Origin of the sequence: Streptomyces vulcanius, assembly GCF_042653945.1 — a bacterium.
Taxonomy (GTDB): Bacteria; Actinomycetota; Actinomycetes; order Streptomycetales; family Streptomycetaceae; genus Streptomyces; species Streptomyces mangrovi.
On record NZ_JBHSFK010000021.1, the window covers coordinates 57672 to 113873 of the forward strand.

General features: G+C 68.9%; 50 protein-coding genes and 9 pseudogenes (1 of these 59 cut by a window edge). 27 read left to right on the top strand and 32 right to left on the bottom strand.

Annotated elements, in window-relative coordinates:
- The 8 genes from ACFPIH_RS29360 to ACFPIH_RS29395 all read right to left on the bottom strand — a co-directional run.
- A protein-coding gene (locus ACFPIH_RS29360) for an exonuclease/endonuclease/phosphatase family protein (RefSeq protein WP_381178792.1) crosses the window boundary here: on the bottom strand, positions 1-1007 show its 5' portion. Its footprint begins 262 nt before the window's first position; only the first 1007 of its 1269 coding nucleotides appear in the window; the start codon lies at positions 1005-1007; its stop codon lies beyond the left edge, outside the window.
- Between the two features lie 133 nt (positions 1008-1140).
- The gene (locus tag ACFPIH_RS29365; RefSeq protein WP_381178789.1) at positions 1141-2970 is read right to left on the bottom strand and encodes a LamG domain-containing protein; all 1830 of its coding nucleotides are present in this window, start codon (positions 2968-2970) and stop codon (positions 1141-1143) included.
- Positions 2971-3329: 359 nt separating this feature from the next.
- Positions 3330-5585, bottom strand: a complete 2256-nt coding sequence (locus ACFPIH_RS29370) for a LuxR C-terminal-related transcriptional regulator (protein ID WP_381178786.1) — start codon at positions 5583-5585, stop codon at positions 3330-3332.
- 395 nt (positions 5586-5980) lie between these two features.
- The gene (locus tag ACFPIH_RS29375) at positions 5981-6379 is read right to left on the bottom strand and encodes an SPASM domain-containing protein (protein ID WP_381178783.1); all 399 of its coding nucleotides are present in this window, start codon (positions 6377-6379) and stop codon (positions 5981-5983) included.
- Positions 6380-6490: 111 nt separating this feature from the next.
- Positions 6491-7225 (bottom strand): IS630 family transposase, encoded by a 735-nt coding sequence (locus ACFPIH_RS29380; RefSeq protein ID WP_381178941.1) that lies wholly within the window; start codon positions 7223-7225, stop codon positions 6491-6493.
- Entirely contained in the window at positions 7198-7554 is a 357-nt protein-coding gene (locus ACFPIH_RS29385) for a helix-turn-helix domain-containing protein (RefSeq protein ID WP_385877808.1), read from the bottom strand. Before ACFPIH_RS29385 ends, ACFPIH_RS29380 begins: the two co-directional genes overlap by 28 nt.
- A 169-nt stretch (positions 7555-7723) precedes the next feature.
- Positions 7724-7906 carry a DUF2316 family protein gene (locus ACFPIH_RS29390; protein WP_381178777.1) on the bottom strand — a complete coding sequence of 61 codons (183 nt, stop codon included), beginning with the start codon at positions 7904-7906 and terminating at the stop codon, positions 7724-7726.
- Between the two features lie 38 nt (positions 7907-7944).
- On the bottom strand, positions 7945-8880 hold the full coding sequence (locus ACFPIH_RS29395) for an aldo/keto reductase (protein ID WP_381178774.1): 936 nt from the start codon (positions 8878-8880) through the stop codon (positions 7945-7947).
- Between the two features lie 85 nt (positions 8881-8965).
- Between ACFPIH_RS29395 and ACFPIH_RS29400 the strand changes: the two genes are divergently transcribed.
- From ACFPIH_RS29400 to ACFPIH_RS29410, 3 genes are all read left to right on the top strand, one after another.
- Positions 8966-9589 (top strand): TetR/AcrR family transcriptional regulator, encoded by a 624-nt coding sequence (locus ACFPIH_RS29400; protein WP_381178771.1) that lies wholly within the window; start codon positions 8966-8968, stop codon positions 9587-9589.
- Between the two features lie 199 nt (positions 9590-9788).
- A protein-coding gene (locus ACFPIH_RS29405; protein ID WP_381178768.1) for an IS5 family transposase occupies positions 9789-10663 on the top strand; the annotation gives its coding sequence in 2 pieces (ribosomal slippage) (positions 9789-10047 and positions 10047-10663; 876 coding nt in all).
- Positions 10664-10837: 174 nt separating this feature from the next.
- On the top strand, positions 10838-11320 hold the full coding sequence (locus ACFPIH_RS29410; RefSeq protein ID WP_381178765.1) for a GNAT family N-acetyltransferase: 483 nt from the start codon (positions 10838-10840) through the stop codon (positions 11318-11320).
- A 185-nt stretch (positions 11321-11505) separates the two neighbouring features.
- On the opposite strand, the gene ACFPIH_RS29415 is transcribed toward ACFPIH_RS29410, so the two are convergent.
- Positions 11506-12363, bottom strand: coding sequence for an SDR family NAD(P)-dependent oxidoreductase (locus tag ACFPIH_RS29415; protein WP_381178762.1), 858 nt, complete (start codon positions 12361-12363; stop codon positions 11506-11508).
- Positions 12364-12534: 171 nt separating this feature from the next.
- On the opposite strand from ACFPIH_RS29415, the gene ACFPIH_RS29420 reads away from it, so the two are divergent.
- Positions 12535-13389 (top strand): helix-turn-helix transcriptional regulator, encoded by an 855-nt coding sequence (locus ACFPIH_RS29420; protein ID WP_190147274.1) that lies wholly within the window; start codon positions 12535-12537, stop codon positions 13387-13389.
- Positions 13390-13685: 296 nt separating this feature from the next.
- On the opposite strand, the gene ACFPIH_RS29425 is transcribed toward ACFPIH_RS29420, so the two are convergent.
- Positions 13686-13886, bottom strand: coding sequence for a TetR/AcrR family transcriptional regulator (locus tag ACFPIH_RS29425; protein WP_381178938.1), 201 nt, complete (start codon positions 13884-13886; stop codon positions 13686-13688).
- Between the two features lie 124 nt (positions 13887-14010).
- Between ACFPIH_RS29425 and ACFPIH_RS29430 the strand changes: the two are divergent.
- Positions 14011-14169, top strand: a pseudogene (locus ACFPIH_RS29430) (IS701 family transposase); the annotation flags it as partial.
- Between the two features lie 415 nt (positions 14170-14584).
- Here ACFPIH_RS29430 and ACFPIH_RS29435 read toward each other — a convergent pair.
- The gene (locus ACFPIH_RS29435; protein ID WP_381178758.1) at positions 14585-16768 is read right to left on the bottom strand and encodes a hypothetical protein; all 2184 of its coding nucleotides are present in this window, start codon (positions 16766-16768) and stop codon (positions 14585-14587) included.
- 138 nt (positions 16769-16906) lie between these two features.
- On the opposite strand from ACFPIH_RS29435, the pseudogene ACFPIH_RS56525 reads away from it, so the two are divergent.
- A pseudogene (locus tag ACFPIH_RS56525) lies at positions 16907-17285 on the top strand (IS256 family transposase); the annotation flags it as partial.
- A 311-nt stretch (positions 17286-17596) separates the two neighbouring features.
- Here the strand turns inward: ACFPIH_RS56525 and ACFPIH_RS29445 are convergent.
- Positions 17597-18300 (bottom strand): annotated as a pseudogene (locus ACFPIH_RS29445) (SDR family oxidoreductase).
- On the opposite strand from ACFPIH_RS29445, the gene ACFPIH_RS29450 reads away from it, so the two are divergent.
- On the top strand, positions 18211-18495 hold the full coding sequence (locus tag ACFPIH_RS29450) for a hypothetical protein (RefSeq protein WP_385877812.1): 285 nt from the start codon (positions 18211-18213) through the stop codon (positions 18493-18495). The pseudogene ACFPIH_RS29445 and the gene ACFPIH_RS29450 sit on opposite strands and share 90 nt — an antisense overlap.
- Before the next feature lie 268 nt (positions 18496-18763).
- A complete protein-coding gene (locus tag ACFPIH_RS29455; protein ID WP_381178755.1) occupies positions 18764-19147 on the top strand; it encodes a hypothetical protein in 384 nt (127 codons plus the stop codon).
- 383 nt (positions 19148-19530) lie between these two features.
- Here the strand turns inward: ACFPIH_RS29455 and ACFPIH_RS29460 are convergent.
- Both ACFPIH_RS29460 and ACFPIH_RS29465 read right to left on the bottom strand, forming a co-directional pair.
- Positions 19531-20552, bottom strand: a pseudogene (locus tag ACFPIH_RS29460) (IS701 family transposase).
- Between the two features lie 64 nt (positions 20553-20616).
- Positions 20617-21756 carry a serine hydrolase domain-containing protein gene (locus ACFPIH_RS29465; protein WP_381178752.1) on the bottom strand — a complete coding sequence of 380 codons (1140 nt, stop codon included), beginning with the start codon at positions 21754-21756 and terminating at the stop codon, positions 20617-20619.
- A 180-nt stretch (positions 21757-21936) separates the two neighbouring features.
- On the opposite strand from ACFPIH_RS29465, the gene ACFPIH_RS29470 reads away from it, so the two are divergent.
- The gene (locus ACFPIH_RS29470; RefSeq protein WP_381178936.1) at positions 21937-22302 is read left to right on the top strand and encodes a Tn3 family transposase; all 366 of its coding nucleotides are present in this window, start codon (positions 21937-21939) and stop codon (positions 22300-22302) included.
- A gap of 107 nt (positions 22303-22409) precedes the next feature.
- Here ACFPIH_RS29470 and ACFPIH_RS29475 read toward each other — a convergent pair whose 3' ends face one another.
- Positions 22410-24437, bottom strand: coding sequence for a HelD family protein (locus ACFPIH_RS29475; protein ID WP_381178749.1), 2028 nt, complete (start codon positions 24435-24437; stop codon positions 22410-22412).
- A 653-nt stretch (positions 24438-25090) separates the two neighbouring features.
- Between ACFPIH_RS29475 and ACFPIH_RS29480 the strand changes: the two genes are divergently transcribed.
- The 4 genes from ACFPIH_RS29480 to ACFPIH_RS29495 all read left to right on the top strand — a co-directional run bounded on the left by ACFPIH_RS29480 (position 25091) and on the right by ACFPIH_RS29495 (position 27801).
- Entirely contained in the window at positions 25091-25876 is a 786-nt protein-coding gene (locus tag ACFPIH_RS29480) for a recombinase family protein (RefSeq protein ID WP_381178746.1), read from the top strand.
- A 106-nt stretch (positions 25877-25982) separates the two neighbouring features.
- The gene (locus ACFPIH_RS29485; protein WP_381178743.1) at positions 25983-26747 is read left to right on the top strand and encodes a hypothetical protein; all 765 of its coding nucleotides are present in this window, start codon (positions 25983-25985) and stop codon (positions 26745-26747) included.
- On the top strand, positions 26744-27400 hold the full coding sequence (locus ACFPIH_RS29490) for a Fic family protein (RefSeq protein WP_381178739.1): 657 nt from the start codon (positions 26744-26746) through the stop codon (positions 27398-27400). The genes ACFPIH_RS29485 and ACFPIH_RS29490 overlap by 4 nt, the downstream gene beginning before the upstream one ends.
- Positions 27397-27801, top strand: coding sequence for a DUF5958 family protein (locus tag ACFPIH_RS29495; RefSeq protein WP_381178736.1), 405 nt, complete (start codon positions 27397-27399; stop codon positions 27799-27801). Before ACFPIH_RS29490 ends, ACFPIH_RS29495 begins: the two co-directional genes overlap by 4 nt.
- A gap of 19 nt (positions 27802-27820) precedes the next feature.
- On the opposite strand, the gene ACFPIH_RS29500 is transcribed toward ACFPIH_RS29495, so the two are convergent.
- Together ACFPIH_RS29500 and ACFPIH_RS29505 are read right to left on the bottom strand one after the other, a co-directional pair.
- On the bottom strand, positions 27821-28030 hold the full coding sequence (locus ACFPIH_RS29500; protein ID WP_381178733.1) for a hypothetical protein: 210 nt from the start codon (positions 28028-28030) through the stop codon (positions 27821-27823).
- A gap of 529 nt (positions 28031-28559) precedes the next feature.
- Positions 28560-28781, bottom strand: a pseudogene (locus tag ACFPIH_RS29505) (AraC family transcriptional regulator); the annotation flags it as partial.
- 162 nt (positions 28782-28943) lie between these two features.
- On the opposite strand from ACFPIH_RS29505, the gene ACFPIH_RS29510 reads away from it, so the two are divergent.
- Positions 28944-29807 carry an alpha/beta fold hydrolase gene (locus tag ACFPIH_RS29510; protein ID WP_381178730.1) on the top strand — a complete coding sequence of 288 codons (864 nt, stop codon included), beginning with the start codon at positions 28944-28946 and terminating at the stop codon, positions 29805-29807.
- A gap of 96 nt (positions 29808-29903) precedes the next feature.
- Here ACFPIH_RS29510 and ACFPIH_RS29515 read toward each other — a convergent pair.
- Positions 29904-30212: pseudogene (locus ACFPIH_RS29515) on the bottom strand (TetR/AcrR family transcriptional regulator); the annotation flags it as partial.
- Positions 30213-30327: 115 nt separating this feature from the next.
- On the opposite strand from ACFPIH_RS29515, the gene ACFPIH_RS29520 reads away from it, so the two are divergent.
- The 3 genes from ACFPIH_RS29520 (at position 30328) to gap (ending at position 34240) form a co-directional block, all read left to right on the top strand.
- Positions 30328-31239, top strand: a complete 912-nt coding sequence (locus ACFPIH_RS29520; protein WP_381178728.1) for an alpha/beta fold hydrolase — start codon at positions 30328-30330, stop codon at positions 31237-31239.
- Between the two features lie 938 nt (positions 31240-32177).
- The gene (locus ACFPIH_RS29525; RefSeq protein ID WP_381178725.1) at positions 32178-33134 is read left to right on the top strand and encodes a GlxA family transcriptional regulator; all 957 of its coding nucleotides are present in this window, start codon (positions 32178-32180) and stop codon (positions 33132-33134) included.
- 107 nt (positions 33135-33241) lie between these two features.
- On the top strand, positions 33242-34240 hold the full coding sequence (gap, locus tag ACFPIH_RS29530) for a type I glyceraldehyde-3-phosphate dehydrogenase (RefSeq protein ID WP_381178722.1): 999 nt from the start codon (positions 33242-33244) through the stop codon (positions 34238-34240).
- A gap of 444 nt (positions 34241-34684) precedes the next feature.
- Here gap and ACFPIH_RS29535 read toward each other — a convergent pair whose 3' ends face one another.
- From ACFPIH_RS29535 to ACFPIH_RS29545, 3 genes are all read right to left on the bottom strand, one after another.
- A complete protein-coding gene (locus ACFPIH_RS29535) occupies positions 34685-35224 on the bottom strand; it encodes an AAA family ATPase (RefSeq protein ID WP_381178933.1) in 540 nt (179 codons plus the stop codon).
- Between the two features lie 302 nt (positions 35225-35526).
- On the bottom strand, positions 35527-36285 hold the full coding sequence (locus ACFPIH_RS29540; protein ID WP_381178719.1) for a metallophosphoesterase family protein: 759 nt from the start codon (positions 36283-36285) through the stop codon (positions 35527-35529).
- A gap of 373 nt (positions 36286-36658) precedes the next feature.
- Positions 36659-36868 (bottom strand): hypothetical protein, encoded by a 210-nt coding sequence (locus ACFPIH_RS29545; RefSeq protein ID WP_381178716.1) that lies wholly within the window; start codon positions 36866-36868, stop codon positions 36659-36661.
- 169 nt (positions 36869-37037) lie between these two features.
- Between ACFPIH_RS29545 and ACFPIH_RS29550 the strand changes: the two genes are divergently transcribed.
- Positions 37038-37610 (top strand): GNAT family N-acetyltransferase, encoded by a 573-nt coding sequence (locus tag ACFPIH_RS29550; RefSeq protein ID WP_381178714.1) that lies wholly within the window; start codon positions 37038-37040, stop codon positions 37608-37610.
- On the opposite strand, the gene ACFPIH_RS29555 is transcribed toward ACFPIH_RS29550, so the two are convergent.
- Positions 37561-38040, bottom strand: coding sequence for a hypothetical protein (locus tag ACFPIH_RS29555; RefSeq protein WP_381178712.1), 480 nt, complete (start codon positions 38038-38040; stop codon positions 37561-37563). The two genes, ACFPIH_RS29550 and ACFPIH_RS29555, sit on opposite strands and share 50 nt — an antisense overlap.
- A gap of 312 nt (positions 38041-38352) precedes the next feature.
- Here ACFPIH_RS29555 and ACFPIH_RS29560 point away from each other — a divergent pair, with 312 nt between their 5' ends.
- A complete protein-coding gene (locus ACFPIH_RS29560; RefSeq protein WP_381178709.1) occupies positions 38353-38673 on the top strand; it encodes a GYD domain-containing protein in 321 nt (106 codons plus the stop codon).
- A gap of 46 nt (positions 38674-38719) precedes the next feature.
- On the opposite strand, the gene ACFPIH_RS29565 is transcribed toward ACFPIH_RS29560, so the two are convergent.
- Positions 38720-39649: a LysR family transcriptional regulator gene (locus ACFPIH_RS29565; RefSeq protein WP_381178707.1), complete on the bottom strand. Its 930-nt coding sequence runs from the start codon at positions 39647-39649 to the stop codon at positions 38720-38722.
- 124 nt (positions 39650-39773) lie between these two features.
- Between ACFPIH_RS29565 and ACFPIH_RS29570 the strand changes: the two genes are divergently transcribed.
- Positions 39774-40187 carry a nuclear transport factor 2 family protein gene (locus ACFPIH_RS29570; RefSeq protein ID WP_381178704.1) on the top strand — a complete coding sequence of 138 codons (414 nt, stop codon included), beginning with the start codon at positions 39774-39776 and terminating at the stop codon, positions 40185-40187.
- A 14-nt stretch (positions 40188-40201) separates the two neighbouring features.
- Complete coding sequence (locus tag ACFPIH_RS29575; protein WP_381178701.1) at positions 40202-40795, top strand: short chain dehydrogenase; 594 nt, start codon at positions 40202-40204, stop codon at positions 40793-40795.
- A 475-nt stretch (positions 40796-41270) separates the two neighbouring features.
- Here ACFPIH_RS29575 and ACFPIH_RS29580 read toward each other — a convergent pair whose 3' ends face one another.
- The 4 genes from ACFPIH_RS29580 to ACFPIH_RS29595 all read right to left on the bottom strand — a co-directional run bounded on the left by ACFPIH_RS29580 (position 41271) and on the right by ACFPIH_RS29595 (position 44792).
- A complete protein-coding gene (locus ACFPIH_RS29580) occupies positions 41271-41759 on the bottom strand; it encodes a hypothetical protein (protein ID WP_381178698.1) in 489 nt (162 codons plus the stop codon).
- 490 nt (positions 41760-42249) lie between these two features.
- Complete coding sequence (locus ACFPIH_RS29585; protein ID WP_381178695.1) at positions 42250-42570, bottom strand: hypothetical protein; 321 nt, start codon at positions 42568-42570, stop codon at positions 42250-42252.
- A gap of 66 nt (positions 42571-42636) precedes the next feature.
- The gene (locus ACFPIH_RS29590) at positions 42637-43833 is read right to left on the bottom strand and encodes an IS110 family RNA-guided transposase (protein WP_381178692.1); all 1197 of its coding nucleotides are present in this window, start codon (positions 43831-43833) and stop codon (positions 42637-42639) included.
- Between the two features lie 215 nt (positions 43834-44048).
- Positions 44049-44792, bottom strand: coding sequence for an SDR family oxidoreductase (locus ACFPIH_RS29595; RefSeq protein WP_381178690.1), 744 nt, complete (start codon positions 44790-44792; stop codon positions 44049-44051).
- Positions 44793-44887: 95 nt separating this feature from the next.
- On the opposite strand from ACFPIH_RS29595, the gene ACFPIH_RS29600 reads away from it, so the two are divergent.
- Positions 44888-45448: a TetR/AcrR family transcriptional regulator gene (locus ACFPIH_RS29600; protein WP_381178687.1), complete on the top strand. Its 561-nt coding sequence runs from the start codon at positions 44888-44890 to the stop codon at positions 45446-45448.
- A 256-nt stretch (positions 45449-45704) separates the two neighbouring features.
- Here the strand turns inward: ACFPIH_RS29600 and ACFPIH_RS29605 are convergent, their stop codons facing one another.
- Positions 45705-46853: a DUF4037 domain-containing protein gene (locus ACFPIH_RS29605; protein WP_381178684.1), complete on the bottom strand. Its 1149-nt coding sequence runs from the start codon at positions 46851-46853 to the stop codon at positions 45705-45707.
- A 145-nt stretch (positions 46854-46998) separates the two neighbouring features.
- Here ACFPIH_RS29605 and ACFPIH_RS29610 point away from each other — a divergent pair, with 145 nt between their 5' ends.
- Positions 46999-47925, top strand: coding sequence for an aminoglycoside phosphotransferase family protein (locus ACFPIH_RS29610; protein WP_381178681.1), 927 nt, complete (start codon positions 46999-47001; stop codon positions 47923-47925).
- Between the two features lie 740 nt (positions 47926-48665).
- Here the strand turns inward: ACFPIH_RS29610 and ACFPIH_RS29615 are convergent.
- Both ACFPIH_RS29615 and ACFPIH_RS29620 read right to left on the bottom strand, forming a co-directional pair.
- Positions 48666-49640 carry a phosphotransferase family protein gene (locus ACFPIH_RS29615; protein ID WP_381178930.1) on the bottom strand — a complete coding sequence of 325 codons (975 nt, stop codon included), beginning with the start codon at positions 49638-49640 and terminating at the stop codon, positions 48666-48668.
- 358 nt (positions 49641-49998) lie between these two features.
- The gene (locus tag ACFPIH_RS29620) at positions 49999-50148 is read right to left on the bottom strand and encodes a hypothetical protein (protein ID WP_381178678.1); all 150 of its coding nucleotides are present in this window, start codon (positions 50146-50148) and stop codon (positions 49999-50001) included.
- Between the two features lie 417 nt (positions 50149-50565).
- Here ACFPIH_RS29620 and ACFPIH_RS29625 point away from each other — a divergent pair.
- The 3 genes and pseudogenes from ACFPIH_RS29625 to ACFPIH_RS29635 form a co-directional block, all read left to right on the top strand.
- A pseudogene (locus ACFPIH_RS29625) lies at positions 50566-51198 on the top strand (amidase family protein); the annotation flags it as partial.
- A 117-nt stretch (positions 51199-51315) separates the two neighbouring features.
- A pseudogene (locus ACFPIH_RS29630) lies at positions 51316-51878 on the top strand (TetR/AcrR family transcriptional regulator).
- Between the two features lie 1062 nt (positions 51879-52940).
- Complete coding sequence (locus ACFPIH_RS29635; RefSeq protein ID WP_381178677.1) at positions 52941-53663, top strand: SMI1/KNR4 family protein; 723 nt, start codon at positions 52941-52943, stop codon at positions 53661-53663.
- Between the two features lie 72 nt (positions 53664-53735).
- Here the strand turns inward: ACFPIH_RS29635 and ACFPIH_RS29640 are convergent.
- Together ACFPIH_RS29640 and ACFPIH_RS29645 are read right to left on the bottom strand one after the other, a co-directional pair.
- A pseudogene (locus ACFPIH_RS29640) lies at positions 53736-53975 on the bottom strand (transposase); the annotation flags it as partial.
- An 871-nt stretch (positions 53976-54846) separates the two neighbouring features.
- Positions 54847-55209, bottom strand: a complete 363-nt coding sequence (locus tag ACFPIH_RS29645) for a winged helix-turn-helix transcriptional regulator (protein ID WP_057582348.1) — start codon at positions 55207-55209, stop codon at positions 54847-54849.
- Between the two features lie 96 nt (positions 55210-55305).
- Between ACFPIH_RS29645 and ACFPIH_RS29650 the strand changes: the two genes are divergently transcribed.
- Positions 55306-56187 (top strand): NAD(P)-dependent oxidoreductase, encoded by an 882-nt coding sequence (locus ACFPIH_RS29650; RefSeq protein WP_381178672.1) that lies wholly within the window; start codon positions 55306-55308, stop codon positions 56185-56187.
- Positions 56188-56202: the final 15 nt, after the last annotated feature.

Below are 56202 nucleotides of genomic sequence, written 5' to 3' on the forward strand. Positions count from 1 at the left end.
TGTTCGATGCTGCCTGGAGCCATCTTCGTGACTCTGATGGTGTAGTTGCCATCATTGGCCCGGACGAACTTGAAGTGGCCGTACGGTCCTGGCCTTGTGCCGAGCGACACGATGCTCGAACCGGAGGAGATGCTGTTCTGCGACTCCACCTCAAGGACGCGGTTGCCGTCGTGGGCGTTGAGCAGTTGGACGCCGGCATTCGCGGCCAGATGGCGGAACCCCACGGCCATGTGGTCGGAGCCGAAGCCGCGGGTGATGCCGCCGTATCCGGCAATGCGCTCGTTGGACACCATGTAGTCCAGTTCACGGTTGGTTCCGTTCCCGCCCATATGGGTGGGACTTTGGGACGTGTATTTGTGCTGGCCGCGTTGAAGCGTGAGGTCGCCCGGCTGGCGGTTCCAGTCGCCCATCGCGGCCCACATGCGGTTTCCCGCTACCGCGGAGATGTTCTGCACCAGCTGGCGGCCATCGGTGCCCCCGTTCGCCAGCGCGTGCACGGTGAAGAAGAGCGTGTTGCCCAGTCGGATACCGAGGGCGGGCCGGGAGGTCGGAAGCCCGTTGCTGCCCCAGAACGCGGGCCGGGCGATCAACACCGAGGAGGCCGGCTGGTTGGTCAGAATGGCGAGATTCACCCGGTTGGCACCGAAGTCGGTACGCACCCAGAAGATGGTCCAGGGCATATTGATGCGGTTCGGCCACGGGTCCCATGAGTACCGTTGTACGCGCCAACCCGCCCACTGCTGGTTGCCTCCCATGTAGCCGGAGGTCGATATCGGATTGCCTGCGCTCGCCGGTGGCCGGGGGCCGGCCTCCTGCAGCGCGATCACGTTGTAGCCGGCGTTCATCAGTTGCGTGACATCGGTCGTCCACTTGCTGCCGCCCGCACCACCGCCGCCCTGCATGTTGTAGGTCGCGGGCCGGAAGTCCCCCACCGCCGCCGAGGCACGCTGTGGCGTTGTGAGGGAGACGATCAGGCCCGCCAGCATGGCAGCCGCGAGCATCGGCACAAGAAGTCTCTTCCGCAGGAGACCGCTGCGGCGGCGGTTCGGTCTTCCGCGAGATGCCCTGGGGAGGGGAACTCTCATCGCTCGTCCTTTCTGGCTCACGCCGATGACGGCGCGAAGGGTGCGTGATGGTCGGCTATTCGACGAGAGCCTCGGAGTTGGCCGTGTCAGCCGGAGTGGGTTCGGGGGCCGTTTCGATCACAACCCGGTTCGGGTAGGCGGACAGCAGCGGATCCGTGACCGATGCCGGGGCGTCGGTCGTCACCACCACCCGGTCGCGCATCCCGTCGTAGCGGACGGACAGGCTGTAGGCGGTGGTGTCGCCGTCCGCCGATATCTGCCGGACGGCCGCGTCCTGGAGGTCGGTGACCTGGTCGAGCGTGAACTGGGGGCTCTTCGCGGTGGTGGGCGTGGGCCACTCGGCCGGGACGTCCCCGTACTCCGAGGTCCAGCCCGGCGGCTTCTGCAGGTCGTTGATGTCGCCGGTGTAGTCCGAGGGGAAGATGACGACGGGGCCGATGGTGGGGTCGTCGAACGCGGCAAGCGCGCAGTTGTGGTCGGCGAGGGCCTGGACCTGCTGCCACTGCAGTTTCGTCGCGGCGTCCTGGAAACCCGCCGCCGGCGCGGCGGCGGGCGACAGTACCGTGCCCGCGGTCCGCTCCTCCGGAGCGCACTTGCCGGGGGCCGGGTGGTCGAAGGTGTATCCCTCGATCACGAGCTTGCCCGCGTACTGGCTGGCCAGGGAATCGGTGACCGAGGCCGGTGCGTCTGTCTGTGCCACCACCCGGTCACGTATCCCGTCGTAGAAGACGTTCAGTTGGTAGGTGGTGCTGTCGCCGTCGGGCTGTATCTGCGCGGTGACCGCGTCCTGGAGATCGGTGATCTGATCGAGGGTGAACAGCGGACTCTTCGCGGTGGTCGGGGTCGGCCAGTCGGTAGGAACCTGCCCGAACTCGTCGGCCCAGTCCGGCGGGGTCTGGAGGTGTTCGATGTCGCCGGTGTAGTCCGACGGGAAGATGACGACGGGGCCGATGGTGGGGTCGTCGAAGGCCACGAGCGCGCCGTTGTAGGAGGCGAGGGCCTGCAGTTGCTCCCACTGCCCTTCGGTCCCGGTGGCGATGGCGCGGGTCTCGGAGGCGGACAGGGCCCGGTTGTAGACGCGGAAGTCCCGCATCCGGCCCTTGAAGTACAGGTCGTTGGCGTACAGCGAGCGGCCGATGTAGTCCGCGGTGGTCGTTCCGCCGCCGATCGCGCCGGGGGCGATCGTCACGTTGGTCTTGCGGGCCTTCTCCACGCCGTTCTCGTACAGGATCCCGGTGTTGCCGGTCTGGGTGTACGTGACGTGCTTCCACATGCCGCGCGCCAGCTGGTACGCCGCGCCCGACGGCTGGGTGTCCTGCTTGGCGGTGTAGTCGGTCATCGAGACCGACGTCCGGAAGGTGTTGCCGGTGGTGAACAGATAACCGTTGCCGTTGCTGCCGCTGGTGTTGCCGAGCCCGTAGAAGAAGTAGGGCTTGCCCATGGTCGGGTCGATCCACACATCGAAGGCGATGGTGATCGAGCTGAGTCCGGCCATGATGTTGTTGGGCATCTTGACGTAGGTGTTCGAACCGTTGAACGCCAGACCCTCGTCGCCCTTCCAGTCGGCGGTGCCGTTGACCGTGCCGTCGCGTCCGTGACCGGAGGCGTCGTGCGCGACCGTGCCGGACGTCTCGTCCAGCTTGTAGCGCAGCAGCAGGCCGCTGGTGATCTCGGCCTGCGCCGGAGCGGCGGTGGTCAGCACACCGGCGGCGATCGCGAGGGACAGGACGCCCACGGCGCCGACGGATATCCGCCGCCGCAGCGACACACTCGCGCGGGCCAGACGGGAGGCGCGCGGAGCGGCCAGAGCAGCTGGGCCACGACTCGGCCCGGCCACGGCGCGGGCAGCGGCAAGCACCGCCTTGGCCACGTTCGTTCTTCGCATGATCTTCCCTTCGAAGGGGGTACGCGGACGTCCGGTGCGACGGCTTGGGCGCAGCGGCGGGACGCCCCCCGGGAAGGCGAGGCGAGGGAAGCGCACCTACGACCGAGGCATGTGCCCAGGCGGATCAGGACGGTCCGCTCCTGGACAGTGGCCGACGCCGACGTCCGGGGCTGAACAGCTGTCGGACAGAAAGGCTTCTTCGAGAGGACCCGGCTGCCCGGATCCTGTTGTCCTTGCGCCACGGGACGCTGATGTGGACCGACCCGTCGCAAGCGCGCCGGGTCGGCTTCGGTGTGGCGTCATGCCGAGAAGGATCAGTGCGAGGACCCGCCCCTGGCCATCGGTGGTTCTACGGAGTTTTACGGGGTGGGTGGCTGGTTCGCCGTCCACCAGGCCGCGATCCGGGTACGGGAGCCGAAGCCGAGCTTGGCCAGGATGTTCTCGATGTGACTGTCGACCGTGCGCGGGGAGAGCGTCAACTCGGCGGCGATCCGCCGATTGGTCATTCCCTCGGCCACCAGCGCGGCCACCTCCCGCTCACGGCGGGTCAGCGGGCTCGGGGCAGCCGGTTCGGTGCCGGTGCTCAGGGCGTAGTCGATGGCCAGGCCGGGGCTGTTGTGGCCGCCGCCGTCCGCGAGCGCCCTCTCATACGCCACCGGGCCCAGGGCGTAGACGACCGACTCCTCACAACGCGTGTGGTCCTCGGCCATCAGCGGGCCGAACGCGGTAATGCTGTTGCCGATGTCCCGCCACAGGCCACGCACCGCCCCCAGCAGCCGTCCCGCCCGCTCGTACCCCCCGTCGGTTGCGGTGAGCCAGGCGAACAGCTCCAGCATCAGCACGGTCCCGAGACAGTCGTTGAACCCCCGCTCGATCTCGAGCCCGGCCCGGATCAGCTCCATACTCTCCTCCCGGTCACCGCGCACCCAGGCGCCATAGCCCAGCGCCCAGAGCGCGTGCGCACGGCCCCACCGCTCCCCGTGCGCCTCCGCCAGAGCGATCGCTCGCCTGCCGGTCTCCGCCGCACGCGGGTCCCCGAGGTGGGTCCGGGTAAGGGCCAGCTGGAACAGCACGAAGACCGCCACGGCTCCGTCATCGGCCGTCGAGTCAACTGCGACCGCGCGCTCGAACAGGGCCAGAGCTTCTACCATCCGCCCCTGGCACATCGCTGATGAGCCACGGAGGACCGTGACATTGGCGCCCACCACCGGATCGTCCAGCTGCCCGCCCAGCTCTCCCGCGGCGGCCAGCCACCGGTCGGCCGCCGCGTGATCGCCTTGGAGCAGCGCCACCCAGGCCGCGACCCACAGCGCCCGGGCCCGGGCGGGGGTGGGTTCGGGTGCGGCGGCGAGCGCCCGGCCGAGTCTGCGGCGCCCCTCACCGAGGAATCCGCCGACACACCAGTGGAAGCGCAGTGCCGCGGCCAGCGCCAGCGTGACCTGCGGGTCACCGTCGCAGTCCAGTGCCGCGAGCAGATTGGGGTGGTCGGCGCGGAGGCGGGCCAGGGCCTCCTCCTGGCCGGCGCCGTACCAGCCGTCGCAGATCCCTTCTGCGAGGGCGAGGAAGAAATCACGGTGGCGCAGCAGCAGTCGCTGCTCCTCGCCGGACTCGGCGAGCCGGGCTCGGCCGTACTCGCGGATGGTCTCCAGCAGCCGGTAGCGGGGCAGGCCCTCGTGCTCGGTGGTCAGGACGACGGACTGGGCGACCAGCCGGTCCAGGAGATCCAGCACCTCCTTCCGGTCGATGCCCTCGCCCGCGCAGACGTCCTCGGCGGCATCCAGTCCGAAGCCGCCGGCGAAGACGGACAGCCGGTTCCACAGCAGCCGCTCGGCCGGCGTGCACAGCTCGTAACTCCAGTCGATCAGTGCGCGCAGCGTGCGCTGGCGGGGGCGGGCGGTCCGGCTGCCGCCGGTGAGCAGCGCGAAGCGGTCCTCCAGCCGGCCCAGTGTCTGTTCGACGGTGAGCGTGCGCAGCCGGGACGCGGCCAGCTCAATGGCCAGCGGCAGCCCGTCCAGGGCGGCGCAGAGCCGAGAGACCCCCGCCCAGTTCACGTCGGTGATCCGGAACTCCGGCCGCACGGCGGTGACCCGGTCCCGCAGCAGTTCGACCGCTTCGTCCGGCACCGACAGGGGTGGAACAGTGAAGACGTGCTCTCCCGCGATGCCCAGCGTCTGGCGGCTCGTCGCCAGAATGTGCAGATCAGCCGCGGCCGACAGCAGCGTGCTTGCCAGTTCGGCACAGGCATCGATCAGATGCTCGCAGTTGTCCAGCACGATCAGCGCCCGGCGCCCGGCGAGATACCTGACGAGCTCGTCGAGCGTGGGCCGGGTGCCCAGGTCCGCACCCCCCACCGCGGTGGCGGCCGCGGCCGCCACCGTCGACGGGTCCCGCACCGAGGCCAGGTCGACCAGCCACGTCCCGTCCGGGAAGGCCTTCCTGGACGCGGTGGCCACCTCCAGAGCCAGCCGCGTCTTGCCCACGCCGCCCATCCCGGTGAGCGTCAACAGCCGCGCCGAGGCGAGGATGCGGCGAACCTTGGCGAGGTCGGGCCGCCTGCCGACGAAGGTGGTGAAGGCCACCGGCAGATTCCCGGTCTCCGTGATCAGGCTGGTCACGTCTCTCCCTCACCTCCCGCCTGCCCGGAACCGCTGTCAACGCTGACACAACCCGGTGGTCGGCGATGCCCGCACGCCACAGACGCCGGCCCGCTGCGGCCACCTCGCGGGCCACTCCTCACTTCCGAAGCTAACCAAAGGCCCGCGAACCGGACTTCCAACGCCCAGCGTAACGTCTCCCTTCACTGCGCAGAGGCGGGAAATGCTGTGCGGGTGACAAGGCCCCGGCAAGGGGCAAAGGGGCGGCAACCCGCGACAGATGATCGCCGCCTGTGAGCTTTCCGCCACTTCGGGTCCGACAGGATTACGCCCTGGTCCGCGACGGTAGCGATGGCGATGGCGATGGCGATGGCACACGTTGTACGGGTTGCGTGGCTGCCCGCTACCGGGGAAGCTCAGGGTCGCCCGGGCGGTCGCGAGTCGGCAGAGTCCTCCTCCCGGCGGAGACAGCCGCCGCAGCGGCCGGTCATCCAGCCGGTGCCGCGGAAGCGGTTGAAGGCCGCGGAGTGGTCCCAGATCCAGGCGAGCGAACGGTCCCGGACGTTGGGCGCGTCGAGGTCGGGCACGGAGGCGGCGGCCGGGCACGGCAGGACGGTGCCGTCGGGGGCGACGGCGAGCGGGGCCACTCCCCATCCACCCATAAAGGGCTTGGCGACGCCGTCGAAGTAGTCGGGGACGACCCAGACCAGGTCGATGAGCCCGGCCAGCCGCTCCCGCCGGCGTTCGACGGTCTCCCGAGCACGGACCAGCTGGTCGCGTGCGGGCGGCAGCGCGGCACACCTGAATTCGGCCATTCCGCTGAGGGACCCGACCGCGGCGACACGAATGCCCGGTTGTAGATCGTGATCTTCGGGTGGAGTGCTAGTGCTGCTCTGCGCAAGTCCGTGCAGGGGTGCTAGTGCTGATCAGGTGGCCTTGAGCGGGATGCCGTCGTAAGTCCACTTGTATGGCTTCACGGTTTCGTTGCGGCCGATAACGTAGGTCTCCAGTTTGTCGATCAGGTCGTCGCGGCTGGAGAAGTCGCCGTGGCGCAGGACTCGGCGGGTCATGGCGGAGAAGCACAGCTCGATCTGGTTCAACCAGGAGGCGTGCGGCGGAGTCCAGTGCACGGTCCAGCGGGGGTGTGCGACCAGCCACTTCTTGGTGTGCTTGGCCGTGTGGGAGGAGCCGTTGTCTAGGACCACGTGAACGTTTTGGCCTGGGGCAATAGTCGCGTCGAGTTGGTCGAGGAAGGCGGTGAAGGTCACCGCGTCGTTTCGGGCGATGACCTCGGTGAGGACCTCGCCGGTGCACACGTCCAGAGCGGCTATCAGGGACACCGTGCCGTGGCGGCGATACTCGAACTCCTGGCGGGTGGGCTCGCCGGGCCGGGCGGGGTGGCCTGGGTGGCGTCGGGAGCGGGCGGCGATCGCGGTCTTCTCATCGATGGACAGGACCACGGCACCCCGGGGCGGGTTGCGGTAAAGGTCGCACACATCCGCGACGCGGTCCCAGAAGTCGGGGGTGTCGCGGCGGGTGAGCCAGCCGCGGACTCGGTGCGGCTGAGGTCCAAGTCCGCCAGGATACGGCCGACTTGGGAGGCCGAGATGGCGGCGTGGACGGTGTCTGCGACCTAGGCGGCGATCGTGCGGTGCGACCAGGTCGCCTCCGGGTGCGGGGGTGCGCTGATTGCCGCCGCCACGATCGCCACCCGCACCTGGGGGCCGTAGATCTTGGGACGTCCCGAGCGGCCGGCATCCTTGAGCCCGTCCGGCCCGTGGAGTACGAACCGGCCACGCCACTTGCGGACCGTGTTCACGGTGACCGCCAGCTCCCGCGCGATGGCGCCATTACTCAAGCCATCGGCGGCAGCAAGCACGATTCGCGCCCAGATGACTTCTCTCACCTGCGCTTTTGTCGAACCGGCCACCCTTGTCAGGTACTCACACACCGCCTCGTCCAGTTCTACCGCCGCTGCATCCAGGGGCACGGAGATACGGGTCAAAGGGGCAATGAGTGGGCTGGTTCATGCCCTCGCGAAGACGTGCCGTGGGGCGCTGCGCAGTCGGAACCAGAGGCGCGCCTTGAGCCGAGAGCGGTCGTTGAGCACTGTGTAAGGGACGGGCGTACCCCCGGCGTCCAGGACGGCCTGCTGGAGATTAGTCGCGCAGCTGCCACACGTCGACGGGGTCGGATGCGGGGGCGACGTCGAGCGTGTGCCGCAGCTGCTCGGGCGTGAAGGCCAGATCGGCGGCGACATCGTGGGGTGCGAGCCCGGTCAGTGCGAGGTTCTGGGCGAACTCCTCGCCTGTGCGGTGCCGTTCGGCGGCGTTCAGTGTCATGGGTGACCTGCCTGTGTGGTGGTACGGGCGAACCAGAGTTATCCGAGTTCGATGTCGCCGGAGCGCGTGGGGACGGCGTCGAGTGCGGCGAGAGTCGCCTCATCGATGCTGATCGCGCCCGCGTCGGTGTTCGCCCACAGGTGCTCAGGGTCGGCGGTGCCAGGGATGAGGAGCGTGTTCGAGGTGTGCTGGAGCAGCCAGGCCAGGCCGATCTGGGCGGGGGCGACACCCAGCGCCTGCGCGGCGGTGGCGACGGCGGGCTCGTCGGTGACCTTCGGCAGGCCCGCGTAGGCGCCGCCGAGCGGAAAGTACGGCACCCAGGCGATGTCCTCGGCGAGGCAGAGCCGCAGCATGTCCTCGTCGTCGCGCGCCACCAGGCTGTAGGCGTTCTGCACGCAGGCGATGCCCATGGGGAGGGCGCGGCGCAGTCCGTCGAGGGGCACACTGCTGAGACCGATGGCGCCGATCTTTCCCTCGTCCCGCAGGTCGGCCATGACGGCGAGCTGATCGTCGAGGTCGACGATCTGGTCGCCTTCGGGTCGCAGGCCGGGGCCGTGGTCGGCGCGCCGCAGGTTGACGAGGGGGAGCCGTTCGAGTCCGAGGCTCTTGAGGTTGTCCTCGACGCCGGCCCGCAGCTGTTCGGGCCGCTGGGCGAGGCGCAGCGGGATGGGACCGCCCGGAGCGGGTTCGGCGCCGACCTTGCTGACGACCAGGACGTCGTCCTCGGGGCGGAGCGCGGCGGCGATCACCTCGTTGACGAAGCCGTTGCCATAGAAGTGGGCGGTGTCGACGTGATCGATACCGAGCTCGACGGCGCGGCGCAGCAGCGCGATCGCGGCCTCGCGATCCAGGCGCCGTAGCTGCATGGCGCCGTAGCCGACGCGGGAAACGGTGCGGCCCGCGAGCACACCAAGCCCGCCGGCTCGTGCCGCTCCGGTGGCGGTGAGCTGGGAAGATCGAGCGGTGGACGTCATGGCAGTCTCGCTCTCATGAGACGATGAAAACTAAGCGGAGAGACTCCGTTACTAAAACCGTAGCACTAACCGGAGGGCCTCCGTTTTGACCGCGTCAGACTCGCCCGTCTCCGACGGATCAGCGAAGGCGGCCGGGCGTCCGGCCCGCGCAGACGCCCGGCGCAACCGCGAGCGGCTGCTCGACGTCGCCCGCGACGCCTTCACCGCGACCGGCGGCAAGGCCCCTCTCGATGCCATCGCCCGCGAGGCCGGCGTCGGGATCGGCACGCTCTACCGTCACTTCCCCACCCGCGAAGCGCTCGTCGAGGCCATCTACGCCGCCGAACTCGACGCCGTCGTCACCAGCGCCCCCGCACTGCTCTCCACGCTCCCGCCCGAGTCGGCGCTGCGTGCTTGGATGGACCGATATGCGGCGTTCTTTGCGGCCAAACGCGGCATCTCCGATACCCTCCGCGCAGGCTGGGCCTCCGGCGCCATCGCAACACCGGCCACCCGGGAACGGCTTACCGCGGCGATCGCGGTGATTCTCGACGCCGGGGCGCAGGCTGGCTCACTGCGGGCGGACGTCGAGCCGGACGAGGTCACGATGATGCTCCTCGGGGTGTTCCTGTCCACGACGGCCAGCAACAGCCCGGAGCTGACGGGACGGCTACTGGACCTTGTGGTGGATGCCCTGCGGCCGGCAACGGAAGGCCGACCGCGGGCCTGACGTTCGCCTTGGTCAGCCCCCTTGCGGGCAGTCGCACCCCACTCCCGCCAAATCCGCTGCCGTCGGGCGCCAAGAGCAACAGCAGCCTGTGCAGCGCCGACTCCCACACAGAGCCGATGCCAGATCCTCCACGGACTTATGCGGTGGAGCACCTAGGGCGTGTATCGAAATAGATCTTGGTCTTGCAAGATCGTGGTTCATGAGGCGGGGAGACCTGACGGATGAGCAGTGGGCAGTGCTTGAGCCGCCCTTGCCGCAGGGGGCGAAGGCTGGGCGGCCGCCTGTCTGGCCGCGGCGGCAGCTGATCGATGGCATACGGTTCCGGGTGCGGACCGGTGTTCCGTGGAGGGACGTACCGGTCGAGTACGGGCCATGGGCCCGGATCTACGACTTGTTCCGCCGATGGCAGCGAGACGGCACCTGGCACCGGATACTTACCCAGCTTCAGTCCCTGGCCGTGCGAAGGGTGCGATTAGGTGGGAGCTAAGCGTCGGCTCCACCGTGTGCCGTGCTCATCAGCATGCGGCCGGGGCCCGAAAGCGGGGAGACCTTCAGAAGGAACCGCCAGGCGGCGTTTTCACCGAGCCCCGTGACCACGGACTGGGACGCTCGCGCGGAGGGTTCACCACCAAGCTGCACCTGGCCGTCGAGCAGGGACAGAAACCCCTGTCGATGGTGGTGACGGCCGGGCAGTGCGGTGACTCACCGCAGTTTGAGGCCGTGCTGGAGAAAGTTCGCGCGCCCCGTATCGGGGTGGTCCGGCCACGCGTCCGCCCCAATCGTGTGCGCGCTGATAAAGCGTACGCCTCCCGCATGAACCGCGCCTACCTGCGCAGACGTGGCATCCGCTGCACCATCCCGGACAAAGTTGACCAGGTACGTAACCGTAAGCAGCGCGGCTCCCGCGGCGGTCGGCCGCCGAAGTTCGACTCCGCCGACTATCGCGAGCGCCACGCGGTTGAGTGCGGAATTAATCGCCTCAAGAGGCACCGCGCCGTTGCCACGCGATACGACAAGCTGGCGGTCCGCTACGAGGCGACCGTCCTCATCGCAGCCATCAACGAGTGGCTGTGATCGAAGCATACGAAGTACGCGCCGGGGCTACGATGCGAGCCATGGAGTGCTTTGACACTTGGCGCACACGTCACTGAGGGGCCCGACTCACCGCCAAGTCTGTTGTCGGGAGCGGGCCGACCGATGCCCTTGTTCCGCCGGGTATCAAGCCCTCAGCCTGAGAGGCACACTTCCATGCGTGTCCGAGCGTTCACCCAGCACGACCTCTCAGCACTCACCGACCTGACCATCGACACGTTCCGGCCGTTCTACGAGGACTCCTTCCGCCCATTGATGGGCGACGCCGTCTTCGCTGTTCAGCACAGCAACTGGCGCGACGACTACCGCAAACAGGTCGCCGAGCTCCACGCGCCCGCGCATCGCACCTACGTCGCCATCGCCGAAGCAGAAGGCACCATCGCAGGTTACGTGGCGTGGAGCGTCGCTCCGGCCCGCAAAAAGGGTGAGATCACGATCCTCGCCGTCTCGAACCGGCATCGACGGCACCATGTGGGCGCCACGCTTTGCGAGCACGCATTCGAACAGATGCGGGCTCTCGGTGCCGAGGTCGTCGAGATCGGCACCGGAGGAGACCAGTTCCACGCACCGGCCCGAGCCCTCTACGAGGCGCTCGGGTGCACAGCCCTGCCACTCACGGTCTACTTCCGCCAACTATGACACCTCCCGGACGGGCGCCCGAGGGCGCCTGTCCGAGTTCGGCAGTCAGCAGCAAACTCACTTGGGTGTAGCTCCTTTGGAGGAGGATCACACCTCGCATGTGAACTCGCGGCTCGGTGCCGGTGAGGCCGAACCTTGAGAGGAACTACACCCGGAGTCGCACCGGGGAAACGTGCCTGGTTTTTTCAGAGGCCAGTTCCGGTGAGAGTGGCGGTTGCCTGCCAGAGCCTCTTGGCGACGGCCGGGTCCAGGCCGGCCCGGCTGGGCTTGCGGATCAGTGGGTAGCCCGTGAAACTGAACAACCCGTCCGGACCGACGTAGGCGTTGCCGGGGACGTCCTGCGTGGCTGCGTACATGAGTGGCAGCGCTCCGTGTTCGACGTCCTGGACCAGGAACGGGAGCCGGTTGACGAATCCCAGCGGCGAGTGCGTGACCAGTCCGGTCCGCGCGACGCCAGGGTGAGCGATGACCGAGCGGACACGGCTGCCCGAGGCGGTCAAACGGCGCTGCAATTCCAGCGAGAACAGCACAACGGCGAGCTTGGACGACTCGTAGACGGCCAGCCCGTTGTACTTGCGGGTGCGCCAATTGAGGTCGTCGAGGTCCAGCCTGCCGAATCGGTGCAGTTGGCTCGAGACCGTCACCACGCGGTCGGTCAGCCGGGGCAGCAGCAGGTTGGTGAGCACGAACGGCCCGAAATAGTTCGTCGCGGTCTGTACGTCCAGGCCCTGCGCGGTCCGCGCCGCCGGGATGTCCATCACCCCGGCGTTGTTGATCAGAACATCGATGTCGCCGGTATACGACGTCGCAAACGCACGTACTGAGTCTAGGTCGGCGACATCGAGTCGCCGGACATCGAAATCTCCATGCATACCGGTCACTGCCTGGCGCGCCTTGTCGACGTTGCGCACGGCCAGCACCACGTGGGCGCCGACCCGTGCGAGTTCGCGAGCGGTCACCAGCCCGATCCCCCCGCCGGCACCGGTGATCACCACCGTCACGCCGGCCATGCTCGGCAGCCGGTCCGCGGTCCATTTGGCCATAGTGAAATCCTTCAGAGGCTCTTTTACCTGATTCCTGACGCCGTCCAGTGAACGGGGCCCGTGCCGGCGGATGAAGGACCCGCCCAACCACTGAATCGCAGGGCGTGGCTACCCGTGTCGACCTGCCGGACAATGAGGCGGAGGTATACGACATGCGAAGCGGGGAGCCCGATGGTGGACACGGCATTGGATGGCGAGGGTCTGGCCGATTTCCTGCGCGGACGCCGGGAGTCCCTGCAACCTGAGGACGTCGGGTTGCGCCGCGGCGCACGACGGCGCACGACCGGGCTGCGCCGGGAGGAGGTCGCCGAGCTGTGCGACATGTCGGCCGACTATCTGGCCCGGCTGGAACGCGGTAGTGGTTCCCAGCCGTCGCAGCAGATGGCGGCGGCCATCGCCCGGGGACTGCGCCTGACCCCCGACGAACGTGACCACCTGTTCCTGCTGTGCGGGTACCGCCTCCAGACACGGCGACTACGCGAAGCGCACATCAGTCCCGGCCTGCTGCGCGTCATGGACCGGCTTCAGGACACACCCGCGCAGATCGTGGGCACGGTCGGTGAAACGCTGCAACAGACGCCGCCCGCCGTGGCGCTGCTCGGCGACGAGACGCGTCACACCGGCCCGGCGCGCAGCACCCTCTACCGGTGGTTCACCGACCCCACCGCCCGCCATCGGTACCTGCCCGACGACCACCACCTGCACAGCCGCGTCTACGTCGCCATCCTGCGCGCCAGTGCCACCGCGCAGGGTCCCGGGTCGCCGGCCGCCTCGCTCGTGGCCGACCTGCAACACAACGAGGAATTCGCCGAGCTGTGGAACCGCCACGAAGTGGGACTGCGGTGGAGCAACGCCAAACGCTTCGTCCACCCCGAGGTCGGACGCATCGACCTGTACTGCCAGACACTGCTCGACCCCGACCAAGGGCAGTCCCTGCTCATCTTCACCGCCACACCTGGCACGGAGAGCTACGACAAGCTTGCCCTGCTGACCGTGCTCGGCGCCGACACGTTCGCAGGATCCTGACGCACTAGCGGCATTCTCGGAGCCGAGCGCCTTTGGGTGTAGTTCCTCTCAAGGTTCGACCTCACCGGCACCGAGAGTTCACATGCGAGGTGTGATCCTTCCGGCGGTTCCGGTTGTCCCGCCGCTGATCACCGAAGACCGCTCGGCCGATCTTCGGCCTGGCCAGCATGTCTACCCGCGGCGCTCCAACGAGGGGCAGCCGCATCGGGCACGGGTGGGTGAGGCGCCAGGCACCGACGTCCCAGCTCGGCTAGCCCTCCAAAGGAGCTACACCCAACTCACTTCCGTAACAGGCCCTAGTGGTGGTCAGCCGTCGGTGGGTCCGCTTTGGTGAGTGAGTGCACGCAGGGACGCAGGATGTCGACGATCCGTTGTGGGTCGGCGGCGGTGAGGTGGTCGAGCTTGATCAGGTGTCGGCCGAGGACGACGCCGATGAGTGCGGCGCTGACGACGTCGGCGCGCAGGTCGGCTTCGTCGTCGGGGATGGCGGCGCTGATCCGGTCGTTCTAGGCGCGGGAGGTGTCCTGGCCAGATCCTGCTGTTTCGCGACTGCATCGGCCCCCAGGCGATGCCCGACCTGACGGTCGCCTGATACCCCAGCCTTGGTTACGACCTTGCTGGATGCCGAAACGGGCCTGGCAGAAGCTCTCCGCAGGCGCAGGCGCAGGCGCCAAGGGGTGCCGCTCCTACGACTGGGCCCCGGCCGACGTTGCCGACGACCGGCCCGGTCACCTCTGTCTGCTCGCTCGCCGCAACCGCAGCAATGGCCGACTCGCCTTCTGCACCATGATGTGGGCGCGCGATCGCCTGGGCGGTTGGTTCACGGATGCCGGCTTCGCCGACTGGTATCCGGCTGCCGGGCGGCGTGGCCGAGGACGACCGCGCGGACCGGTTCCTGGCGCTGGGCGTGGACCGGCTCGCGGTGGCAGGGCTGGTCATGCGGCGGGGACGGATCCGGACGGATCCGTCCCATGTGCTGCGACCGGTTCGCTATGACCGGCCAGCCGGTTCCTGGTTCGGCACGGGTGCCGTGGTCGACGATGGAGACAGTCTCCCCGCAGTCACCCCGCAGGTACCCCGCACGATCCCGAGGCCCGTTACAACCAAAAGGGCCCCGCGGCCGGCCAGCGCGACTCGATCGGCTGTCGCGATCACCAGACCGGGGGCCGGGCCTGTGACGACTGCTCGGATCGGCCTACGGCAGTGGATGACGCCCGGTCTCGTCAGGTGCGGTGGCCTTGAAGGCGGTGAGGAGCCGTCGGGCATGGGTTCGGAAGGCTTCGTCCTCGCGGATGACGCGGTCTTCCACTCCCGAGCGGATGGTCCGCCCGTCACCGTCGGCGAGGACGGCCAGCCGACGTAGGTGTTCAGGTTCAGCGGTCACGGCGGCGGCTCCGAGGGCCGCGAGTGCGTCCAGGGCGCCCGTCGGGTCGGCTTCCTGCTCGGCAGACCGCAGGACGATATCTGCGAGCGCCGTGTAGTCCAGCGAGGCGGGTTCCGCCACGACTGTGAGGGCCAGTACCGAGGCCGGTGCCTGCACCGGCTGGCCGAGCGCGGCTTCCAGGCGGGAGGAGAGCGGGCGTCCGGCCGGACCGAGCAGCGCCGCCGCTCGTGCGGCCCGTACCACGGACCACTGGGACCAGCGGTTGTCCTCACTTCGGGCGAAGACGGAGTCCAGCGCGGCGACCACTGTGGTGGCATCCTGCGTTACGCGCCACAGGGCCTCGGCGAGTGCCGTGTCCGCGTCCAGCGCGGGCGTGGTCGTGTCACCGTTCGGGCCACCGAGCGCGGCGCGCAGGGCGGGCGCCAGGGTTCCCGCCCTGGATCCGAGCGCTGCTGCCGTTGCCGCGGCCTGCCTGGTCTGGTGGCCGCCGTGCCGCAACGCCTGCTCGAGCAGGTCGACCAGGGGATTGTGGTCGCCCACGAGGTCGTACAGGGCCTGCGCAGCCGGGACAACCTCCTTCTCGGCGGCCGCCCGCAAGACCCGGGCCGCTTGGGCGCGTTCGTCGGGCTCCGCGGCGCGGGCGATGGCGGCGATCGCCGGGGCGGCCTGGCCCGGGAAGTGCGCGAGCGCCTCGAACAGTTCGGGCAGTGCCGATGCGGCCTGGGGGCCCCACCCGCCCAGAAGGTGCGTGATCTGCCCCGGCTCGTTGCCGCTCAGGATCTCGGGCCGGGCGAGGCGGCGCCGGACCGCGCCGAGGAGTTCGCCGTTGTACGGGAAGACGGAGCCCGCCGGAGCCATGAAGCCGGCAGCGGCATCGAGCGCCCGCGGCCGTCGGCCGAATCCGTCGGCCAGCAACGGTGCGGCTTGCGCCGGCGCGACGAGGACGAGCGCGGCCAGGGCGCGGTCCGCGTGGTCATCGGCCTGTTCCGGGTTGCGGCCGGCAAGCGGGGCCAGGACGTCCGCGGCCGGTGCGGCGGTTGCACCCAGCCGACCGAGGAGCGACGCCATCGCGACCACGGCTTCCTCGTCGACGGCCGCCACGCGAAGCCCGTCCAGCAACTGCCGTGGAGCACTGCGGGAGAGCATGCAGGCGCGGTCGGCCGCCCACAGGGCCTCGGTCCGCACCTCGGCCCGGTCATCCCGCAGGGCGGCGTCGACCAGCGCGAACGCCGCCTCCCGGTCCGGACGGCGGCCCCTCCTCAGCAGGGCCTCCACGACGTCTGCGAGCGGCTCGTTGCGTTCGAGGTCGAGGAGGTCGCTCCCGAGCGGTTCGGCCGGTAGAAGGGACAGCATCGTCGTGTGGTGCACCGTGGTCCAGGGCAGGTCCGCGTCGAGGCAGGCGAAGACCGCGGCCATGCGCAGCCCGGCCGGCTGGGAAGGTGCCAGAACGGTGACGGCAGCCTCCGCGCCGACCGCCGGGTCGAGCCGGGAGATACCGGCAAGGATCTCCGAGCGCACCAACGGCTCGGCTTCCTCCTCCCAGCGCCGGTGGAGCGCGGGGAGCACGAGGGCCGTCGCACGGGTGCGGGACACCGCCCAGACGGCGGTCCGGCGAACCTCCGGCTCTGCGGCGTCCAACAGGGGCAGGAGCAGCGGCAGTTGCCTGGCCACGGCTGCCCGGACCGCGCCCGGTGCCACACCGTGCTCGTCCTCGCTCTCGGCCATGCCCCCGAGCAGCATCAACACGTCCGCCGCATGTGGGCCGGTGGCCACGATCCTGGCCAGGAACGGCACCACTTCCGCACTGGCGGCGTAGACCGTCCCTTGATGCAGCACGCTCCCGTACAGCTCCGACAGGGCTTCGCCCGCCGCACCGGCGTCGGGATCGGCCAGAGCTCGCAGCAGATCAGGCAGGTCGTCGGCGCATCCGTAGGCATGGCTGAACGAGGACCAGGAATGCGCGTCCAGGCCGTCCAGCGGGTGTTCGAGATCCATGCGAGGCATCGTGCCAGCCGCATCCGACATCAGAACCAGTCGGCCCTCTCGATCACTGGGCTATGACCCCAACTCCCGGACCCTCTACGACCGCAGGCGGAGGGAGGGCAAACTACCCGCCCAAGCTGTCCTCGCCCTCGCCCGGGCGCCCGCCGGATGCCGGTCGCCGCGCTGGAGGCGGAAGTCAAGCAGTACATAGCCGAGTTGGCGTCCGAGCGGGACGAGCGCGGGCGTCGGCCGGTAATCCGCAACGGCCACCACCGGCCACCGGCGAGCGCAGGCGGTTCTCCTCGAAGGTCTCCGAGGTGCTGCCGTTGCTCTACCTGCCCAGACTGTCCTCGGGGGACTTCGTGCCCGCGTTGGAGCAGTTCCTGGGTGGTGCGGCCGACCTGTCGTCGGCGACGGTGACCCGGCTGACGAAGCGGTGGCAGGACGACCACGCCGCCTTCCAGCAGGGCGACCTCGCGGACCGCGACTCGTCTACGTGTGGGCCGACGGCATGGGTCCGGAGGTTCGGCTCGGGCAGGCACACTCATGCGTCCTGGTGCTGCGAGGTGTTTCCTGCTTCCCGGCAGCAGATGTGCTGGGTTCACAAATCCCGGAATATCACGAACGCCTCGCTGAAGTCCGCACAGCCGGGCGCGACGAAAGCGAGCGGGCGATCGAGGCGTTCGCGAAGACCTACGGCGCGAAGTGGCCCAAGCCGTCGCGAAGATCACCGAGGACCAGGAGGAGCTGCTGGCGTTCTCCGGGTTCCCGGCCGAACGCTGGATCCACCTGCGGACCACCAACCCCATCGAGTCGACCTTCTCCACTCAGGTCGGCCGGTCATGGGGCGAAACCATCGTTGCTCTTCAGCAGTTGCCCGTTGATCCACTGGCCCTGCGGTGAGCACAGGAACTCCACGAGATGAGCGGTGTCTTGCGGGCTGCCCAGACGTCCCAGCGGTGTCTGGCGCAATACACGGTCGCGGATGTCCTCGGACATCCAGCCGGTGTCCACCGGTCCCGGGTTGATCACGTTGGCGGTGATCCCGAGGTCGGCGAGTTCGTGGGCGGCGGCCAGGGTGATGCGGTCGAGTGCACCCTTGCTCGCCCCGTAGGGCAGGTTCCCGACGGGGTGGTCACTGGTGAGGCTGATCACGCGTCCGGTGCCCGGAGTCCCGTGGAAGCGACGGCCGTACTCGCGGATCAGCAGCCAAGTGGCGCGCGCGTTGACCGCGAAGTGGCGGTCGAAGCTCTCCAGGGTGGTGTCAAGCAGGCCGGAGTCGACCGACTCGCAGTGGCACATCACCAAGGCGGTGATGTCGCCGAGACGGCGCTCAGCCTCATCGAAGACCCGCTCCGGGGCTCCTGGGTCGGAGAGGTCCGCCTCCACCGCCACCGCGCTGGCGCCCCGTTCGCCTCAATGCCCCAGGCCATACGGGCGTCATACGGGGTCCAGTGCGTGAAGGCAAGATTCCAGCCCGCCTCGGCCAGCCGGCAGGCGATACCCGCGCCGATACCGACGGAGCGGCCGACGCCCGTCACCAACGCGACCGGCCTGGCGGCATCGAACAGCGGCTTCTCTCCGATGGTCGTCACAAGGCGCAATCGTTCGGCCTGCTACGCGGGCACCGCAACCCGATTTCCTCGATCCCGATGTCCTGCCATGCTCGCGTCTTCACGCCGAGGTGGTCGTACTCCCACCCGCGGGCGGCGGTCTCGTACCGATCCCCGTTCGGATGATGAGATCCATGGGAGCGGGGACGAGTTTCCCCACGTGGTCGTGCACTTGCCAGAGCTCTATCGGCCGCCCGAACCGAGAGGGGCACTCACGCCGGCCTGTCCGACGCAGGAGATCCTGTGCGCGCGCCGAGAGCTCGGATGTGTCTTCCAGGATGTGCATCCTGAACTTCAGTCCAAAGGGAGCTACGGCGTCCCACCCTGTGGAGCAGCAGGTTGCCATTCATGACACGGAGTAGCAGCCCGTCGACCTGGTGGGCAGACTGCCTCCATGCAGCTCCCCGCGCAGGCCGTCGCAGCCACCGTCCTGATCGAAGTCGTCAGGATCTCCTCCCTCCCGACCAGGCGGGGCACCCCATACCCCGGCGAGGTGGTCGCCCACTGGGCCGGGAACGAGGCCGACGACGCCCTGGCCTTGATCGAGACCCTGCCCGGCAGCGGACAGCACCGCTGCGGCTTTTCGCCAGGCTGGAGCATCCGAGCGTACGAGGACGCCCTCGATCTGGTGTTGTTCGAGGCGGCTTTTTGCTTCACGTGCCACGAGGTCCGGATGCATGGAACGGCTGTGCCGCCCGCACTGGCCACACAGTTCTTCGACGCGGACGCCACGTCGGCCCAGACCCTCCTGGCCCTCTTCCGCGAGGCGGCCCGGTAGCCGACAGCTTCCCGAATGAGCGCTCCCGTGGGCCAGCCGGACCGACTGGAGCGCTCAGACAGAACTCCAGCGGTGATGTGCTCGCCCAGCGCCTGCCGGCAGCGCAGGCCGCCGCTCTCGCCTGCCACTGCCTCGGCCGGAGCGGCCGGGCGCCTGGACGCCGGGCGGGTCCCGGCCGGCTGCCCAACGAACTGCCCAACGCTCTGCCCCGGAGCGGGCTCTCGTCGGCGGCGTGCAAGAGGCCGGGTCCGTCACCACGGGGGGAAGTGACGGACCCGGCCCGAGGTCCACGGTGCCACACCCGTCGCCGACGCGCACGGTCTGCGGATGAAGTCGTCACGGGATGGCGGGACTTCCTGAGACCGCGGATCGGCTCCACCGGCTCACCTTCCCCGCGCGTGCCATCGGGGTGGTCGTGCCTCGTACAGACCGTCGCGTCGGTGATAATGGCTGGCCTGGGCTCGTGCCTGATGACGGCGCCGCCAGGCGGACCAGTCGAACCGGTGGGCCACGTCGCGCATGGGTCGGACGAATGCTGTGAACAGTCGCTGGATCTCGTTGCAGGTGAGCGGGACGAGCCCGTCCGGAGCGGGATGGCGGGCGTGTTCGTCGGCGAGGACGACGGCGAGGAAGGCGTGAGCGGGCATGGCCAGGGTGACCCAGCGGGACCATGAGGTGAAGCGCCGGACCTGGTGCTCGTCCCGTCCGGCCAGGTCCTTTCCGGCCTGGAAAGTCTCCTCCACCCGGCATCTCGACCCGGCGACGCGGACCAGCATGGTCAGGGGCACCGGGGCGGGCGACCAGCAGCGGTAGTAGGCGAGTTCACCGGTGATGCGGTTACGGCGGATCAGCAGCCGGTGACAGCCGGGCCGGAGTTCGGCCAGGTCGATGACGGCCCAGTCGTAGAAGCGGTGACCCTTGGCGCCGGTCCCGGCCGACAGCTTCTGCCAGGCCCGCTTCGGCACCCTCGCGGCCAGGACGTTCGCGCGGAACTTCCTGGCACCGGTGGTCACTTCGGCCGAGCAGGCGACGGCGAGCACGTAGCCGACCTGGCGCTCTTCCAGCGCGGACCGCAGCTTCGGGTTGCCGCCGTAGACCTCGTCTCCCGCGACCCAGCTCACGCGGTGCCGGGCGTCCAGGAACCGGCCGATCATGCGGGCGGCCAGCTCCGGCTTGGTAGCGAAGACGGTGCCCTCGGCCAGCCCCGCGGCCCGGCAGCGGTCCGTGTCGCACGTCCACGAACGCGGGACGTACAACTCGCGGTCCATCGCCGCGTGCCCGCGGCGACCCGCGTAGACGAGGCAGACGGCGACCTGCGCGGCAGGTCCGACAGCAGCCCCAGCACCAAGTCCCTCACCCGGCGCCGGGGCTCAACCCGCGCGAACCGGCCCGCTATCCGGCCCATCAGGGTCTCAAACCCCTCCTGCCAGCGGCAGGGTCTACGCTGTGGCCTGCGGCCACCAGCAAGATCAATGTCTACGGCTGGAGTACTGAGAACGCGTCCGGCACAGTTCCTGACCCACGAGTGTGGTCATGGCCTGCTGGGTGTCCTGGCCGCCGTCACGGGTGACGTACACCACGGCGGTCCGGGTCCCGTCTCGGGTGGCGCCGCCCCAGGTGACATAGCCGAGGAGCTCGCCCCGGTGGCCGAAGTAGCTGCCGCCACAGGGCAACGGGATCTCGGCCAGACCGAGTCCATATCTCACGCCCAGCTCGGGCGCGGGCGTGGTGGTCGTCATCTCGTCGAGCTGCGCCGGAGCCAGCAGACGGCCGCCGAGCAGCGCGGCGTAGAACCGGTTCAGGTCGTGCGCGGTGCTGATGATCGAGCCGGAGCCGACGGCCATACTCGAATTGAGCTCCGTGACGTCGATGCCGGTGTCGGTGCCGAACGCGGCGTAGCCCTGGGCGTGCGGGCCCGGGATGGACGGGAAGACGCCGGGCGTACTGGTGTCCCTCAGGTTCAGGGGGCGGATGATCAGGTCCTTCACCTCCCGTGCCCAACTCCGGCCGGTGACCTTGTGGATGATCATCGCGGCGAGAATGTAATTGGTGTTGGAGTAGGACCAGCCAGCGCCCGGGGAGAACTTGGGAGGGTGCCGCATCGCCAGACCCACCAGCTCCTTGGGGGTGTACGTGCGAAACCGCTCGGCCCGATAGCCGTCCGCGCTGTTCAACGCGGATATCTCCGGCCCGACATCAGGGATGCCGCTGGTGTGCTGCAGCAGCTGCCGCACGGTGATCTGGCCGCCGTCGTTGCCGTTACCCCGGACCACTCCCGGCAGCCACTGCTCGACGGTGTCCTCCAGGGACATTCGCCCCTCGCCGACGAGTTGCAGCACAACCGTGGCGGTGAAGGTCTTGGTGGCACTGCCGATCCGGAACCTGCCCTCCCGCGGCATCGGCCTCCCTGTGTTCATCGCGGCCGTCCCGGCGTACGCGCTGTCGCGTGAGTCCGGTGACGTCACCTCGGCGTGCACACCCACGGCCCCAGTGTCGTGGATCGCCTCCACCTGCCGTTGGAGCGGATCGGCCGGCCGCGGCTTCGCCGTCGCCGTGGGCGCGGTCGATGCGGCGAGGACGGCTGTAGCCAGGCTGGTCAGGACGAGCATGCCTCGCCGACGCCTTCTTAACCCATGCATGACGACCCCTTCTCTGTTCAGGTTGCACGCCTTCAGGACCGCTCAGTCTGTGGCCCGCGACTGTGTCGCCCCGGAGCCGACGGTCGGCAACCATCCCACCAGCAGATGGGGGATCGCCCCATCCGGCTTTCCCCCTGACGTACCGATGCGCTGTCCTCAGGGCGGTGCCGGGGGCTACCCCCCTTCGGCAACCAGGGCGTACTCGCCGACAACGACCCCGTCGAGCAGGAGAAGGCGATGAAGTTCACCTGTCTGCTCACGAATGCGGTGATCTTCCACAATGCCCTGGACATCTCCGAGATCGTCCGCCAGCTGCTGGAAGAGGGATGGGAGATCGATCCTGAGGACCTGGCCCATATCTCGCCGTACCTGACCGAGCACATCAAACGGTTCGGCGAGTACAGCAGGCACGAACTCGGCATCGAACCCGACGCGTACGACCCGAAGCTCGACGTCGACTTCACCCTGGTGCGCGAAGGGGATCTGAACGTCGTCGGCTTGGACCAGGCCGCGTGATGCCGGGTGTGGCCACGAGCGGTGAGGCGGCGAGCAGCCCCGTGCGCGCGGGCCGGTGTCTGTACCGCGCCGGGTGCGCCCGCGGCTACGACACGGGCGCCGAGTCGTCAGGCGGGCTGGACGGTGATTGTGCAGAGGCGCTTGGTGGCCCGGGTCAGGGCTACGTACAAGTCCCTTTCCCCACCGGGGCGGGCCGTGATGATTTCCTCGGGGTTCATGACGACGACCCCGTCGAATTCCAGGCCGCGTGCTTCGGACGCCGGCACGATGCGTGCGTGGTGAGCGATGCCCTGGGCCGTCAGCTCGCTCACCCTGGTGTCCGCGCAGATCACTCCCAGAAGCTCGCCCGAGTGCGCGGTGCTCTGGGCGCTGAGTTCCTGAACGACGGCGGTGACCAACCCGTCCGAAGGTGTGGTCACGGTGCGAGGGCTCTCACCGCTTCGCAGTGACCCTGTGGGCTTCTGGTCCGGAGCGATCCGCGTGAGCAGGTCCCGGACGCTCTCCAGGATCTCCTGCGTGGTGCGGTAGCTGACGGTCAGGTTGTGCAGTTTGAATCGCGGTCCGACGTGTGGGCTCAGTGCTTCCTTCCAGTCACGTGCTGTCGCGACCGGGCCTGCCTGGGCGAAGTCACCCACCAGCGTCATCGCCCTTGCCGGGCAGCGGCGGACGATCATCCGCCACTGCATGGCGGTCAACTCCTGTGCCTCGTCGACGACGACGTGCCCATACGTCCGCTCCGGCGGGCCGTCGATCAGGTTCGCCGCCTCGTCCAGCAGCGGCACATCGGCATCGGTCCACGGGTCGTCCGGGCCGCGCAGCAGCCGTGCCCGCTCGTCCGCGGTCAGCAGGGGCAGATGCTCGGAGAGAGCGCCCGGGTCCGTCAGGAGTGCTCTCACGAGGTCACCGGGTACCAGCCGCGGCCACAGCACCTCTACGGCTCGGTCGACGCCGGCGTCGTCAAGGAGCTCGGCTCGGATGGCGTCCAGGTCCAGTTCGTGGACCGGACCCGAGTCGGCCGCACCTTCGGCACGGCGCTGGGCGGCTCCCGTGAACCGGTCGAGGTCCATGCCCGTCATCCTGGCGGCATCGGCGTCGATCTGCTCCAGGAGGTCGCCCATGTCTCGTTGCATCGCGTCGGTGACGGCGTCGACCAAAAGCTCCTTGAACACCTGGCGCGCGGGGTTGTGCCCCGGTGCGGCTGCCACGGCGGCGTCGCGTGCCGTGGCGGTTTCCTCGCCGGACAGGTGAACCAGTTCCTGTCCGACCCGCACGGTGAAGTCACCGGCGGGGGCTTGGTGGACGCGCAGCAGGCCGGCCAAGGCGTCGGCGAGGTCGGAGCTGCCCTTGAGACGCGCCGTATCGAACGGGTCCACCGTGTCAGTGGACACTCCGGCCAGTTCCCGGCAGGTCGCCAGAACGACGTCGTTCTCTCCGAGCGAGGGAAGGACTTGGGAGATGTAGTCGAGGAACCGGGCGTTCGGGCCCACCACCAGGACACCCTCCTCCGCGGCGCGCGGGAACGCGTACAGGACATAGGCCGCCCGGTGCAGGGCGACCACCGTCTTGCCGGTGCCGGGCCCGCCCTGCACCACGGTCACCCCGCGGTGGGCGGAGCGGACGATCTCGTCCTGCTCGGCCTGCAGCGTCGCGACGGCCGCGTGCATCCTGCCCGTACGCCGTGCCGACAGAGCCTCGGTCAACGGGCCGTCCCCCACGACGTCCTCGTCGGTCGGGGCGGTCCCGTCCAGCAGTTCATCGCTCACCGAGATGACCGTGCGCTCCTCGAGGCGCAGGTGCCGGCGCCGCCTCAGGTCCATCGGGTGGACCGGTGTCGCCTCGTAGAAGGGCCGCGCCGCGTTCGCGCGCCAGTCCACGAGCAGAGGCAGGTCATCCTCCTCCGTATGGAGTCCGATCCGCCCGATGCGCAGGGCCGTGCCATCGGTCCAGTCGATGCGCCCGAAGACCAGCCCCTTTTCGGCGCCCTCCAGCCGGCCGATTTCCTTGGCCAGACGCTCGGCGGCGATTTCTCTCTCGTATGCCTCACCGGCGCTTTCCGCCGGGGCCTTCAGCACACTCGCTCGGTGTACTCGCGCCTCGGAAAGCCGCTCGGTGAGCAACTCATACAAGGAGGACACATAATCCCGCTCCGATTCAACCGCACGCACAGCGGGATCATTCATTTTCGACAACAGGGGGCTCCTTCGATTCGAGCCACACCATACGGTCAAAGTTCCCTAAAGATAAGTCTTGACTTACTTGGTGAAGTCATGGCCCTACGACTGAATCCATGACGGCTGACCGTATGGCGAATCATGCATTCCGCCGTTCCGTATATCGCTAATTGCGCTCCTGATGCCCGTCTGCCTTATGGCGAGCCCGTCCTTGGATGCCGATGATGTTTTGCCGCGCTCGGGAAAGGGGGGAAGATCCGGCGAGGCGACCGGCGCCATCGAGCTCACTGCCAGGGGGCATCTGGTCGCTTCGTCTGGCGACCCGACCGAGGAGACGAGCACAGAATGGGTTGAGCCCTCGACCGGTCCACCACTGCCCGACCCGTGCCGACGGCCCCATCTCAGGACCGCAGCACCACGCCACCGTCGGTCGCGGCCGCCCCAGAGAAGGGATCGGTGAACTCTCACCCCGTTCACCGCCGCGACGCCCGGCGGCAGGCCCGTCCGCGCCCGGACCATCGGGCCCGGCCCCGCCCAACCTGGATCCGCCGATCTTCGGCCTCCGCGTCTTTGATGTCGTCAAAGGAACGCATGACGACAGGCGCGGCAGGCGTCCAATGAACCCGGGCTTTCCGACGCCCGGCGGCGGCGCCGATCCCGCGTACGCGCGGCCGGGCGACGCCGTGCACATCTCCGAGATGTTCCGCCTCGTGCGCGGCACCGGGCACATCCTCGACGTGCTCGACGTCCTGCACCGCGACCGCCTCGCCCTGCGCATCCACGATGGCGCGTTCTCCGCGATGAACCTCACCGCCCGTCACCCGCGTACCGACGAACTGCTGTCCACCGTGAATTTCATGGTGCAGACCCTCGCCGCCGCCGGCGAACTCCAGCGCGACCTCCAGCGTGAACTGACCCACGACGGGCTGCGGGCCGCCGAGGCGAAGCGCAACAAGGGCGGGCGCCGCCCCGCCGTCCCAGCCAAGAAGGCCGACGACGTGCGCACCGCGTACCTGGAAGGCCGCTCCATCGCCGCCCTCGCCCGCGACCATCACGTCAGCCCCGGCGCCATCCGTACCGCCGTCGCGAACCTCCTGCCCGAGTACACGGCCGTCGATCCGGGCGTCCCGGCCCCGGAACTGGCGGTTGCCCTCGACATGCCGGGCAAGGCCGCCGACTTCCTCCGCGCCGCCGAACCGGAGCCCGCCGAGCGGCCACACTCGACCAGGGCATCACCGTACGACGCGGCCAGGGCTACACCCTGCGCGTCACCGCCGTCCTCGCGGTCCACCGGCGACTCCTCGACCTCTGCCAGATCCTCGACGGCACGGCGGCGCTCCCGGCCCAGCGCAAGGCCCGCCGCGAGTACGAGAACCGCGTCAACGCAGGGCGGGCAGCTCTGAGATGCGGGCCTCTGCGAGACGGTGCGGCCCTTACTGCTGAGCTGCACTGATCCTCATCGGATCACGCTGCACGACGGTTGGCCCCGCTAGAAGCGACGATGTCGCCGTGGTCAGCACTTTTCTGGCGCCGTACGTGCTGTGGCTCTGCCGCTCGATATTGGGTTGGTGTTCGAGCGGCTGCGCACGGCAGAGTGGTGTGGTGACTGAGCTGTGGGCGCACGCCTTGACCTGGGCAGAAGTGGATCCGTTACGGCATCCGTTCGAGCTGGACGACGATGCGGCGACGGAGTTGGCTGGTCTTGTCGGGCCCTTGCTGCCCGACGCCGATGCCATTGAGGAAAAACGTTGGCGTTCGCTGGATCCCGTCACCGAGTTTCTGGTGAACCGGTACGGCCGGTGGGCTTGCGGGTGGAACTGGTCGGTGGGTGAGGGCGACACCGACGGAGGCGTCGTCGGCGCGTGGTGCTGCGCCGCCCATACCGTGACGACGGCGGACGCAACCGCCCCGCTGGTCGTCGAGGCCCTGCTTGAATGGCGTGACTGGCTCGAGGATCTGGCGGAGCGCTTCTCCGCCCTGGCACCGCCGTCGAACTCGGCTGCGTCCTCAAGGGATCCCTGGCACTGGGAGCGGGCGTGCACGCGACTGGTCACCGTGGTGGCCGACCGCACTCAAGCCGAGAGCGGCTGGTACGGGCACAGTATGCAGGTCCTCGAATGGTTCCTCGCCTACAACGGAATTGACGAGGAGCGAGCCAAGGAGATCGTGGAGAGCGCGGTCGGTGGCCGGTTCGGCAGCTGGATCGCACCAGACGTCACGGTGGTCGAGGCGGTGAGCTCGCGATTCGCCCGGACCATGGACGGAAACCGATGAACTACGGGCCCGACCACCAGAACGACGCCCTCGCCGACTGGCTGCGCATCCGTGCCGAGATCTCCTGGCCGCGCTGGAGCGGCGGGCTCCCCGTCGCCGAACCGCCGCCGCTTGACGGCTTCCGGGACTTCTTCACCGCGACACGCGGCGCCCGCGACGCCGAAGGGACCGCGCGGGTTCTGACCGCCCTCGACCGGGCTCTCGGCGACGCGGAGCAGGGCGTGCAGCTGACCTTCACCCTCATGGCGAACTGGCAGCGGATTGTGCTGTACCGCGACGCCGTCGCCTTCCGCACGATGCCGGCCTTCGCGAAAGGCGGACGAGAGCACTACGGCCTCGCGCCCGACACACACGCACGGTTCGAGCTATGCCTCGCCGAAAGCAGCCGCCCGGACCTGCCCCTCCCTTCACGCGCCGCCCGGACTTACCTCGATGTCCTCTTCTTCCATCCGTTCGAGGACGGCAACGCCCGCGCAGCCATCCTGGCGCTGGCCTTCGTCCTGGCCCGCGAAGGCGTCCACCTCGACCAGGTGCACCCGTTACAGGTCACCCGCTGGGCCGACGACGCCGAAGGCGCGGCCGATCTGGCGGTGCTGCTCGGGATCCTGATCACCGCGGCGGAGCGCCGCCTGTCCAACGGGAGCCGTGCATGACCGGACGCGACGTCATACTCAACGAACTCGCCCAGGGGCTGCGCCCGATGTCACAGGGCATCGAGTGGTTCGACGGTCTCAGCCCGGAGGAGCAGTCCGAAACGCTGCGGTTCCTACACCATCACTGCCTCCAAGCTCGCGCCGTCACCGAGGACGGACCGGAGAGCATCCGCCGTGCCGGACTGCGCCCGACTCATACGCCTGCGGTGCTGATCACACGCGACCGGATCGACCAGCAGCTGGGGAAGATCGCCGGCCTCACCCCTCTCGACGAACGCCGCAAGGCGTTCCGGCTGCTGATCGCGGTACTCGCGATCGCCGACGAACGGCGCCGCGAGCGCTTCTGCTCCGACGGATGCGGTCACTGGTGGCACAGGCTGTCGGTCGTGGACCCCACCTAATTGATCAGGCCGGGCGGCCTCATGGTGCGATGGGGCCATTCTTCTTGTCCGGGTGCGCCGACAGGACGTAGCGGGTGGCGGCGAGGTCGGACAGGCCGAGCCCTTTGAAGGGCTTGTGGACCACACCGGCGCTGATGGGCGGGCCGGCGTCGTCGACAGCGGTGTTGCGGATGACGAAGAGGTGGGGGTTGGCCGTGGTGCATGGGCCGCGGCAGTCACCGCCCGACACCAGCAGTCTGCCCCGCTCGTCGAAGAGCGCGGCGGGCCGCTCCCTGCGGGTCCCGGGGGTCGATCACGGCGCGGGTGCCGCGCATCAGGTCGGATGTCTCCTGTACGGCCTGGGCTGCCATGGGGCGACTCGACCAGGCGCTCGTCCTGTTCGGCGCGGCGGTGCGGGTGTCCGCGGAGACCGGCGTGCGCAGAACGGGTGCGGCGGGTGACGACGACACGTTCATCGCGCTCACCCACACGAACGGGTCCGCTCTCCCCTGTACATGCCGGCGACGACCTCGCTGCTCGGCCCACGGGCTGGTTGCGTCAAGCACGGCTCTGCCCCCGGGAGGCGGCGCTCAGTGCGGGCAGCCGTCCGGCAACCGAGCGGGACTGGGGGCGGGCCCGACTCCTTTTGGGGCACCGTCAGCGCGCCCAACACGGTCACGGCCCCCAACCCTTTCGGAGACGGCCCACGCCCTCGTCCGCCGAGGGCGTGACAGTCCGGCTGCAGCCCGGGGCACCGGACTCCAGGTCAAGCCCCGTTGAGACAGGCGCACCTGCACGCACTCGACATCTTCGCCCCACGCCCGAACCCCGCCTCCAGAGCCGAACCCGGGCCCGGCGACGATACTTCCCCGCTGTCGCCGCCCAGCGCCGTCCTCCACGGTGGACGGACTCGCCCCGAACTCCAGGACCAGCATCACGGCCGGGTGCGGAACCACCCGCAGGCCACCAACGGGCAGGCCGTGGACCCGGAACCCGGCCATATCGACACCAGCCACCCGGCTGGGCCGCTGCGGACGTGCTACGTCCCACACAGCGGGATCGTCACGTTCACTCGTGGTGGACCCCATCACCAAATGCTACGCGGGCCAAGGAGGGAACATTTGTCCAAGCCGCCGATGCGCACCGGCGGCGACAGTGGCCCCATGACTCCTCCCGACAGGCACCCTCATCTGAACGGCGACGCCGGCGCCACCGAGGATTCGATCCTCTGCCCGGAGCACGGCGACATCCACGTCTGCCAGGACGGCCCTCGCGAGGCCCCCGTGCTCCTGCTCATCCATGGATCCGCCGCCTCGGGCCGTTCGTGGGACGCGCTGGTTCCGCTGCTGGCCACACTCCATCGCGTCATCCGTATCGACCTGCCGGGGCACGGCCGCTCGGCCGAACCGGTCGACGGCGATTACGCGATCCCCGAGCAGGCACGCAGGGTCGGCACGGCACTGGACCGGCTCGGCGTCGAGCACGCCATAGCCGTCGGCCACTCCAGCGGTGGCTATGCCGCCACCGCTCTCGCCGAACAACGGCCCGACCTGGTGACCGCGCTCACGCTCATCAACACCGGCCCCGACATGGATGCCTTCATCGCACAAGGGCCCATCGCGATCGACGCCGCGCAGTGGCCACCGGCCGACGAGCAGATCCGCCAGTTCGCGAGCACCGGATTCCGTACGGGTTACCAGGTCCCACAAGAACTCGTCGACGAACTGCGCGGCATGACCTACCGCGCGGTCGTCGCGGCCATGCAGGCGTCCACGGCGTATCTGAACCAGCATGCGCTCCCGGATCGGCTGATGGCCCTCGGCAAGCCGCTGCAGGTGATCTTCGGCGACCAAGACCGCAGATGGCGACCCTCGTCGGCGGCCGACTACCGCGTCGTCCCGGGCGCGAGGGTCGAGTTGCTGCCCGGCGCCGGACACACACCCATTCTGGAGGATCCGCCGCGGACCGCCGCACTTCTGCTGTCCTTCGCCGAAATCCACACCGCTCGAGCGCCCAGGGCCACTTGACGGATTTCGCCCAACACGGAAGGTCCTCGGGTGATGGCCGCGACCTGCGAGTCCAAGCTCCGTGTCGCACCCGGTTCCGATCTGACATCAGCTCGGAGATTCCGAGTCTGTCGGCAGCGCTGCCATCAGCAGGGCCTCGACCATCGCGCGCGGACCAAGATTGTTTCCGGCGGCCCGTACCCGGGCGGAGACCCGGTCCCCGAAACTCTCCGCAAGATACTCGAGCCCGAAGAGCAGCACCTTCTCCTTGGTCTGGAAGTAGTACTGCACCAGCCGCAGTGAAACGCCCGCCTCCGCTGCCACATCGCGCATCCCCACGGCATGCAGCCCGCGTCGTTCGGCGACCCTGACGAGCGCCTCGGCGATCTCGGTACGCCGTTCTGCGTGGTTCACGCGCTTGGGCATCGGCCGGTTCTCCGCTCGTCGTTCCTGCTATGGCTTCCGCGGGGCCTTTTGGTGATACAGCCGTACCAACATCATGGTACGTTCGTATCATAAAACCGAGACGCCTGAGGTGGCCATGCCCGAGACCGCTGCCCGCACCCATGCCGATGTCGGCCGCTACGTGAGCGACAGCTGGCGGGAGCGCTACTTCACGGCCTGCGACGCGGTCTACGCACTGGGAGCGCCCGCGCTCGCGGAAGAGGACGTCGAGACGTCTTTCGGCACCACGCACGTCTACCGCTACCGTCCCGCGAGCGAGGCTGTCCGATCCCGCACCCCTGTCGTCCTGGTGCACGGGGCGGGCTCCTGCTCAGCCATGTGGTACCCGAACACCCCGGCCCTCAGCGCCGAGCGGCCGGTCTACGCGATCGATACCCCGGGCGATCCCGGGCGCAGTGTGCAGCGCGAAGCCATCCACCAGCCCGAACGTGCCGCGCAGTGGTTGGATGAGACGCTCGCCGGGCTCGGGCTCGATCGCGTCCACCTCGTCGGCTCCTCCTACGGTGGATGGCTTGCCCTGAACCAGGCGCACCGCAGCCCTGGCCGCCTCGCCTCGGTCACCTTGCTCGACCCCGGCGGCCTGGAGAAGGTGGGGCTGCGCTTCTTCGTCTGGCTCTTCGCCGGCCTCTTCGCGACCTTCGCACCCAAGGCACTGCGCCCGCGACTGGCGGCCTGGCTGGAACAGCCGGTCCTCGTCGTGCCGGAACTGCGCACGATGATCAGAACGGCCGTCCGCGCATACCGCATACGCCGCCCGGCGCCGCTTCCCCTGTCCGAGGAGGAGCTCTCCACCATCCGGACTCCGCTCTATCTGGTGCTCGGCAAGCGAAGCCTCCTCGTGCACCCGCAGCGGCAGGCGGAGCGTGTGCCGCGCCTGGTCCCCGGCGCCCGAGCCGAGATCATCTCCAACACGGGCCACGGGCCGCAGATTGACCACGCGGAGGAGACCAACCGCAGGATGATGAACTTCATGGCCTCCGTCGACTGACAACCGCCCACGCCGACGGGGCCAGGACAGCGCCGAGGGATGGCCCGGGATGCCTGGGCCGGTAGCGCCCGGACTGCAGGACCGTTCCACCAGGGGATCCCTCCGTCATGCGAGTGGCGACGCTTGAGGACATCCTTGTGAAGGGCGTAGCGGTCCCCACCCTGGCAGTGGCGCCTGGCCCTCGCACCATCACCTCTTGGATCATGCGCCCGCAAGAGACACTCCGTCCCTCGGATACCGCACAGTTGGACTCCGCACGGAACGCCTGCCCGGGGAGCGCCGCCGCCGTCGTCCTCGTGCTCGCGCATGCGGAACGCAATCATCTGGCGCAGCAGGTCGCCCGGCACGGGCTGGCCGTACGGGAGGTTGACCGAGCCCTTGCCAGTGGCGAAGCCGGCGAGGTCGGCGTCGAACGCCTCTCGGGTGCCGGGGGTGAACACGACGTTCGCGTGCCTCGCGTGGCCGCTGACCATGAACAGGATGCGTCTGCGGCTTTCCCGTGGCGCCAGTGTGGCACTGCCCACGCTTCATGGTCGCGACGGAACGCCCCGCTGCCGGCTCCCTGAGCGCAGGCGTGGCCAACTGGAGTACACAGGTGGCCACGGCCGCGAGCACAGTGGCAGCCGCGAGGCTCTCCATGAACTCCGGCAGCGAAGCGGGCAGCAACTGCCGGAGGGACTCGTACGGTATCCAGGAGCGCCGCGAAGGAACCCGAACGCGCCACGACTCCTCACAGGCTCGACCTTTCCCTCCGCGGGCTCTTGGGCCCGGAGGGTAGAGGTTCCTCTTGAGCGCCCGTTCGGTGTCAGATCGGCTGGAGACGGGCGACGGGCGGGACGGGCGGTGGACTGCAACGGGGAAGACAGCCCGGCCGGTGTGTCGTCTGCCCGGACCGCGCAGTGGGCGTATCGACGTCACGCCCCACGTAACCTCTTCCTGTGCCTGCACCCCCCTTGCATCGCGTCGCCGTCCTTGTGCTCGAGGGTGCGAAGCCGCTCGATGTCGGAATTCCCGCGCAGGTTTTCACGACCCGCGCGAGCATGCCGTACGAGGTGCGGGTGTGCGGGGCGACACCCGGTCTCGTGACCGGTGGCGACGGCCTCGCGTACTACGTCGCCCACGGCCTCGACGCGCTTGCGTGGGCCGACATCGTCTTCGTCCCCGGCTACCGGTTCCCGGACCGCGACGACCCGCCGCAGGCCGTCGTCGAGGCACTGATCGCCGCCCACGACCGGGGCGCGCGGCTCGCCGCCATCTCGACGGGCGCCTTCGCGCTCGCCGCCACGGGCCTGCTCGACGGCAGGCGCGCCACGACGCACTGGCACTACACGCGGGCACTCGTGGCCAGACATCCGCTCGTCCAGGTCGACGAGAACGTGCTGTTCGTCGACGAGGGCAGCGTGCTCACCTCGGCCGGCGCCGCCTCCGGCATCGACCTGTGCCTGCACATCCTGCGCGGCGACCTCGGAGTGGCCGCGTCCAACCACGCGGCCCGGCGTCTGGTTGCGGCCCCCTACCGCAGCGGCGGCCAGGCCCAGTACGTGCCGCGCAGCGTCCCCGAGCCGCTCGGCGAGCGGTTCGCCGCCACCCGCGAGTGGGCGCTGCACCGGCTCGACGAGCCCCTCACCCTCGACATACTGGCGCGGCAGGCGGGGGTCTCGCCGCGCACGTTCTCCCGGCGCTTCGTCGAGGAGACCGGCTACACGCCGATGCAATGGGTGATGCGCGCCCGCATCGACCTGGCCCGCGAACTGCTCGAGCGCTCGCAGCGCAGCGTCGAGCAGATCGCCGCCGACACCGGGCTCGGCACCGGCGCGAACCTGCGCCTGCACTTCCAGCGCATCCTCGGCACCACACCGAGCGAGTACCGGCGCACCTTCACCCGGGGCGAGTAACCCGCCCGGCACCGCATGGCGGGATCCTTTCGAACCATGGCGATCCCGCCACTGTCAGCGGCGCCAGCCGCGGGCGAGCCTGGTGTGGAAGGGAAGGGACATCACTCATGACTCGCATCGCCATCAACGGATTCGGCCGCATCGGACGCAATGTGCTGCGCGCACTGCTGGAGCGCGACAGCGCCCTCGAGATCGTCGCCGTCAACGACCTGACGGAGCCCGCCACTCTCGCCCGGCTGCTCGCCTACGACAGCACGGCGGGCCGGCTCGGGCGTCCGGTGACTGTCGACGGTGACACCCTCGTCGTTGACGGCCGTCGGATCACGGTGCTGGCCGAGCGCGAACCGGCGCAGCTGCCGTGGGCCGAACTCGGTGTCGACATCGTCCTGGAAGCCACCGGCCGCTTCACCTCGGCCAAGGCCGCCCGCGCCCACCTCGACGCGGGCGCGAGGAAGGTACTCGTCAGCGCGCCGTCGGACGGCGCCGACGTCACGCTCGCGTTCGGGGTCAACACCGACGCCTACGACCCGGCCGTGCACACGGTCGTCTCGAACGCCTCCTGCACCACCAACGCGCTCGCGCCGCTGGCCGCGGTGCTCGATGAACTCGCCGGTATCGAACACGGGTTCATGACGACGGTGCACGCCTACACGCAGGAGCAGAACCTGCAGGACGGTCCGCACCGCGACGCCCGTCGCGCCCGGGCCGCCGGCGTCAACATCGTGCCGACCACGACCGGCGCCGCCAAGGCGATCGGCCTGGTGCTGCCGAACCTCAACGGCAAGCTGTCGGGCGACTCGATCCGCGTACCGGTGCCGGTGGGCTCGATCGTCGAACTCAACACGACCGTCGCCCGCGATGTGACGCGCGACGACGTGCTGGCGGCGTACCGCGCCGCAGCGGAGGGGCCGCTCGCCGGCATCCTCGAGTACTCGGAGGACCCGCTCGTGTCGTCCGACATCACGGGCAATCCCGCCTCGTCGATCTTCGACTCGGCCCTCACCCGCGTCGACGGCCGCCATGTCAAGGTGGTCGCGTGGTACGACAACGAGTGGGGCTTCTCGAACCGTGTGATCGACACGCTCGAGCTCCTCGCCACCCGCTGACCTGACGCCGGGGTGGTGCCCCCTCCGGCGACCGCACCGGCCAGCACTTCCTTTGGGCGCTCTGGTCGACCAGTCGGGCCAACCAGAGCGCTCAGTCACAGAAGCGGGTCCGCCCGGCTTCCGGAGGGTGCGGGAGCGCCACGCCCGGTCAAGGCACTCTTCGAGCGTTGACCCACGATGGCCTACGGCCACCCCTCACAGCCCGCGCCGCCCTTCGAATCTGGCGGCTATCAGACGGACCCGCCGCCCCCTGGTCAAGCCCACAGCCAAGTGGCGACGAAGAGCGGAGCTGGGGATTTCATTTTCAACGAGCCGCACCACAATCCGCATAGTCTCCCGACACGGAAGCTGGCCCTGCCCGCGCGTGCCCCGTAACCGGTTCGGCGATTGCTCCGCATCCAGGAGGAAACTCTTGCCGGCGGTCGAGCGGATACCCGGGCGTCCTCAGCGGTCGACCGGCGGCACCAGGTCCAGGCCGGTCTCGTGCATGATGCGGTCCACCGTTGCCTGAAGGGTGCTGCCGGCGTCGATGACGGTTTCGATCCCGCCGGCCAGTAGGTCCCGCTCGCGATACCAGTCGTGCAGGTGCTCGTCGGTGACCTGGGCCAGATACTCCACGGGCTTCGTCGCGTGCCGTGCCAGTGTCTCCTGCAGCGGCACGTCCAGGTAGTAGCAGTGTGTGAGGCCCCGGTGGTCACGCGCGAGGCCCTTGAGCATCGCGCCGAAACGGTCGGCGTACAAGATCCCCTCGACGACCGTATGGAACCCGGCGGACAGCGCGTAGCGGGCCGTCATGTCGATCAGGCCGATGTTGGCCGCGCCGGGCCGGTCGCGCTCACGCAGCACGACGCGGCGCAGGTTGTCCTGGCCGACCAGGGCCAGGTTGCGGCCGAACCGCTCGCGCAGGCCAGCCGCGACAGACGACTTGCCCGAGGCGCTGTTGCCACGCAGCACGACCAGCCGGGTTTCCTCAGTTCCCACCATCACGCGGGCACAGTACCGACGGACCCTGACAGCCGTGGCGATGTCGCGGCGGATGGCACAGCGGCCGCGAACCCGATGCCCAGGACCTGCCGAGACACCGCTTCCGGCGTACTTGTGAGCGTGTCGTCGACGACCTGGCCGGCCGTGGCGTCGGTTGTCTTGGCGTCGGTCACGTCGCGGGTCTGCGGATCGTGTCTTCGGCGGTGCGACGGGAGCCGTCGTCGTTGAGAGTCTGGCTGGTGACCACCGACGGTGCGCTGCCCGAGAGTTCCACTGCCCGCCGTCGTGGAAGGGGGCGGGGGTCACGGTCGGTCGCGTCCGTCTCGCGGAGCGAAGGCTGCGAGGGCGTCGGCATCGGTCGCGCGAGCGTGCAGGAAGTAGTCGGCCCACTCAGCGATTTCGGGATAGGAGCAGTCCTGGTTGAGCCGGGTGACTGCGGCGTCGACGTCGAAGTTCGTGGTGCGGAGTTCGACGCCCCGCCCCAGGAGAGCCCAGTGTGCTCCGGTTCGTCCGTAGGGCATGCCGACGCTGCCGGGGTTGATCACGAGTCGGCCGTGGGCGAGGCGGACGAACGGCATATGGGTGTGGCCACAGACCACGGTGCGGACGTCGGTGTCGAGTCCGTTGAAGACTTCGTTCCAACGGTCGAGGCGGGAGTCGACCAGGACGACCTCCTCGTCGTCACGAGGGGTGGCATGGCAGAACAGCACCTTCCCCAGACCGCTCACGGACAGGGAGAGTGATCGTGGCAAAGAGCCGAGAAGGTCGAGATGGTCCTCGCGGAGCTGTGCGGCTGCCCAGGGGGCGATCGGATCGGGGATCGTGTCGCGTTGCCCCCGGCGGTATTCGAGGAGTTCGCGGTCGGCGTTGCCGCTGATCCAGATGACGCGGTCACCGAGACTGGTCAGCAGGTCGAGGACTTGGGTCGGTTGCGGACCGGCGGTGATGTCGCCGGTGAGCACGATGTGATCGGCGGTGCTGACGTCTGGTTCGGCGAGTACCGCCTCCAAGGCAGGCAGGACTCCGTGAATGTCGGACAGGACGGCTACTCGGTTCAGCATGGTCACCACTGTGGGGCGAAGACAGCCGACCGGTGAGATTTTTCGCCTGCCGCGTAGCTCAGGGGCCGTTTCAGCGTGCGTGGTCGCCGGGCGCGTGGCTCCGACAAGGGGCGCCTGCGTCGGTCGCGATCGGGATGGTGCTACTGCCGTGGCAGCTGAGTGCCGGGGCGATGAGGGGCGGAGCCTGGACGCAGAGGGCCAGCCATGGTGATCTGCGCTGAGACACCCCGGCTGTTCGTGCGACCGTGGCGAAAGTGACGCGCTCGTTGGCCGCCGTCAGGTGCTGGAGTGCCGTCAGGACGCTGTGCCGTTTGCGCTGGCTGTCCGCCCTGCGGGCCCCGGCCAGGACCTGAGCGGGGTGTGCGGACCGCCGTCATGGAGCCGCCTTCCGGACGACGGACAGCGGCAGCAGCGGTCGCGTACTTCCGGATCCGACGTGCCGCAGGACGGACGCGGCTTCCTCGGCCTCCGCTCGTTCCTCATCCGGCAGGGCCATCAGGTCATCGCGCATCGAGGCCGCGACCTGCTGGTATGTGACGATCTGCTCGGTGAGGTTCCCGATCACGAAGTCGGCGACGTCCATCGCCTGGGCAGTCTCGGTACTCGTGGGCTTGCGGCGAGCTCGGTTTCGCGAACCGGTGAGCGGCGCGCAGGCTCGCCCGTTGCGCCGCTCCGTATGGGAACTGTCTGAACGCCCTGGGCGCAGCGGAAACCGGAGTGCGTTGAGGCGGTGTTCCCGGCAGGATGCGAGCATGGTCGCTGCCCCCTTGGACGTCCCGCTCTTGGCTGCTGGTGACAGGTTTGTGCTCCGCGCGTGGGAGATCGGAGATCTGCCTCTCGTCCGGGAGGCGTCGAGCGACGACTACATTCCGTTGATCACGACCGTTCCCTCGACGTACTCGCAGGCGGCGGGTGAAGCCTTTGTCCGGCGCCAGTGGGAGCGGGCGTCTTCTGGCGGCGGGTATCCATTCGTCATCGTGCGGATCGAGGACGGGCGTCCGCTGGGGATGGTCGGTCTCTGGCTGAGGGACCGGGACGAGGGACGAGCGTCGCTGGGGTATTGGCTTGCCGGGTCGGCCCGTGGCCAGGGGATTGCGGCGGAAGCCCTCCGGGCGGTTGTCCGTTGGGCCCTCGGTGACCTGCGGATTGCCCGTCTTCAGCTGTATGTCGAGCCATGGAATGCCGGGTCACAGCGGACGGCTGAGCATGTCGGCTTTCAGCGGGAGGGTCTGCTCCGCAGTTGGCAGCAGGTGGGCGAGGAGCGCCGAGACATGATCATGTATTCGATGCTGGGCGCTGATCTGTCCTCACCGGCAGCTGACTGACTTCGGCGGCGTAGGTGGCCCAGTCGCCTGCGGAGAGTCGCTGCCAGTCGACGGCGACGTCGGTGCCGATGCCGATGCCGATGCCGATGCCGAGGGTGCGGGCGAGTATCGCGGCGGGGATCGCGGTGGCGAGGTGGAAGAGAGCTGTGCTGCGGGCCTGGTTGGGGCGAAGCGGAGGTTGTTCAGCGGCTGCGTCAGCTGTGTGGTGCTGATCGGCCGCCCAGGCCGGCCGCCGGGGAAGAGCCATGGAGACGGCGCCAGGGCGCCAACGGTCGCCGTGCCCCTTGCGGTTCGCGGCGACAGCACGGGCAGCTGGCCATGGGCTCGGGCAGCTGAACGGGTGCGTAGCCGAGGTGGAGACGTATTTCTGAGCGCCGACCTCGACGTCCTCAGTGGTCAGTAGGACGTCGGGATCTTCTTGGTCGGTCACGATCGCGAGTCTGGTGACGGCCCCGTCGTTGTGACGGCCATCGGGCCGGAGATCACCGAAACGGGCGGCGGCGCATCACCGCAGTTGACGCCCGATGGGCGCGGCAACAAAGGCTGTGGAGATCGGCGACCAGACAGCACACCCCCTACGCCCGCTGCCTGGTGGCGGAGCTGCCCGGCAGGAACGACCGGCCGGTGACCGGCGGCCCGCCGCTGTCCGGGTGAAACAGTCCGTTGGGTGAGAGGCAGTCGACGTGACTGCGGGAAGGTCCTTTGCGCAGACCGGACAAGCGAATGGGCAAGGAGCGTCCCGATGCCGAAGTTCCTCATTCAGGCGACCTACACGGCCGAGGGCACCAAAGGACTGCTTGAGGAGGGCGCGCTTGGCCGCCGCGCCGCCGTCGACCAGGTCGTCACCGGCCTCGGCGGCACGGTCGAGGCCATGTACTTCGCCTTCGGTGAGGACGACATCGTCCTCATCCTCGACTTCCCGGACCCGGTCTCCATGGCCGCCGTAAGCCTCACCGTCAAGGCCAGCGGCGCCCTCCGCACCCGGGCCACCCCGCTCCTCACCCTCGACGAGATCGACGAAGCCGCCCGCCGACAGGTCGCCTTCCGCGCCCCTGGCGCGTAGCGGGACCAGCTCCTGAACTCGGGTACGTGATGTCGGCTTGGCTGGGTCAGCTGTCCGTGGTCGAGCCGGTGCCTGCGGGGCAGCCGTTCCCGCATACGGCACGGCAGCTGAGGATGAAGGCGTCGACGGCGTCGTCAACCAGCCGGGTGCGGGGCCAGGCGACCCCGATCCGGCTGGGACTGACGCCCGTCACGGGCCGGTAGACGACATCCGGGCGCTGGTAGAAGCGTGCGGTCGCCTCGGGAGTGAGGCTGATGCCCTGGCCGTGGGCGATCGCGTTGAGCCATTCATCCGGGTGGTGCGCGACCGCGCCGATACGCACGGGATGCCCCTCGCGCTCATCGGCCGCGAGCCAGAAGTCGCGCCACTCCCCCGACTCGGCGGGAGTCGCCACGAACGGTTCGTCGTACAGATCCTGGAACCGGATGCGCTCCTCCGCCGCGAGGCGATGCCCCGCGGGCAGGGCGATCCAGCGTGGCTCGGTCAGCAACACCTCGACATCGAGGTCGCTCCGCGCCGGCACCGGCAGGCGCAGCAGCGCCACGTCGGCCTGGCCGGTGGCCAGTCCGGCGGTGGGGTCGGTCCATTCGGTCTGCCGCATCCGGACCCGCCAGCCGGGGCGGCGCCGGGCGAAGTCGGCGATGATCAGCTGGGTGTGCTCATTGGCGGCGCTGGCGACGAAGCCGACCCGCAGCGTGCGGGCAGCCCGGGTCGTGGCGGCCCGGGTGACGCGCAGGGCACCCTCCCAGGCGGCCAGCACGCCGCCGGCGTGGGCGGCCAGAGCCTCACCGGCCTCGGTGGGGGCCATCCCGGCGCGGGAGCGGACGAACAGGACCACCCCCAGCTGGGCCTCCAACTGCCGGATCTGCTTCGTCAGCGCGGGCTGCGAGATGTAGAGACGCTCTGCGGCCCGCGTGAGGTTGCCTTCCTCGACCACCGCGGCGAAGTACCGCAGCAGACGAGTGTCGATATCCATGCCGTCAGGTTATGGACGCAGGTATTGGACGGCTACAGCGGGCCGGCGGAATCCTTGATCACGCGACCGGGACAACCCGGTACCGCATACTTCGGGGAGCATCCAGATAACGACGAGTGAAGCCGTGTCCGACCCCAAGGTCGAGGCCGTCCACCACTTCTTCTCCGCCTACGCCGCCAATGACGTCAAAGGGATGAGCGCGGTCCTTGCTCCGGGCATCGAGTGGAGCATCCCGGGCCACCACCCGCTGTCGGGCACCAAACACGGACTCGACGAAGTCGACCAGCTCGGCAAGGCGGGCTTCCAGGCCGAACCGATTTTTCTCGGCAGCAACGACGCCTACGTCGTCGACATCCACCGAGGCTGGACGACCCAGGGGCTGGGCCAGGTCGACACGATGTGGGCGCTGGTATGGCACTTCGACGCCGACGGCCTGGTCGACCAAGTCCTCAACCTGAGCGGCGATCAGCACCAGATGGACAACTACGTCTGGGCCAACTTCCCGCTGGCCCCCCTTCCCGCCCGCCTCGCCGTATGACGCAGGGAATCAGCATGAAGATCATCGTGATCGGGGCGACCGGCACCATCGGCCGCGCGGTCGCCGACGCGCTGGAGACCGAGCACGAGGTGATCCGGGCTGCGCGTGACGGCAGCACACGGGTGGACCTGGAAATACCGGCTTCCATCGGCGCCCTTTTCGACACCGTCGGCACGGTGGACGCGATCATCTGCTGCGCCGCAAGCGGTCAGCTGACTCCGCTCGCCTCCCCTTCCGACGACGAGTTCAGCCACGGTCTGAAAGGCAAACTGCTCGGGCAGGTGACCCTGCTCCGCCGGGCGCTGGATCACGTGCGGGACGGTGGGTCCGTCACCCTCACCAGCGGCACCTTTCGGGAGCCCACGCCAGGCGGCTCGTTCGGCGCTCTTGTCAATGCCGGACTGGAGGCGTTCGTCCGGGCGGCCGCCATCGAGATGCCCCGCGGGCTGAGAGTGAACGCCGTCAGCCCGGGGTGGGTGAAGGAGACACTTGAGAAGCTCGGCTTGGACAGCAGCGGCGGCACGCCGTTGAGCGACGTCGCTCGCGCCTACGTCGAAGTGGTCACAGGAGACATGCAGGGGCAGACCTTGACCCCTTCGCCCCGCTGACAGCCGGGGTGTCGGCAATCGACAGGGGACGTAGCCACGGACCCGGCTCGCTCACCACCCTCCGCCCCTCGGGTGCGGGCCATTGGGCCATCAGGCCATTCACGGCTCGTCGTCCTCGGGCTCGCATTCGCGAAGAAACCACAGGTCAAGGGTGTATTGCTCCGCGACCGGTGACTCCTCCCACGCACGACCGACTTCCTCAGCGGACATGGGCTGCCGGACGCCTCCCCGGATGTTCTGGTCGTAGTAGTCAGCCGCTGCCTGCCGTCCGGTCCACCCCGTGCCACGGAACGATAGTGACGTAGAAGGTGTCGCCCGCCTTCCTCATTGTCCGTTCCGTCGATGAGTCTGACCGGTGGAGCGGCTCATCGGCGCCGAGCACCGTTTTGCCGGGCCACGAGGGGAGAGGCCGTTCCGGGAACTGCTGGGCGTCGAGGATGTGGCGGGCGCTCGCTTCAGGCGAACAGGGCTGGCGTCACCACGCAAGGGTCAGCGAACCTCCGAGTGGCAGCGTGTGCCAGCGGTCGGCGTAGTCGTCGAACCGGGACACGATCCGGTCGACCACCGGGGGGATCTCCCCCACCGTCACATACGCCGGCAGCACCTGCGCGTGGCCGTGCCGCACCTCCCACACGGGTACGGCGATGCCCGCCAGTTGCTCCGACCTCGCCATGTCGGCCTTCGCCTGGGGGGACGACTTCACTCGCTTCGACTTGCGGTGCCGGGCGGCCTTGGCGCGCTCCGCGGGGTCGGCGGGCCAGAACAGGCCGTTGTCTCCGGCGGCCAGCCGCCCGTAGACCCCGAGCTTGATGCCCGCCTCCGCCTCGACAAGGAAGTGCACCAAGTCGTGCGGGAGATACGGATGCCCGCCCGGTCCATTGCGCGGGGCGAGCGCGGCACCGGTGTCGCGGTGCACGGCGATGTCGTAACTCGTACCGGGGCCTTTGGTGAAAACGACGCGCATTCCCGGCACGGTAGGTGACAGTCGGGGCCGCACGCACCTGGTTTTCAGACGCGCGCAGCATGACACGCGACCCGAGTTGCGCCAGTCGCGGCGCCTGAGGGAGACGCACCACCGCCGCGCCTTGGTGTCGCGGTGGCTGTTGGCCGGCGCGGAGGTCTTCTTCGCCTCGCCCGGCCAGACTTCGTCGGCGGTGACCAGGGCGAAGCCGATATCCACGAACGGGTCGCCATCGCGCCGAATCTCGGACCCTGCCCTTCTCAAAGCGGAAGAGGCCACAAGCTGAGCGCCAGGAAGCCGCGCCGACTACCCCATTCAGCGGGCCAAGGCTTGGGTCAAGTGCCTCTTTGGTCGGAGCGCAGGGTCAGACGAAGGACGTGTTCACGTCCTGGGAATCCCCGTACGGGCGATCACGTTCGGGGCATCGTTCGAGGCCGTCATGGGATCGGCCCCGCGCCGCTTGGACGTCCGGCGGACAGCGGAAGATACGTGGTCAACCAGATCGCTGGGCGCTTGGGCCGAGGTCGCGTCCGTCCAGAACTTCAATGTCGGTGATAGTGGTCCGGGAGGGATCCAAGCTCAGCCAGATGACGTCCATGCCATCGCGTTCGAGTTGGATCATCAAGGAACCCGACGAACCGGGCGGCGCAGTCAGCAGGTTGATGCAAGTTGCGGTACAGGTGCACGGGCCGTAGTAGGGCAGGTCAGCGACCACCTCGGCCAGCGGTTCACCCTCAGCACGCAGCAGTTCAGCGATCTCGGTAGCAAGCGCCGGGAACGCATCCGCCAGCCGTGGGTACAGCCCATCTGTCACCACGGCACCGTACATGTGACAGGCCATGAGAAGCACCAGAGGTTAAAGAACTTCCCAATGACGATGTCAAGTCGCTGTCGTGACGGTTGGTAGGGGCTCGTAGCACTCTCCGTCGCGGAGCATGGCCCACAAGACGTTGGCTCGTCGACGGGCCAGGGCGAGCAGGACCTGCTGGTGTCCCTTGCCCCCGTTCCGCTTGCGCCCATAGTAGGCCTGTGAGGCGGAGCAGGTTCTCAGGCTGGCCATAGCGGAGAGGCAGAGGGCCCGGAACAGGCCGCGGTGGTAGCGGCGTGGGCGGCGCATGTTGCCGCTGACACGGCCGGAGCCCCGCGGCACTGGTGAGAGGCCGGCGAAGGACGCCAGGCGGTCGGCCGTGCCGAAGACGTCCAGGTCGCCACCGGTGGCAGCGGTGAACTCGGCGCCGAGGAGGGTGCCCATGCCGGGCAGGCTGCGGATCACCGTCGCGTGCCGGTGCTCGTTGAACCGGGCTTCGATGAGCGCGTCGAGTTCGGCGATCTCCTGGTCGAGCGTCTGCACGCCCTTGGCGATGCGGGCGACCATGGTCGCCGCGAGGCTCCCTCCCGGCAGTGCGGTGTGCTGGGCCCTGGCCGCCTCGACAGCTGTTTCGGCGAGCGCGGCGGCGTTCTTCAACTTGCGGTTCTTCAGCCAGGTTCCGATGCGCCTGGCCCCGCTGCGGCGGATCGCGGCCGGCGTCTGGTAGCCGGTCAGCAGCATGACCGGACCCTTCTTGCTCAGGTTCAGTGTCCGCTCCAACGCGGGGAAGAACTCCAGTAGTTGGGCCCTCAGCCGGTTGGTCTGACGGGTGCGGTCGTTGACCAGGTCGAGGCGGCGGGCGGTCAGGGTGCGCAGGTCGACGGCTGTCTCGTCGCCGAGCCTCAGGAGACCGAGGTCCTGGCGCATGCGTGCCTGGTCGGCGATGACGAACGCGTCCTTCTCGTCGGTCTTCCCCTGGCCGCGGTAGGCCGTCGACGCTTGGTGCACGGCCAGGCCGGTGATGTAGACCATCGGCTGCTGGTGACCGAGCAGGAGGCCGATGAGCAGGGCGGCGCCGCCATGGTTGATGTCCACCGCCCACAGGGCGTCCTCGCACAGCGCGAGGACGTCGGCGATGAGCTCCAGCAGGACGGGTTCGTCGTTGGGGACCCGGCGTGAAAGGAGGCGTTCGCCTCGCTCGTCGACCACCACGCAGTGGTGGTGTTCCACACCGATCCCGCAGACGACCTCGCCGACGTTGTCCTGCACAGCGATCGAGTCGCGTATCCCAATGAGCGGTCGAGTCGTCGCGGGGCTCCGGGCGGCCAAGTTTCTTTGAGCCATCCAACGGCGACAAGCTCACAGCCATACCCGGAACCCTTGGATCCGCCGATCCTACGAATGACCAGCTCAGACCCCACTCTTGGAAGGTAGGACAAGCTCACTGCGTCTTTCTGATCTCACTTGACCGGTGACAGAAAGTGTCATGCCTGGACGGTGGGGCGAACGTTGATCTCGCCGATCTCGACGTCGCCGGGCTGCTCGATGGCGAAGGCCACCGCACGGGCAACTGCCGCCGGAGGGATACCCATCGCGTCCATGTTCTTGTATGTCTGCTCGCGGATTTGCGGGTCGGTCATGGAGTCGGCGAGATCGGTGCGGACGTATCCCGGCGAGATGGCTGTCGTGCGCACCACCCCGTCGGTGGACTCCCTGCGCAGCCCCTCGTGGACGGTGCGCACCGCGTTCTTGGTCGCGGCGTAGACAGCCATCGAGGGGGACACGCCGGACAGGCCCGCCACGGAGACGATACTCACAAGGTGGCCCGAGCCTTGCTCGCGGAAGGCGGGCAGCGCGGCGGCGACGCCGTTGAGCATGCCGCGAAGGTTGACATCGATCATGGCCGACCAACTCTCGGTGTCGAGGTCGGCCAACGGACTGATAGGGGCGATGCCGGCGTTGTTCACCAGTACATCGATACGGCCGTACTGGTCGAGGGTGGTGGAGACCAGGCGCTGCAGGTCCTCGGCCTTGGTGACGTCGACGACGCACGTGGCAGCACTGCCCCCCTCCTCCCGGATGTCCTGCGCTATGGCGTCGATGCGCTCGCTGCGGCGCGCTGCGAGGACGACCGCGGCGCCGCGCTGGGCGAGCAGACGGGCCGTGGCTTCGCCGATGCCGCCACTCGCTCCGGTGATGGCGACAATCTTGCCGTGAAGAGAGAGCACTACTGCCTCCAAGTAAAATGGACACGTGTCCGCTGCGTAGCCCACCCTACCGGACACGTGTCCACTTGTGGTGAGCGGAGCATCAGGAGAGGCCTATGAGCGCGCCAGCACGCCGCCCGGATGCGGCGCAGAACCGGACCCGCATCGTGGAGGCCGCCCGCGCAGCCCTCGCCGAGTCCAACCAAGTCCACCTCAACGAGATCGCCAAGCGCGCCGGTGTGGGACAGGGAACCCTCTACCGGAACTTTCCCAACCGCGAAGCGCTCCTCGCCGAGGTCTACCGGCGCGACGTCGAAGAACTCGTGACCGCCGCCTCCGCTCTGCTGGCGGAACACGAGCCCGCGGAAGCCTTGCGTCACTGGCTCGACCGAGTGATCGATTACGCCGAGATCAAGCGCGGCGTCCTGGCAGCGCTCGAGCCGTCGGCGTGGCAGGACCTTGTCGCCTACAGCCACAACCCCATCGAAGGCGCCCTCGGCCACCTGCTGGACGCCGGGAAAGCGGCAGGTTCTATCCGCGCAGACGTGGACGCTTACGGGGTACTCCTGCTCATCGCCTACCTCGGCCGACTGGACGGGGACGAGTGGGAATCAACGGCACGGCCTCTGATGAACGTCATCCTCGACGGTCTTTCCCGACAGGACGCGGACCGGTGAGGGCAGGGGGTGTCGTGGATCGGGAGAGGCATCTTCTGGTTTCCAGCCAAGGCCGGTCAGCGGCGGGGCGCGGCGTTCAAACTGGCCAGAATCGGCAGGCAGTTCGCGAAGGTGAAGTTACTGGGCCCTGCTGACTGATCATGGACGTGCCGAGGCCGGCAGGCATCCGTGGCCTGGAACTTCCCATGTTCAGGTGTCGGCCGGCGCCGGTTTCCTCGGCCAGCTGGGGTAGCGCCTATCCGGGCAAGGCGCCTGGTCATGAGGGTGATGAGGAAGTCGGTGGTGACCGTCGCCGCGACCTCTTCGTCCCGGGCCAGCGAGAGATCGCGGTAATCACGGTGCGGGTCATCTCGCAGTGCCCGAGGACGTCCGTGCTGTCGATGAACTGATCGGCCGCACCGATGACCGGCAGGGCCCTGATCGCCGGGTCGGTGATGTGGGCGGTCAGCGCGGCGGTGAAGCGCTCGGCGTGCAGGACCTGGAACGGCCGACTGTGGTAGGGCCGGGTGGTGGGGTCGACCGGGTCGGTGAGGGCGAGTTCGTTGTGCTTGGTCGCGATGGCCTCGTAGGCGCGGACCAGGTGCTGTTCGCGGCTGTGCCAGTCGGTGGCCGCGAGAACGGCGCTCAAGAGCGGAGCAAGATAGGGCGCTTGGGGAGTGCGGGCGAAGGCGGAGCCGAGCCATTTGCTGTAGGGCGGATAGCGGCGGTCCATCAGCAGGCAGAGTCGCATCAGATCGCGTACCAGGCGAGCGGCGACGACGGCGGATCCGAGCTCGTCACCCACTTCGCCGCACCTGCCGACGAAGGCTTCCTCCTGGGAGATGCGCTGCCACTGACAGGCGAGGACGTAGAGCCAGAGGTCGCGCGGATACCAGTGGAGGTTGGCTCGTGCCGTGGCGAGCTGACCGAGTCCGTCGTGGAAGACGGCGCCGGCCGTGACCTCGGCGAGGCGTTGGGTGGGCGTGGCCAGCCAGTCCGCCGAGGTGACGCCCTGGGATGGGTCGAAGCTCAGCAGCGCGGTGAACCAGGAGCTCGGGTCGGTGACCTCCACGCGGTGGTGGACCGGTCCGTCGGTGGCCCGCATAACGCGGATATCCCCATCTCCTGTCGGAGCGAAGTGAGTCGGATAACCGCAGAAGATCTTCGGCAGCCGCTCGGAAAGCAGCGTGGTGATCCGTGGACCGTGGACGGCCGCGTCCTGCGGCTTCAGGAAGACCTGCAGCCGCGGGCCCCATTCGTGGTCTGCGGATCGGGCGGTGTCGAATCCGAGCACCTCTGAGCCGCTGCCGAGATGGGCAGCAGAGTGCACGATCCCGCGAGCATTCTCGTCCAACAGGGGACGCACGGCTTGGACGTAGAAGCGCCGGGAGAGCTCTAGTCCGGGAATGAAGGGTGGTGTGACCATGCCGGGGACGTTGCCTGATCGGTGCGCGGGTAGTCGACCCGTTTTCGCACCTGCCAGGGGGCCTGTCTCGGTAGGAGCGGGCGTGGCGGTGGGCATTCCGGAGAGTCGGAGTCCACTCCGTCTGTCTCACGTACTGTGGGTTCGCATGACCGACTCCGAGATCGAGATCACCGCAGAGCTGGTACACGGTCTCCTCGAGGACCAGCATCCGGACCTTGCAGGGCTGGCCATCCGCGAAGTGGCGGGCGGCTGGGACAACCAAATGTGGCGTCTTGGGGATGAGTTGGCCGTGCGCATGCCGCGCACGGAACGTGCCCCGGATCTCCAGCGCAAGGAGCACCGGTGGCTGCCCGTCCTGGCCCCGCGCCTTCCGCTCCCGGTTCCGACCCCTGTGCGGGTCGGCGAACCGTCCGCGAGCTTCCCGAGGCTCTGGAGCATCATGACGTGGGTTCCCGGCGAGCCACTCGACTACACGTCGATCAGCCGCGGCGACCACGCGGCCGACACTCTGGCGGGCTTCCTCAGAGCGCTCCATGTGGAGGCGCCCGCCGAGGCTCCGACCGGTTCGGACCGCGGCGCTCACCCCAAGGAGTGCACGGACGGCTTCGAGAAGTTTCTGCAAGCAATTGGCCCTGGCGGCATTGGCGCCGACGTCCGGGCCGTTCGCGCCGTTTGGGACGATGCTGTTGCGGCCCCCGAGTGGGAGGGCCCGCCGGTATGGCTGCACGGTGACCTCCATCCCGCGAATGTCGTCGTCTCGGACGGGACGCTCTCGGGCGTGGTCGATTTCGGTGACATGTTCGCCGGCGATCCGGCGTGGGACCTCGCGGCCGCGTGGCTGCTCCTTCCCGCGGGCGCGGGCTCACGGTTCTTCGAGGTGTACGCGCATGCGGACGAGGCGACGATCCGGCGCGCCCGGGGGTTGGCTGCTCTGAAGAGCCTTTTCCTTATCCTTATGGGCCAGAACGGGGAGCGGGGCCTTCCTGGCGGCAAGCCGACTTGGGGACCCGCAGGCCGGGCGGCGCTCGATCGTGTTCTGACATCCAGCTCGGGCTGGCCCTCTCCCGCATAGGGAGTTTTGCGGATGGTGTCTGAGCCAGGAAACCGGGGCCGATCACCTCGCCACTGCACGGTGATCACCGCCTACCGCTATATCCCGTTCGGATACTCCAAGTGCCGCCAATTTGGTTTTCTCGCACCTGATGCGAGTCGCGCAGGGTGGTGAAGCGGTGGGGTTCAACGGGGCGGTATCGGGGTGACGAAGCTGCACCTGGTCGACGGAGTCGAGTGCTACGGCCGGAAGAGCAGGTCTTCGCGGCGAGCTGACCGGGTCCGCCAAGCAGTAGCTCGCGCGGAATCTGGCGCGGACGACGGTGGAAGGCATCCCGCCGGCTCTTTCCAGGTCGCCGGACGGGCCAGCCGTTCCGCCCCGACCGCCTGTCCGCACTCCTGAACGAGATCGGGGTCCCGGCCGCCGCCGCCCGCGGCGCCGCCATCCGGGCGGCGACTCCTCGAACCACCCGCCGCCGGCCTCACTAACGCTCTCGGCTACCGCGACAAGACCACCACCCGACTCCTCAACGAGACGGGCGGGGCATGGAGCCGCTACGCCCCCGGAGATCACGGAAGGCCACAGCCAAGCTCAGCGGCACCGACAACACACGACAGTTGACTGCGAGTCCCAACCCATAAACCCCGAGCCCGTTCGGGACAACGGCGTCGACATCCTCGCCTTCCGCCGGACCACACCGAGCCCAGTCGCAGCCAGCCTCAGCTGCTGCTAGCTGGCGACAAGTTGAGGCACCCGGGAATTCAGGCGTGGACCAGTTCCAGCGCCTGCTTCAGGTTGTGCTCGGCGATGCCCGCCATGGACGCCCGGTCGGGGAAGTCCCCGTCCAGCAGGCGCAGCGGACCCGCCGTCAGCGAGAGCCGCTGTGCGAGCATGTAGAGCGCGAGCCGGTCCTCGTCCAAGCCGTCCACCCCCAGCGGCCGGTAGGCGTCGTGTAGGCGGATCCGTAGAAACACGTGCTCCCACTCGACGTCGAAGTACATCAATCCCTCGATGTCGATCGCCACGGGGTTCCCGTCCGCGTCCACCAGCACATGGTCGGGCCCCAGTTCGCCGTGCACGACCGCGTACTCCGCGCGTGGCCGCACGGCCGCCGCCAGCCCCAGCAGCCGGTCCTCCAGCAGGTCCCGGGCGCCCGCGATCCGCGGATCGCGCGAGGCCGCCTCGGCAAGGTCCCGCAGCGCACGGTCGAGAACCACCCCCTCGCACGACGTACCGCGCGACGTTCCTCCTCCGTCGACCACGGCCACCTTGCCGTACGCCGGTGCCCTGTGGCCTCGCATCGCCTCCAGGGACTCCGCGAGCCGGGCCATGACCGGAGCTGCCGCGCGTCGGTCGCGCGCAAGGAGTTCTTCCAGGTTCTCCCCCTGGAGGTCCTCGACGATCGCGAGGTCGGCCGCGCAGTGGGCGCCGTCGCGGTCGACGAGGCGGATCGCCGGCACGCGGACGCCGAGCGCGTCCAGACGCGCGTGCGCGGCCTGGAAGAGGCCGAGCCCGAGGCCGGGCGAGAACGGGTCGGTGAGGTCGTCGTCGCCCTCGGCCGCCGGCCAGTAGTTCTCGGCGTCGTCCCACAGATAGGCGATCACCGTCGTCGCATCGTCCATCACCAGGCGGTACACGCCCTTCTTACTGCCGCCCGCGACCCGCTCGACCGCCTCCAGCCGCCGCCCGCCGCCCAGCGCGGCCCCCGCCGCACCCGCCAACTGCTCCCGCGTCACTGCCCTGGGTGCCACGTTCCCAACCGCCTCTCCACCACGACAACCCGCGAACCTTACGGGAGGCATCGACGTGGGGGCGATGGGTTTGTTCCGGATCCGAGCACTCGCTGGTCCAAGATCACTGGTGGTGGCCGCCGGACTGGGCTCCGCAATGCGTGAGCCCACCAGTGCCGAGGGCCGGTGACGGCTGCCGGGTGGTCATGTGGACGACGCGACTCCTTTGCTCTGGCTCTTGATCATCCGACGGAGGCTGGTGCGGACGGCCGTGAGTTCGTCTTCGAGCGCGGTCACGCGGTGTGCGAGGCCCGTCGGCCTCGGCGGTCCTGGCGCCGAGGAGTGCTTCCAACTCGGCTTTGTCCTACTCGCCGCCCAACCCTTCATCGATCACCCCGACGACGCCGAGAACACCGTGACCCGCCTTCTTCGGCAGGCACAGGAAACCGGCCTGGCGGGCGGCGGCATCGACGCGCGGACAGAGGCGATGAACCTCCTCGCCATGACGGACCACCTGACACCCCACCCGCCCCACGACGACAATGCCCCACGGCAGACTCCCCGCCGACCGACAGCCCCCGCGCCGCCAAGCAGCGTCCGTCGCCTCCTCGCGCGCTGTCCCAGTCGACCGACAGCCGCGCCGGCACACCGCCGATCTTCTGCCCGCCCTGCTCTGCGCGATCCGACTCGGCGTCGAACGGCAGGAGGCCACCGCCTACCTCACCGTCGGCAGCCTGCCTTGGTCGCCGAAACCACTCCCCCGAACTGCCAAGAGGTCCTGCCGCCATGCCCCGTTTCTCGCGCGATCACCCGATCAGGAACCCTGTGCCCAGGCCAGCCCCGTGATCGTCAAGATGGAGCTGTTGTGGGCGCGTCGAGCAGGCGATATGCGTCTCCGTAGGTGATCACTCGGCCGGCGGTGGGCGGTGGGCCGGGAGCGGACGCGGACCTGACCGGACTGCGCGTCGGAGTGCCCCGCAACTACTACTTCGATCACGTCCACCCACAGGTGGAGACCGCGGTCCGACGCGCCGTCGGCAGACTGGAAGAGCTCGGCGCACAGGTTGTCGAGGTCGGGATCCCGATGGCGCGGTACGTCCAGGCGACACAGTGGGGCCTGATGGTCCCCGAGGCCACCGCCTACCACGAACAGACGATGCGCACGGTCCCCGAGCTGTACGGGGCGGACGTCCGCGTCCTCCTCGAAGCCGGCGAGCTGATGCCTGCCGGGGACCATCTGCGTACCCAGCGCGCCCGGACGCTGATGCGGCAGGAGTGGGCGATTCTGCTGGAGCAGGTCGACGTGATCGCCTCCCCGACGGTCCCGACGCCCGCCGTACCGGTCGGACGGCAGGCGGTCACCTGGCCCGACGGCACGGAAGAGGGCGTCTCCGACGCCTACGTGCGGCTCGCGGCCCCCGCCAACATCACCGGCGTGCCCTCGCTGTCCGTGCCGGTCGGAGAGGACAGCGCGGGAATGCCGATCGGCATGCAGCTCCTCGGGCGTCCGCTCGGGAAGGCGGTACTCCTGCGGGTCGGGCACGCGTACGAGCAGACGGCGTAGCACTGCCCGCACCAACAGACGCGTGCAGAAGGCAGAGCGCTGCCCGCACCAGCAGACGGCGAGCAGAAGGCGTAGCGCTGCACGGCTAAAGCCAAGGATTCGCTGGCTCGCCGACAGATGGTGCGCCCCGGCGGGCGCAGTGCCCCGGTCCAGGAATCGGTCCACACCGCGGTACGCGAACTCAAGGCCGAACTGGGGCGGGACGTCCTGACAGTACCGCTCGTCGCCCAGCGCGCCGGAGTGACCCCGTCGACGATCTACCGCTGCTGGGGCGACCGGCGGGACCTTCTGTCGGACGTCGCCGTCGAGCGCCTGCGCCCCGAGACCGCGCCGCAGGAGTACGGCGACCTGCCGCCCGATCTGGCCGCCTGGGCCGAGCAGTTCCTGGACGAGATGGCCTCCCCCCACAGGCCGTGCCTACCTACGTGACGCCCTGCTCGGCGACCCCGACGGCAGCAAAGCCGGCCGGTGTTCGGATTACGTCGCCGAGCAGATCGGCGCATCATCCTCGGGTGCGCTGCCGACGTCGGGGAGGACGCTCCCGACGTCGAGACGGTCGTCGACGCATCGTCGCTCCCCTGATGTACCGCATCCTCTTCCACCTAGACGGACTCGACACCGACACCGCCTACGCCCGCGACCTGGTGGCCGGCCTCCCCGGCACCACGACCCGCCGGTGACCAGCGTCCCGCCGGCGTCCGGGTGAATCCGGCCGTGCGGTGAGCGGCAGCCGACGGGCCTGCGGGAAGGCCCTTGCGCAGACCGGAGCCCCTGATGCGGTCGCCGTCGATGGACAGGCCGTGGCTGCGTCGGCCGTGGAGCGCGCCGCGCAAGGAGGCGGTGCGCGCCTCGTGCGAATCTTCGGGCGGTAAGACTGCCGGTAACGGTCGAAATCGGCAGTGGTGGTGCCGATGGCTGATGACCACAGCCACACAGGCCCGGTGCGCAGCCGACGGCGGGCCGCAGTTCAGCGCGTCGTAGAGCACGCCGTGGCTACGCCGACGCTCGGGCGTGAGAGTCAGATCGACCAGCGACCTCATCGGCCCCCCGTAGGCCCCCAACAGCGCGTCGGTCAGCTCGAACAGCACGTCCGCCCGGGCGGTGAGGCAGTCGTAGAAGCCCTCCCCGGAAGTCCGACCAGGCCGACCCAGGCCGACCAGGACTCGCCGCGGGCCGCGCGCCTTGGATGAGCCGCGTGAGCGGTCAGTCAGCAGCGAGGGTCTCGGAGAGACTCACCGCGGAACATCCGAGTATCCCTGTCAACACACGCTGCTGGCGCTCCGTCAGAGAGGCGACGAAGACGGCTGCGTCAGCATCGCCCCCTTCACACAACGCGGCTACCTCACGGACCTTTCCGTAGCTCAGCAGAGTCCGCGAGGAATACGGCAAGGACATCTTCTTGGCTCCGCCGTCCGAGACGCCACGCCGCTGCACGATCCGCCCGACGACCCGGGCACCGCGCGCCGTAAGTTCAGCTGCCGCCCAATCCATGAGCGCAACGAAGCCTGGCGCTCGGCAGGAGCCGGTGCCACGCGGCGAGCTGGACGCCGGTCTCGCCGTCGGAGCTGATACATCGCCCACAGGCTAAACGCCCCGCCGCCTGCAGGGTACGGGTTATCTCACTGGCCGAGGTCAGAGACATCTCATGTCGCTGGCGGGTCAAGTTGAGCTGGTTGGCCGGCCCCGGCTGAGGGTTGCTCCCGCTCGCTTGCCCGTATGGGCGGGGCGGTAGCGTCCTGGGCATGCTGGAGGGTCCTGATGTGTCGGTGGCGCTGGGAGACGGGGTAACCAATCACTCGCAAGCGTGGGACTTTGTGCGCTGGTTCAGTGGTGAGTGGATCGGTCGTCCTCTGCGGCCCGAGGACGGTTGCGCTACGGACGAGTTGATAGCCGCGGAGAACGGTCTTGGCTTCGAACTCCCCGCCGCCTTGCGAGAGGGATACGCGCTCTTGGGCCGACGAGACGACCTGACCCGACAGCAGGACCCCTTGGTTCCGCCGGGCGGCCTCTATGTCGACGACGCCCTTGGCGGCGTCCTGGTCTTCCGCCGCGAGAACCAGGACTGTGCGGCATGGGCGATTCCCCTCACCCAGATCGAGCAGGACGACCCGCCGGTCGTGGTGGAGTCACACCAGGGTTGGATTCCGTTCCTCGATCGGATGTCCCTGGCATGGGTCGAGCTGGTCCTGAGCGAATCGCTCTTCGCAGTCGGCACCCTGTACGACGCTTGCGAGCTGCCAGACTCGCTGGTGCCTGACCTCCAGGCTCGCTACGCCCGCATCGCCCTGCCCGACCACCCGATGTGGGCGAGCGAAGGGGACTCACCCGTGCGCTGGTATGCGTCCCCGGGCCGCTTGCTGCGCCGGGACGGTTTGCAGGATCACTGCTGGATCCATGCACGCGGTCACGCAGTCTCCGATCTTGAGATCATCCGCGCAGACCTCCCCGGCCCTTGGGTCGGCTGACCTTCTGACGCGGCTCCCGTTGTTGAACAAGTTCCTCAGTGCTGATGTGCGGCGCTCTCCGCTGGCTCGTCACCGGTCGTAGTGAACGCGGGGCGCCTCACTGCGCAAGGCGGCGGCCCACATGTATCCGGCAGCCGCCAGTCGCTGGTTCTTGACTGTCCGAGCAACGACGACGCGACTGCGGCCCGATGCTCGCGTCACGGGAGCCGCGCCGGCGTACGCCTTCATCGCCCCGGCGTCCGCGAAACGTTCGCGATCGTCGCCGAGTCCGGCGAGGACCCGTGCCCCGGACAGTACGGACAGGCCCGGGAAACCAGGGTCTGTTGCGAAAGTGGATCTTGATTGTGGATGGTCATGTGCTGTGGCGCGTGGAGACCTGTCGGATGCGCAGTGGTCACGGCCGGAGCCGCTGCTGCCGCGCGGGAAAAGGCTGGGCGGCCGCCGATCCGGACCAGGCGGCAGCTGATCGACGGCATACGGTGGCGTACCCGGAGTGGCCACCTCTCGGTGGCGTTTCAGCCGGTTGATGCCGTTGATGCCGCACTCCACAGCATGGCGTTGTTTGCAGTCGTTCTTGTCGAACGTCTGTGTAGGTAGGAGCGGTTGGTGCGTGAGCCGTAGGCTTTGTCGGCGCGGGCCTTGTCCGGCTTGGTGCGGGGCCGGCCCTGACTGGTGCGGGGAACCCGAATTTTCTCGAGCACCCGTTGGAACTGCGGGCTGTCGTGCCGGTGCCCGGCCGTGATGATCAGGGGCATGAGTTTTTTTGCCCCTGCTCGGTAGCGAGGTGAATCTTCGTGGTCAGCCCGCCGCGGGACCGCCCGAGGCCGTGGTCGTCCGGCTCGGTGTCGATGCCGCCGGGAGGCTCTTTCTGGAGATTCCCTCTTTGCGGGCGCCCGCGGCGTACTGATGGGCGCGGCAGGCGGCGGAGTCCCCGCTGACGTCCCAGGTGATCAAGCCCTTCGCGTCGGCCTCGGTCTGGAGCTGTTCCAGGATCCGCTTCCACGTCCCGTTGCGCTGCCATCGCCGGAACAGGTCGTAGACCCGGTCCCACAGGCCGTTGTCGCTCGGGCACGTCCCGCCAGGGCGCTCCGGTCGGTACGACAGACTCGCCGTCCGCTACGAAGCCACCGTGCTGGTCGCGGCCATCAACGAGTGGCTGTGACCGGCACGTTCACAACAGACCCTAGCCCGCCTGCTCCTCCAGCCGTCGAATGGTCGGCCGCTCTCGGCCCCAGGCCGCCAGCGGCTGGAGTGCGTCATTGAGGCGCATGCCGTCCTCGGTCAGCGAGTACTCGACGCGGGGCGGCACCTCGTCGTAGGAGACGCGGTGCACGACGCCGTCCGCTTCCAGCTCACGTAGGTGAGAGGCCAGCACCTTCTCGGTGATCCCCGGAAGCAGTCGACGCAGCTCGCCGAAGCGACGGTGGGGATGCTCGTGGAGCGCCCAGAGGATCAGCACCTTCCACTTGCCGCCGATCACCTCCATCGCGGTGTCGATCCCGCAGACGTGTCCGTCTGGTGTGCCCGGCCGGTTCAGCGTCGTCATGCCCCACCCTTCTGACGTGCTTGCTCACCCCGAGGTAACCACCCACTACCAAGTGCGTACTTGATCACCTCGGGACCTGTGACCAGCCTAATCGGCATGGCACAGAACACTGTTGAGAAGACTCCCGTCACCATGTTGGGCCTCGGCGCGATGGGCACCGCGCTGGCCCGCACCTGGCTTGCCGCCGGCCACCCACTCACCGTCTGGAACCGCACCCCAGCCCGCGCCGCAGCGCTCGCCACCGAGGGTGCAAGGGTCGCGGACACCGCCGTTGAGGCAGTCGCAGCGAACACCCTGATCCTCCTTTGCCTGTTGGACGACACCTCGGTCGATGAGGTGCTGGCCGGCACCGACCTGGCCGACAGGGACCTGGTCAACCTGACCACCAGCACCCCCGCCCAGGCCCGCGCCCGCGCAGCGTGGGCGCGCGAGCGCGGCGCCCGCTACCTGGACGGCGGGATCATGGCCGTCCCTCCGATGATCGGCGTCCCGGAAACCGGCGGCTACGTCTTCTACAGCGGCTCGCGGGAGCTGTTCGAGCGGCACCAGGAGACCCTGAGCGTCCCGGCCGGCACTACCTACGTCGGCGAGGACGCGGGCTTCGCGGCCCTCCACGATGTGGCCCTTCTCAGCGCCATGTACGGGATGTTCGCCGGCGCCGCGCACGCCTTCGCCCTGATCCGGAAGGAGAACATCGACCCCGCGGCGCTCGCCCCGCTGCTCGCCGACTGGCTCGTCGCGATGGCCCCGGCAGTTCACCAGACCGCCGACCAGTTGCGGAGCGGTGACTACACCAAGGGCGTCGTCTCCAACCTCGCCATGCAGGTGGCTGGCACGCCTACCTTCCTGAGCACCACCGAGCAGCAGGGTGTCAGCCCGGAACTGCTCAGCCCCTACTTCGAGCTGATGAGCCGCCGCCTGGCCGAGGGCAGCGGCGAGGAGGACCTGACGGGAGTGATCGACCTGCTGGTGAACTGACCGGCCACTTGCCGC

Excerpts from the sequence above, each read along its gene's own strand:
- ACFPIH_RS29465 (WP_381178752.1), bottom strand. The coding sequence starts at position 21,756 with ATGCTCGTCCTGACCAGCCTGGCTACAGCCGTCCTCGCCGCATCGACC.
- ACFPIH_RS29635 (WP_381178677.1), top strand. The coding sequence starts at position 52,941 with ATGCTGGAGGGTCCTGATGTGTCGGTGGCGCTGGGAGACGGGGTAACC.
- ACFPIH_RS29480 (WP_381178746.1), top strand. The coding sequence starts at position 25,091 with ATGAACCCGGGCTTTCCGACGCCCGGCGGCGGCGCCGATCCCGCGTAC.
- gap (WP_381178722.1), top strand. The coding sequence starts at position 33,242 with ATGACTCGCATCGCCATCAACGGATTCGGCCGCATCGGACGCAATGTG.
- ACFPIH_RS29410 (WP_381178765.1), top strand. The coding sequence starts at position 10,838 with ATGCGTGTCCGAGCGTTCACCCAGCACGACCTCTCAGCACTCACCGAC.
- ACFPIH_RS29435 (WP_381178758.1), bottom strand. The coding sequence starts at position 16,768 with ATGGATCTCGAACACCCGCTGGACGGCCTGGACGCGCATTCCTGGTCC.
- ACFPIH_RS29390 (WP_381178777.1), bottom strand. The coding sequence starts at position 7,906 with ATGACACTGAACGCCGCCGAACGGCACCGCACAGGCGAGGAGTTCGCC.
- ACFPIH_RS29565 (WP_381178707.1), bottom strand. The coding sequence starts at position 39,649 with ATGGATATCGACACTCGTCTGCTGCGGTACTTCGCCGCGGTGGTCGAG.
- ACFPIH_RS29395 (WP_381178774.1), bottom strand. The coding sequence starts at position 8,880 with ATGACGTCCACCGCTCGATCTTCCCAGCTCACCGCCACCGGAGCGGCA.
- ACFPIH_RS29510 (WP_381178730.1), top strand. The coding sequence starts at position 28,944 with ATGACTCCTCCCGACAGGCACCCTCATCTGAACGGCGACGCCGGCGCC.
- ACFPIH_RS29550 (WP_381178714.1), top strand. The coding sequence starts at position 37,038 with ATGGTCGCTGCCCCCTTGGACGTCCCGCTCTTGGCTGCTGGTGACAGG.
- ACFPIH_RS29645 (WP_057582348.1), bottom strand. The coding sequence starts at position 55,209 with ATGACGACGCTGAACCGGCCGGGCACACCAGACGGACACGTCTGCGGG.
- ACFPIH_RS29365 (WP_381178789.1), bottom strand. The coding sequence starts at position 2,970 with ATGCGAAGAACGAACGTGGCCAAGGCGGTGCTTGCCGCTGCCCGCGCC.
- ACFPIH_RS29575 (WP_381178701.1), top strand. The coding sequence starts at position 40,202 with ATGAAGATCATCGTGATCGGGGCGACCGGCACCATCGGCCGCGCGGTC.
- ACFPIH_RS29610 (WP_381178681.1), top strand. The coding sequence starts at position 46,999 with ATGACCGACTCCGAGATCGAGATCACCGCAGAGCTGGTACACGGTCTC.
- ACFPIH_RS29490 (WP_381178739.1), top strand. The coding sequence starts at position 26,744 with ATGAACTACGGGCCCGACCACCAGAACGACGCCCTCGCCGACTGGCTG.
- ACFPIH_RS29455 (WP_381178755.1), top strand. The coding sequence starts at position 18,764 with ATGCAGCTCCCCGCGCAGGCCGTCGCAGCCACCGTCCTGATCGAAGTC.
- ACFPIH_RS29600 (WP_381178687.1), top strand. The coding sequence starts at position 44,888 with ATGAGCGCGCCAGCACGCCGCCCGGATGCGGCGCAGAACCGGACCCGC.
- ACFPIH_RS29495 (WP_381178736.1), top strand. The coding sequence starts at position 27,397 with ATGACCGGACGCGACGTCATACTCAACGAACTCGCCCAGGGGCTGCGC.
- ACFPIH_RS29520 (WP_381178728.1), top strand. The coding sequence starts at position 30,328 with ATGCCCGAGACCGCTGCCCGCACCCATGCCGATGTCGGCCGCTACGTG.
- ACFPIH_RS29580 (WP_381178698.1), bottom strand. The coding sequence starts at position 41,759 with ATGCGCGTCGTTTTCACCAAAGGCCCCGGTACGAGTTACGACATCGCC.
- ACFPIH_RS29605 (WP_381178684.1), bottom strand. The coding sequence starts at position 46,853 with ATGGTCACACCACCCTTCATTCCCGGACTAGAGCTCTCCCGGCGCTTC.
- ACFPIH_RS29540 (WP_381178719.1), bottom strand. The coding sequence starts at position 36,285 with ATGCTGAACCGAGTAGCCGTCCTGTCCGACATTCACGGAGTCCTGCCT.
- ACFPIH_RS29415 (WP_381178762.1), bottom strand. The coding sequence starts at position 12,363 with ATGGCCAAATGGACCGCGGACCGGCTGCCGAGCATGGCCGGCGTGACG.
- ACFPIH_RS29420 (WP_190147274.1), top strand. The coding sequence starts at position 12,535 with ATGGTGGACACGGCATTGGATGGCGAGGGTCTGGCCGATTTCCTGCGC.
- ACFPIH_RS29535 (WP_381178933.1), bottom strand. The coding sequence starts at position 35,224 with ATGGTGGGAACTGAGGAAACCCGGCTGGTCGTGCTGCGTGGCAACAGC.
- ACFPIH_RS29560 (WP_381178709.1), top strand. The coding sequence starts at position 38,353 with ATGCCGAAGTTCCTCATTCAGGCGACCTACACGGCCGAGGGCACCAAA.
- ACFPIH_RS29650 (WP_381178672.1), top strand. The coding sequence starts at position 55,306 with ATGGCACAGAACACTGTTGAGAAGACTCCCGTCACCATGTTGGGCCTC.
- ACFPIH_RS29375 (WP_381178783.1), bottom strand. The coding sequence starts at position 6,379 with ATGGCCGAATTCAGGTGTGCCGCGCTGCCGCCCGCACGCGACCAGCTG.
- ACFPIH_RS29545 (WP_381178716.1), bottom strand. The coding sequence starts at position 36,868 with ATGGACGTCGCCGACTTCGTGATCGGGAACCTCACCGAGCAGATCGTC.